The sequence below is a fragment of the Streptomyces sp. NPDC006923 genome, assembly GCF_040635655.1.
GTDB lineage: Bacteria > Actinomycetota > Actinomycetes > Streptomycetales > Streptomycetaceae > Streptomyces.
In genome coordinates this window covers 1-57671 of sequence record NZ_JBEYIF010000024.1, presented here as the reverse complement: position 1 = coordinate 57671, position 57671 = coordinate 1, and the positions used below count along the sequence as shown (strand labels likewise).

The window sequence follows — 57671 nt, the reverse complement described above, 5'->3', positions numbered from 1 at the left end:
GTCGGGGCGCGGATGGTCGGTGACGTAGGCGGTGCCGGGCCGACACCAGGTCCGGGCCTGACAGCCGTGGCAGTGGCGTCCGGTCCTCGGTTCGTAGGTGGTGTCGGCCAGGAGCGGCTGGGCGAGTCCGGCGATGACGGCCCGGGCTTCGTCGACGTTCTCGGCGCGGCCGGGGTCGATGCGTTCGAGTCGACTCTCCCCGTGGCCTTCACGTAGGTGCTCCAGCTCGACCCAGGAGCGGCGCGGGTCGTCGCCGAGCGCCCCCGCGTGGAACAGCAGCACGCCCAGGGCGAGTTGGGGATAGGTGTGGAGCAGGGAGTCGCGTTCCCACAACGGGCGGGTCGACGTCTTGGTCTCACGCCAGATCCACCGGCCGCGGTGGGTGTACACCAGGTCGGGTACGGCGAGGACGACGATGTCGAGTTCGGGCACGTAGGCCGTGACCCGATGCTGTACGAGCACCTGCTCGTCGGCGTCAAGTCCGTTGAGGGGGCACAGGAGCCGGTGTTCCGCGAGCATCCCGGCAGCCTCGCGTGCGGAGGTGTCGTCGAGTCCGGCCCTGGCCCGTACCGCCGTCGGCTCGGGGATCTCGCGGTCCCGGCAGCCGCGCACCGGGCGTTCGGCGTGCTGTGCGTCGAGCCAGGCGTCGACGGCTCTGCCGCGCCGTGCCCCCCGGTCCTCGGCGGAGAGGTCGTTGAGGTGCAGTCGCCGCACCAGGTGGTACTGGGCGGGGCACTCGGCGTGCAGCCGCAGGTCCCAGACGGAGACGGAGCGGCGTTGGTGTGCGAGAGCCGGAGGGCGCCCGCCCCACAGCCGCGGGGTGCGTTTCAGATCCGTGCAACCGGCGATGGCCTTACAGTCGACACAGCTCTCCCCGGGACGCACGCCGAGTTCGGTGGCAGCCGTGACGAAGGCAGGCACAGCGTCGTCCCGGAACCGCTGCCTCGCCCCGGCGGGGTCCTCGGAGAGCAGCTGCTCCACGGACCCGTCGGCGCACCCGACGTCGAAGACGCGGACCAATCGGGGCACGCTGGTGCTCTCGGTCGCCGTGGGCGGAGGCTGGGCGCGTTGCTTGCGGCGAGGCGTGGGCGCGCCGAAGGCCATCACCTGCACCACGGCACCGAGTTCCGCGTCGGGGCGGCCGGTCTTGGCCCGGCCCATGGAAGGCAGCCACAGGTCGCGCACCCTTCCGTCGGAGGAGGCGTACATGCGGCCCCAGAGGGGGTGCTCGTACTGCCGGGCGCCACGCGCGTCGGGAACGTCCGTGCGGGGAGTGCGCCACGTCCATGGCTGCTTCACCGGCTTGGTCTCAGGCAGCCCGGCCTCGACGGCGGCTGCCTGTTCGCGGGTACGGGCGGCCACGTAGCGCTCCAGGGCGTGGGCGGTCCAGGCCAGGTGGGCGGGGTGGACCGGGGCACCCCATCCCCGGAAGGGACCGCGGGTGCCCCGGAGTTCCTCGCGTACCCGCTCCACGGACCATCCGTCGTGTTCCAGCAGGTCGAGGGCGGTGAACAGCGGGCCGAACCCGAACTCCTCGCGGGGTGGCCGCCGGAACGGCACGGCCGGGTCGGCGACGAGCAGGGGCCGCATCGCGGTGCGTCGGTGGGTGGGACAGGCCGCGTCGTCGGGCCGGGCCATCCGGGGGCTCGCCCTGATCAACCAGTCGTGGCCGGCGACGCCGGGTGGGTTCTGCATGGTGACCCCCGTGGCAGGCGGTATGGGCAGGAGGGTGCCCAGAGCAACGGGAGTCCGAGGACGTCCGGGCACCACTAGAGCATGGCATGAATCTGTGAACTGAGTCGATGGACGGCTCATGTCTAGAATCTTTCACGCTACGCTGGTGGGTCTGATGCGCAGTGGTGCGAAGGGGCACAGTGGTGGACGCGGATACGTACAAGCCCGGCGTGGGTGATCTGGTCGACGGGCGCTACGAGTTGAAGGACTCTCTGGGCAAGGGCGGGATGGCCCAGGTCTGGCGGGCCCGAGAGGTGTCCGGGGGGCGGGAGGTGGCGGTGAAGTTCCTGCGCCACGACTCCGAGGCCCTGTACTGCCTCGACCCGTACGAACGTGAGGCCGAACTCGCCGTCAGGAACGCCCGGTTCCGGCGCGAGGCCAACCTCCTGGGCACGCTCGATCATCCGGGAATCACCGAACTCTACGGGAGCGGATCGCACCTGGGCGTCCCCTACATCGCCATGCGCCTGGTGACCGGAGTGAGTCTGCGGACGTTCCTCGACGAGCACAGCCCCCTGCCTCTGGCCACGGCGGTTGCCGTCGCCATCCAGGTTGCAGGGGCGTTGGCCTGCGCACACACACTCCCGGTCGTACACCGGGACCTCAAGCCCGCGAACATCATGATCGATGAAGAGGGGTGGGTCGTCCTCATCGACTTCGGCATCGCCAAGCCGCTGCACGCCGACGCCACCCGTTACACGGCGCACGGTTCGACGCTTGGCACCCGCGGTTATCTGGCGCCGGAGCAGCTCCTGGAGCGCGAGCCCACCACACGCACGGACGTCTACTGCTTCGGCTGCATCTTCTACGAACTCCTCACCGGGCGGCCCCCGTTCCCGCTCGGCGCGGAGTCCGGCCTGACCGACAAGCACCTCAACGAGGTGCCGCTGCCACCGAGCACGTACGCCGCGGGCATCCCGGAGCCGATCGACGATTTCGTACTGCGGATGCTCGCCAAGAAGCCCGAGCAGCGCCCGGCCGTTGACGAGGTCCCGGAGGTCCTCGACCCGTTCGCCCCGGGGGTCGGCGATCCCGAACCCCGGCCTCGCACCCACCCCGACCCCACCGCCCCCCTGCGCCGGCCGCGGGACCGGGCTGTTCGTCCGCGCCCGGTCGCTCTCACGCTGCCTGTCGCGTCCGTACCGGCCGATGAGTGGCTGGACGCCCGCGTGGTGGAACGGCTCTGCGCGCAGGCCGAGTCGGAGATCGCGTCCGGTGAGCCGAGCGACGCGACCGACCGGCTGCACGGTCTGACAGAACGGGTCCGCAAGGAGTGGGGTGAGCGGCGTCCTCTGGTGCGTCGCGTGTGGCAGGGGGCTGCGGACGGATTCCGCCTCTCCGGCAACTTCGGCGCTGCGGCCCGCCTCTACCAGGCCGTCGACAACGATCTCATTCACGGGGACGGCCCGGCCGAGCGGGCCGATCGCGCGCTGATCCGGCTGCGCACGGCCGAGTGCCGGCTCACGTTCGGTGAACTGGAGGCGGCCATCGCGGCGGTTGACACGGCGGGCCGCACCGCCGCCGGACTGCCACCGGAACTCGCGGCTCGTGTCGAGGCCGTACGCCACGCGGTCGACGCCCAGCTCACGGCCCGCCTGGCCGAGCCCAGACGCGGGGAGGCGTGACGCCAGCCGCTGCGGGCGAGCCGATGTGCTACGCCTGGTTGGCCAGGCGTCCAGCCGCCAGTTCGTCGCCAAGGTCGCGGGCAAGGCTGGTGCCGAGGTCGGCCGCGCGGCGCAGCAGCCGTTCGAAGGCGGTGAGTTCGCGGAACGCCTCTCCGTAGCGCCGTTGTTCTCCGAGGGGAACCTGGCGGATCTGAAGACGGCGGACGTCGATGCGGGAGGAGTTCGTGGTGTGGGTGCCGGCCTGCCGGGCATTGGCGGGAGCCCGCAGTGAACCGGCGAGGAACCAGGCATCGAGCTGTTCGGGCTGTACTCGCACGGCATGCAGTTGGGGGCCGAGGGCGGTCAGCGGCCCCTCGTGGACCCAGGCGGAGAAGGCACGGGCGACGCCCACCACCACGATGTCCCCGGGTTCGGCGATGACGGCCTCGCCGGCCGCCGCGGTGCCGGGAGCGAGCCAGCTGCGGGGTTCGCCGTCCACCAGAAGATCGGGGACGGTGAGGAGGGGGATGCCGTCGTCGGACGGCGGGCCGGCGTGGATCGATTCCTCCGGCGGCTGCTGGCCGCCGCGCACGGTGAGTGCCCCGGCCCGGGCGAGCTCGGCGACTGTGGTTGCCGTCGGTGTTTCCGCCTCGTCCGTGGCGAGGTTGAGCGCCGCGAGCAGCTTGGCCGACTTATTCACGTTCGCGGTGAGCCCGGTGAACTCCCGCCAGGATTCGGCCAGTCGGAGTGCCGTGTCCGCCGGGGGCGGGGCAATGTGGCGTCCAGGGGTGAGGTCGACCTCGTCGTTGAGGAGTTCGATGACGGGCACCTGTCGTACGTAGGCAGGGGCCTGTGGGGAGTCCGCCTCTTCGACGGCCTCGCGCACGAAAGCGCTGATCGCCGCCCAGTCGGGGGTCCACTTCTCCTCTGGGTCCCGGGGGAAGCGCGAGGCCGCGTCGGCGACCAGCAGCCGATCGCCCAACGGCGTGCCTTCCCCGTGGGCGGGCATCCGCAGCACCCACAGGTGCAGGGAAACGCTGTGCGGTGCGGCGCAGCCCGGCGGCAACGCGACGACGGCCCGCAGTTGCCCGGTGCGCAGCAGCGAGCCACGGATGCGGCGTCCGGCCTTCCTGGCCGCGACGGCGGGCGGCAGCAGCAGTACCGCGGCGCCGCCGGGTCGCAGCTGGGCCAGGCAGTGCTGGACCCAGGCGAGTTCGGGCTCGGTGCGCGGGGGGAGGCCGTGGCTCCAGCGGGCGTCGGTGGCCAACTCCTCGTATCCCCAGTCCCGTTCGTTGAAGGGCGGGTTGCACAGGACAATGTCGGCGGGGGTGCCGGAGAACGGGTCGTCGCGTAGGGAGTCCGCAGCCCGTACGGAGACCTGCGCCCATTCCTTCTCCCTGTGGCCCTCGTTCTCGGCGAGGGCCAAGCGGGAGTCCGCCAGCGAGGCGAGGACGGCGTCCCGGTCACTGCCGAGCAGCGTGAGCGCCTCGGCGCCGGAAGCCCTCGCGGCGTCGGCCCCGGCCAAGAGGAGATGCCCGGGGCCGCAAGCAGGGTCCATGACCGTGGTGCCGCCGGAGCTGCCCGGGCTGTCGCCCGCCACGCCGCCCGCCGCCCTGAGGGCGAGCTGCGCCATGAGGGATGCCAGCGGTTCCGGGGTCGTGGCGATCTGGCGCACATGGACGTCGAGCCAGCGGCGCAGCAGAAACGCGAACGTTTCCGTGCCCCCTTCACGCTGTCCGAGATCCACGGCCCGTTCGATCAGCTCCCGTGCCTCGGCACGGCTCTCTTCGCCTTCGTCGCTCGCCCGCCCGGAGAGGAGCCGTCCTACCTCGGCGATCGCGGCCCCGGTCTCGTCACGCCCGCCGAGCGCCTCGAAACCGGGCCAGAGCCATTCCCTCTCGGCGGACTTCTTCAACTTCTTGTTATCGCGCAGCCAGCCCTCGATGTCGGTCAAGGAGAACTGAGGGTTGGTGTCGGTGCCGGCGATCCGCTCGGGGAAGGACGGATGCCGCCGCCGCCAGTTGCTCACCGCGGCTCGTCCCACACCCGCAAGGCGGGCGATTTCGGCCAAGGTCACTGGTACGGCGCGCGACGTGGACATTACACTCCCAGGGCATTTCTGGTGGAGGGAGGACTTTCCCCTCGGTCATGGGTGTGTGATCAAGCCACCCTTCCTCCGAACTGCATGGGTCAGCGTACATGACCATTGACTTTGTTCACAGATGCGTCATGGCGGGTTTGGGGGCGCGCGTCGCGTTCCGGTCGGCGAGGCGCGCGGGTTAGCGCGACGGCCGGTCGTGCCGCCCGGACGTCGCCCCCGTCCGCCCCGGTCGGCCGTTCCGTCCCGATGTCGCCCATGCCCGCACCGGCCGGGCCTCGGGTCCCATCGGGTGGGTGAAGGGCCGCAGCGGGTCAACCTCGGCCCACGGGAGGAGTGCCTGTTCGGGGGTGCGGCGCTCGGGCAGCCACACGGCGAGGCGTCGCCACACCTCGCCGGCGTGGGCGGGTCGCTCGTCGGGGTCCTTGGCCAGTAACTGGAGCACAAGGTCCTCCAGTTCGGAGGGGATGCCCGCTCGAAGCCTTCCGGGCGGTACGGGCGGCTGCTCAAGGATCATGCCGGGCAGCATCAGTTCGGACTCGTGCGTGAAGACCGGCTCGCCTGTCAGCATCGCGTACAGCAGGCAGCCCAGCGCGTACAGATCGGTGCGGGGGTCGACCGGCTTGCCCCGCACCTGTTCCGGCGCCATGCACTCCAGGCTGCCGGGGCGCTCACCGGTCGTGGTGAGGCCTGTGGTGTCCGGGTCGAGGAAGGCGGCGACTCCGAAGTCGAGGACCTTGACCACGCCGTCTGTGCGAATCACGACGTTGCTGCCCTTGAGGTCGCGGTGCACGACGTCGCGGGCGTGTACTGAACCCAGGACCGAGGCGATCTGGACGCCGATCGACGCGGTCTCCTCGATCGAGAGCGGGCCCTCCTCGACGATCCGGTCGTCGAGCGGGGGCCCGATCACGTACTGCATGACGAGAAACCGGGTGCCGTTCTCCTCGCCGAGGTCGTAGACGGTGGCGAGGCCCGCGTGGTCGAGTCGCGCGACGGCCTGCGCCTCCCGGCGGAACCTTTCGGCGTCGCGGGCGCGCTGCTCCTCGGTGAGTCCCGGATCGACGTTCATGGTCTTCAACGCCACGTCGCGGCCCAGGTTCTCGTCGTGGGCGAGCCAGACGACTCCCATGCCGCCCCGGCCGATGAGGCGCTTGATCCGGTAGCGACCGGCGATCAGTGTTCCGGTGTCCATTCGCGCTGCGGCCCGTCCCCTCCGTGCCCTGCCGCGCCCTGCCCGGGCTGGTGTCAGGGAGAGTGTGACACGGCGGTGCTTCGAATGCCGCCCGCGCGACCCTTTATTCGTTGACTGAGTTCACATGCTCTTGCTCTAATGGGGTGAAGGCGGGGCGGTTCGTCCCGTGCGCCTCACCCACTACGGTGAGGCGTGGATTACGTCGGGAGCTAGTGAGGATCACGTGGACGTCTTCGAGGTGCACCGTCGGCTCATCCGGGACTACAAGGAATACACGTCCGGATCGGTGGTGATCGACGACCCGCGGATCGGCGAGAAGGTGTCCAAGTCCCTTGCCGACGGCGACCAGTGGCCCGACCCCTGGCTCTCGCTCAACCCGAGCTTCGCGAGCGGCGGCACCGTCGACCACCTCGCCGACGACCTCGGCCTCCTCCACCCCGAGTGCAAGCGGATCTTCCGCACCGGCAAAGACAAGCGGGGCGCGACGATCCGTCCCATCCGCTTCCACCGGCACCAGCGCGACGCCATCGAGGCCGCCCACTCGAAGGACTCGTACGTCCTGACGACCGGCACCGGCTCCGGAAAGAGCCTCGGCTACATCGTGCCCATCGTCAGCCGGATCCTGAGCGAGAAGCGGCCCGGAGACCCCCCGAGCATCAAGGCGATCATCGTCTACCCGATGAACGCGCTGGCCAACAGCCAGCGGGGCGAGCTGAGGAAGTTCCTCACCGCCGGATACGGCGAGGGCGACGAGCCCGTCACGTACGCCCGTTACACCGGCCAGGAGAAGCAGTCCGAGAAGGACGCGGTCCTCGACACCCCCCCGGACATCCTGCTCACCAACTACGTGATGCTGGAGCTGATGCTCACCCGCCCCGAGGAGCGCAAGCGGCTCATCGGCCGGGCCAAGGGCCTGCGCTTCCTCGTCCTGGACGAACTGCACACCTACCGCGGCCGTCAGGGCGCCGACGTCGCCCTGCTGGTCCGGCGCGTGCGCGAGGCGTGCGAGTCGCCCGCCCTGCAGTGCGTCGGCACCTCCGCCACCATGTCCACCAAGGGCACCCCCGCCGCCCGCCGCCGTGAGGTCGCCGAGGTCGCCTCCACCCTGTTCGACACGGAGATCTCCCCGGACCGGGTGGTGGGCGAGACCCTGGTCCGCGCGACCGGCGACACGCCCCCCACGCGTGCCGAACTCGCCGCCCGCGTAAGGGAGAACAACCCTCCGCTGGAGTACGACGCACTCAAGGCAGACCCGCTGGCCCGCTGGGTCGAGACCGCCTTCGGCCTCACCGAGACCACCGACGACGACGGCACCCGCCTGCTGGTCCGCGCCAGGCCCACCACCGTGGAGCTCGCCGCGCGCGTCCTGCGCGAGGACGCCTTCGACGTCCCGCGCGACGCCCCCGAGGACGAGGGGTACACCGCCTGCGCCAAGGCCATCCGGTTCACGCTCCGGGCCGGCACACAGGTCCGCGACGCCGACGACCGCGCGCTGTTCGCGTTCCGCCTCCACCAGTTCCTCTCAAAGGGCGGCTCGGCGTACGTCTCCCTGGAGCCGGCGGACAGCCGCCACATCACCCGTACCTACCAGCAGCGGGTGCCCGGAGAACCGGAGAAACTCCTGCTGCCGCTGTCCTTCTGCCGCGAGTGCGGCCAGGAGTACCTCACCGTGGCCCGCGAGCAGAGCGACGACGGCACGGTCTCCTTCCGCACCCGTGAGGACGCGGACGACGAGCAGGGCTATCTCTACCTCTCGGCCGCCAACCCCTGGCCCGAGCGTGTCACGGACGCGATCGACCAGCGCCGCTTCCCCGACAGCTGGCTCACCCTCGACCCCAAGAAGGGCACACCCGTCCTCACCGCGAGCCGCAAGAAGCGCGCCCCGCAGCCCGTGTGGGTGAGGCCCGACGGCACGGCGGTGAACAAGGACGGGGAGGGCCTGTACGCCGCCTACGTGCCCGCCCCGTTCCTGTTCTGCCTGGAGTGCGGGGTCAGCTACGAGCAGGTCAGGGAGCGCGACTTCGCCAAGCTGATGACGCTCGACCAGGAGGGCCGCTCCACCGCCACCTCCGTCGTCAGCGCTTCCATCGTCCGCCACCTCAAGAGTCTGCCCGCGAGTGAACTCGACGACGAAGCCCGCAAGTTGCTCACGTTCGTCGACAACCGGCAGGACGCCAGCCTGCAGTCGGGGCACTTCAACGACTTCGTCATGGTCACCCAGCTGCGCGGCGCCCTCTACCGCGCCATGCTGAAGGCGGGAGAGTCGGGCCTGCGCTGGAAGCGGCTGGGCGAAGAGGTCGTTGCCGCCATGGGGCTGGCCCGTCACGAGTACGCCAACAACCCCACCGAGGTGGAGGCGCTCGCCGAGGAGACCCTGAGCGCGCTGGCCCAGGTGGCCGAGTACCGGCTCTTCCTCGACCTGGAGCGCGGCTGGCGGATCACCATGCCCAACCTGGAGCAGACCGGTCTGCTGGGCCTGGAGTACGCGGGGCTCGACCAGATCGCCCAGGACGAGGAGCGCTGGCAGCGCGCCGCCGGGCCGCTGCGCACTGCGACCCCGGCGACGCGGCTCGACCTGGCCCGCGTCCTCATGGACGAGCTGCGCCGCCAGCGCGCCGTGGACACCCCGTACTTCACCGAGGCCAAATTCAACGAACTGGGCAAGGAATCCGCCAAGCTCAACGACGCCTGGGCCATCGCCGAGACCGAGTCTGCGCCCCCCGCGCCCGGCGTCGCGGTGGCCCGCTCCGGCCGGCCCGGTCGCTCCGGGCGCACCCGCAGCGAGCTGAACCTCACCGGCCGCACCGCCTTCGGCCGCCACGTCCGCAAGCCGGAGACCTTCCCGGGCTGGGGCCACGACCTCTCCCTCGACGACACCCAGGACGTGATCCGCGACCTGCTGGAGGTCCTCGCCGACGGCGGTGTCCTGAGCCGGATCACCCAGGGCCGTGGCGAGGACCCCGGCTACCAGATCCACCACCCGGTGATCCGCTGGCACGCCCGCGACGACGAGCACGGCGCGGTGGACCGGCTGCGCCGCACCTACCGCACCGGCCGGGGCCCCCGCGTCAACGCGTTCTTCAAGGGTCTCTACAAGGAGGTCGCGTCCACCTTCGCCGGACTGCACGCCGCAGAGCACACCGCGCAGGTCCACCCGGACGTCCGCGAGGAGCGCGAGAAGCTGTTCAGCAAGGGGCTGCCGCTGCCCCTGCTGTACTGCTCGCCCACGATGGAGCTCGGCGTCGACATCGCCAGCCTCAACGCCGTCAACCTCCGCAACGTCCCGCCGACCCCCGCGAACTACGCCCAGCGCTCCGGCCGCGCGGGCCGCTCGGGCCAGCCCGCGCTGGTCACCACGTACTGCGCGACCGGCAACAGCCACGACCAGTACTACTTCACCCGCTCCGACCAGATGGTCGCGGGCACCGTCGCCGCGCCCCGCCTCGACCTGGCCAACGAGGACCTGCTCGCCTCGCATGTGCACGCCATCTGGCTCGCCGAGACCCGCCTGGAACTCGGCCGCACCATGACCAAGATTCTCGACACCGACGGCAAGACCCCCTCGCTGGAGCTGCTGCCCGGGGTGCGGGAGCAGATCGGCGGACCGGCCGCCCAACAGCGCGCCCTCGTGCGGGCCCGCACCGTCCTCGCGGGTTGCGTCGACGCCCTGCGCGAGACGTCCTGGTGGCACGAGCAGTGGCTGGAGGACACCGTCGCCAAGGCCCCCGGGCGTTTCGACGAGAAGTGCGGACGCTGGCGGAACCTCTACCGCAAGGCCCTGGAGGAGCGGGAGATCCAGCACGACAACATCCGCAACCGCACGGCGACCGGCCGTTCCCAGGCGCAGGCCGTCCGCCGCCGCGCCCAGGCGGAAAACCAGATCGCCCTTCTGGAGAACAGACAGGGAGGCGAGCGCACGGTGCTGTCCGACTTCTACCCGTACCGCTACTTCGCCTCCGAGGGCTTCCTGCCCGGCTACTCCTTCCCCCGGCTGCCGCTCGCCGCGTACATCCCCGGCACCGGCCGCACCAGCCGCGGCTACGACGGCGACTACCTCCAGCGGTCCCGCTTCATCGCGATCCGCGAGTTCGGGCCGGGCGCGCTGATCTACCACGAGGGCAGCCGGTTCAAGGTGGACCGGGTGCAGCTGCCCCCGGACACCAGCGGCGAACTGACCACCGAGAGCGCCAAGGTGTGCCAGGGCTGCGGCTATCTGTCCCCCGAGGAGCGGCGCGAGGACACCTGCCTGGGCTGCGGCAGCTCGTACGGCGACCCCCGCACCGGGCTGCTGCACCTGCACACCGTCTTCACCAACCGTCGCGACCGGATCTCCTCAGACGAGGAGGAGCGCCAGCGCACGGGCTACGCGGTGGAGATCTCCTACCGTTTCAAGCAGCACGAGGACGGCCGTGACGGTTCGCTGCGCGCCGAGGCGAAGGCCGCGGCCGGCCGTCTCCTCGCCGAACTGGTCTACGGCGACAGCGCCACCGTCCGGCTCACCAACCTGGGCTACCGCCGCTCGGTCGCCAAGGGCGACATCGGCTTCTGGCTCGACCCGGTCACCGGCCAGTGGCTGGCCGGCTCCACCGGCAGGCCGAGCACGAGCGCGCCCGGCCGGGAGACCCCGGTGGAGGACGAGGGCCTCGCCGACGCGGAGAAGGTCGTGCGCAAGATCCCCGTCATCCCGTACGTCCAGGACACCCGCAACATCCTCGTCCTCAAGCTCGCGGCCCCCGTCGACAAGGACACCGCGATCACCCTCCAGTACGCGCTGGAGCGGGGCATCGAGGCGGAGTTCCAGCTGGAGGACTCCGAGCTGGACACCGAGGAGCTGCCGCCGCACGACGGTCCCCGCGAGCGGCTGCTGTTCATCGAGAGCGCCGAGGGCGGCGCGGGCGTCCTGCGCCGCCTCCAGGCCGAGCCTGACGCGCTCGCCCGCGCCGCCCGCCGGGCCCTGGAGATCGCGCACTTCGACCAGGTCGGGCGCGACCGGGGAGCCGAGAAGCGCAATGGCGACCCGTGCGAGAAGGGCTGCTACGACTGCCTGCTCTCCTTCGGCAACCAGCGCCACCACCGGATGATCGACCGCCACCTGGTGAAGCAGCTGCTGATGGACTTCGCGGGCGGCGAGGTCGGCTCCAGTCACGCGGGCCGCACCCGCGACGAGCAGGCCGACGCGCTCATCGAGGGCGCCGACTCCTCCCTGGAGGAGCGATTCGTCGCCTACCTCAGGACCCACGGCCACCGCCTGCCCGACCACCAGCAGGTCAGGCTGAGCGCGGCCCTGTCCAAGCCGGACTTCGTCTACGACACCTCCTTCGGCCCCGTTGCGGTCTTCGTCGACGGCCCGCACCACGACCACGCGGAGACGACGCTGCGCGACGAGGAGGCCGCGGAGCGGTTGAAGGAGATCGGCTGGGAGGTCGTCCGCATCCGCTACGACGACGACTGGTCGAAGGCAGTGGCCGACTACCCTTCGGTTTTCGGCGAGGCGCGCCGCTGATCTCAGGGACCGGGGCGGACCCCTTCGGCCCGCCCCGGCCCCACGGACCGCACGCGGTCAGCCCGGCCACCGCCCCGGCCCCACGGACCGCACGCGGTCAGCCCGGCCACCGCCCCGGCCCCACGGACCGCACGCGGTCAGCCCGGCCACCGCCCCGGCTGACCCGCCCGACGACCCCTACCGCCCCGACCCCGGAAGGCCCGCATGACCACCGCCGCCCAGCCGACCCGGCAGTACGCCGTCGGCTCCCTCGTCCACGCCCGGGGCCGGGAGTGGGTCGTGCTGCCCGACTCCACACCCGACCTGCTCGTCCTGCGCCCGCTCGGCGGCGCTGACGACGACATCGCGGGCGTCCTGCCCGGTCTGGAGACCGTCGTCCCCGCCACCTTCGCCCCGCCCACCCCCTCCGACCTCGGCGACCAGCAGGCCGCCGGGCTGCTGCGCACCGCCCTGCGCATCGGCTTCCGCTCCGGCGCGGGCCCCTTCCGGTCGCTCGCCTCGATCGCCGTCGACCCCCGCCCCTACCAGCTGGTCCCGCTGCTGATGGCGCTGCGTCAGGACACCGTCCGGCTGCTGATCGCCGACGACGTCGGTATCGGCAAGACCGTGGAGGCCGGGCTGATCGCCGCCGAGCTGCTGGCGCAGGGCGACGCCCGAGGCCTGGTCGTGCTGTGCTCGCCTGCCCTGGCCGAGCAGTGGCGGGCCGAGCTGTACGGCAAGTTCGGTGTCGACGCCCGTCTCGTGCTGCCGTCCACGATCGGCCGTCTGGAGCGTGAGACCCCGTACGGCCAGTCGGTGTTCCGCCCGGACGGCGCGTACGTCGTCTCCACCGACTTCATCAAGTCCCCCCGCCACCGCGAGGACTTCCTGCGCCACTGCCCCGACCTGGTGATCGTCGACGAGGCGCACTCCTGTGTCTCCGACACCACGGTCGGCGCGTCCGCCCGCTCCTCCCAGCAGCGGTACGCGCTGCTGCGCGCCCTCGCTGACCGGACCGACCGCCACCTCCTGCTGGTCACGGCCACCCCGCACAGCGGCAAGGAAGAGCCCTTCCGCCGACTGATCGGCCTGCTCGACGACCGCTTGGCCGCCGTCCCCTTCGACACCGACGCGGGCCGCAGGCTGCTCGCCGAGTTCTTCGTGCAGCGCCGTCGCGCCGACATCCGCGAGGACTTCCAGGACGGCGCGCACTTCCCGTCCTCTCGGGACACCGCCGAGACCGCCTACACCCTGCACCGCGACTACAAGAAGCTCCTCGACGAGGTTTTGTCGTACGCCCGCGAGACCGTACGCGCGGCCGACGGCGCCCTCCAGCAGCGTCAGCGCTGGTGGTCCACGCTTGCCCTGCTGCGCACCCTGTCCTCCTCTCCGGCCGCCGCCGTGCAGTCCCTGAACACGCGCGCCGGCGTCGAGGAGGCGGACACCCCCGCCGAGGCGGACCGCACCGGGGAGCGCACCGTCTCCGACCCGGCCGACAGCGAGACCCCCGAGTCCGCGGACGCCGTACCGGGCACCCGCCTCCCCACGGCCACCGGAGCCCCGGCCGCTGGCACCGAGGCCGACGACCAGGAGAAGGCCCGCCTGGTCGCCATGGCCGAATCTGCCAAGAAGCTCTACGGCCCGACCCGCGACGCCAAGCTGAAGAAGCTGATCGCGACCGTCTCCGACCTCCTTGACGAGGGCTACCGGCCCATCGTCTTCTGCCGCTACATCGCCACCGCCGACTACGTGGCCGACCACCTCAAGAAAATCCTCAACAAGAAGGGCACCGAACACCCGGTCGCGGTGGCCTCCGTCACCGGCGAACTCTCGCCAGACCAGCGTGTCACCCGCATCGCCGAGCTGACCGGCACCGACGAGGAGGGCAACCCCGCGCCCGAGCGCCGCGTCCTGGTCGCCACCGACTGCCTCTCCGAGGGCGTCAACCTCCAGGAGTCCTTCGACGCTGTCCTCCACTACGACCTCGCGTGGAACCCGACCCGCCACGAGCAGCGCGAGGGCCGCGTGGACCGCTTCGGCCAGCGCACCGACGTCGTCAAGGCGCTCACCCTGTACGGCGCCGACAACCCCGTCGACGGCATCGTCCTCAACGTCCTGCTCCGCAAGCATGAGCGTATCCGCCGCGTCACCGGCATCTCCGTGCCCGTGCCGCAGGAGTCCGAGAGCGCGATGCAGGCCGTCTTCGAGGGACTGATCCTGCGCGGCGAGCGGTCGCCGTACGAGCAGGAGGGGCTGTTCGCGCAGGAGGAGGTGGCCGAGCAGCTGGAGATCGCCTGGCAGTCCTCCGCCGACCGGGAGAAACGCCACCGCTCCCGCTACGCCCAGCTCACCATCAAGAAGGACGAGGTCGCCGCCGAGGTCGACGAGGTCCGTGCCGCGCTCGGCACCGGCGAGGAGGTACGGGACTTCACCCGCCGCGCCTTGGGCGCCCTGCGCGGTATGCCCGCGGCGACGAAGCAGGGCGGCTTCACCGCGCACACCGACGCCCTCCCGCAGGGCCTGCGCGACACCATCGCGCACGCGCTCGGCCCCCGCCACCCCCGCCCGGTCGTCTTCCACGACGCCCCCAGCGCCCCGCGCGGAGAGGCCGCCCTCACCCGCACCGACCCGGTGGTCGCCGCCGTCGCCCGCTTCGTGCTGGACGCGGCCCTCGACGACGCAGGCAAGGTCCCCGAGTGGCAGCGCCCGGCCCGCCGCTGCGGAGTCGTCCGTACGACGGCCGTGGAGCGGAACACCACGCTCCTGCTGGTGCGCCACCGCTTCCAGCTGAACCTGCCCGCCCGTGACGGCTCGGTGCGCGAGCAACTCGCCGAGGACGCCCGCGTGGTCGCCTACCGCGGCCGGCCCGACGCCCCCGAATGGCTGCCGGAGGACGAGGCCGTGGCCCTCCTCGAAGCCCGCGCCACACAGAACACCGACCCGAGGTTCGCCGCCGAGCACATCGCCGAGATCCTGGCCGCCCTGCCCGCGATCATGCCCGAACTACGGGACCAGTCGGCCGAGTTGGGCCGCACCCTGGAGGCCTCGCACCGCCGGGTCCGCACCGCCTCCCGCGCCCGCCTCGCGGGCCTGAAGGTCGTCCCCCAGGGCGACCCGGACATCCTGGGCGTGTACCACTACCGCCCGGCCCCGACGTTCCCCCAGGGAGTGGGCGCATGAGTACCGCCAGGACCCTCGTCACCGACTCCGTCGCCACCGTCGGCGGCCTCCTGCCCTACGACCTCCTGGTCCGGATCAAGGAGGGCAAGGAGCAGACCGGCTCCAAGCCCGCCGACTACCGCCTGTACGCCAAGGGCGACTCGGTACGGGACGCCGCCGAGCGCTCCTGGGGCTATCTGCGCGGCGTGTGGGCCTCCTACCAGGACGCCCTGGCCCGCGACGGCGCCGACGCCGATCCCGGCGTGCACGCGGTCGGCGTCACCACCGAACGCTGGCTGCTGCCCCTCTTCGAGCAGCTCGGCTTCGGCGCCCTCACCCCCGTCCCCGCGCCCGGCCTGCCCTCCCACGACCGCGAGAAGGACTTCGAGGTCAGCCACCACTGGGCGCACGTCCCCGTCCACCTCACCGGCTGGAACGTCCCCCTCGACACACGCACCACCGAACTGGCCAAGCAGGCCCCCCAGTCGATGGTGCAGGAGTACCTCAACCGCTCGGCGGACTCCACCCTCTGGGGCGTCCTCTCCAACGGCCGCCAGCTGCGCCTGCTGCGCGAGTCAGCCTCCCTCACCGGCGCCGCGTTCATCGAGTTCGACCTCCGGGCGATCTTCGACGGCGACCGCTCCGACGACTTCGTCCTCCTGTGGCGCCTGCTGCACCGCACCCGCTTCGAACCCCGCGCCGAGGGCGAGCCGGCCGCGACCTGCCCGCTGGAGAAGTGGCGCACCGAGGCCATCGACAGCGGCACGCGCGCGCTGAAGGAACTCCGCAAGGGCGTGGAGAAGGCCCTGACCGTGATCGGCACGGGCCTGATCACCCACCCCGACAACGCCGACCTGCGCGACGCCCTGCGCACCACCCGCGACAAGAACGTCCGCGACGACCTCCACCCTGCCCTGCTGCGCCTCGCCTACCGTCTGCTGTTCCTCTTCGTCACCGAGGACCGCGACCTGCTCCTGCACCCCGACGCCACCGAGCAGGCCCGCGACACGTACGAGAAGTACTTCTCCACGGCCCGCCTGCGCCGCGTCGCCCGCCGCACCGGCACCCTCCACGGCGACCAGTGGCAGGCGTTGCGGCTGGTCATCGAGGGCCTCGGCACCCCCGGCGGCCGACCCGAACTCGGACTCCCGGCGCTGGGCGGCCTGTTCGAGCCCACCGCCACGGACGCGATCCTGGACGGCCTCAGTCTGTCCAACCAGTCCCTGTACGAGGCCGTACGCGCCCTGTCCGAGGTGTACGACGCCAAGCTGGGCCGCCCCCGCAAGGTCGACTACCGTCACCTCGGCGCCGACGAGCTCGGCTCGGTCTACGAGTCCCTGCTCGAACTGGAGCCGCGCCTCGGCGAGGGCAACGAGTACGTCCTGGCCAAGCTGGACGGCAACGACCGCAAGACCTCCGGCTCCTACTACACCCCGTCCCCGCTCATCGACTGCCTCCTCGACTCCACTCTCGACCCGGTCATCGACCAGGCCGTCCGCTCCGGTACGACGAAGAAGGAGCGCGAGGACGCGCTGCTCGCCCTGACGGTGTGCGACCCCGCCTGCGGCTCCGGCCACTTCCTGGTCGCCGCCGCCCGCCGTATCGCCCGCCGCCTCGCCGAGATCCGCACCGACGACCCCGAGCCGAGCGCTGAGGACGTACGGCACGCGCTGCGGGACGTCATCGCCCGGTGCGTGTACGGCGTCGACCTCAACGAGATGGCCGTGGAGCTGGCCAAGGTGTCGTTGTGGATCGAGGCGATGAGGCCGGGCCGTCCGCTCACCTTCCTCGACGCCCACATCAAGCACGGCAACGGCCTCCTGGGCACCACGCCGAAGCTGCTGGCCGGTGGCCTGCCCGACGACGCGTTCAAGCCGCTGGAGGGGGACGAGTCGAAGCATGTCACCGACCTGAAGAAGCGCAACGCGGCGGAGCGGACCGGGTGGAAGATCGCGCTGCGCCACGGGGCGAACCAGGACGCCCTGTTCGCGGAGGAGGAGGTGCTGGCCGAGTCCAACTCGGCGTTCGGCGAGACGGTCTCGGCGATCACGGGGACGGACTCGCAGGAACTGGAGGACGTCCGGAACCAGGCCAAGGCATACCGCGAGCTGACCACCTCCCCGAACTACATCCGGGCACTGGAGCTGGCCGACGCCTGGTGCGCGGCGTTCGTCTGGAACAAGACGAAGACGGCGACGCCGCCCGCGCTGACCACGAAGTCCCTGCTGACCCTGCACTCCGAGGACGGCGGCGCGAGCCTGCCGCGCGGGACGGTGGAGGAGGTCGTGCGGCTGCGGGAGGAGTATCACTTCTTCCACTGGCACCTGGAGTTCCCGGAGGTGTTCCGGGTTCCGGCGGATGCGGGGGCGCCGGGGGTGGACGAGCGGACCGGGTGGAAGGGCGGGTTCAGTTGTGTGCTGGGGAATCCGCCGTGGGAGCGGGTCAAGCTCCAGGAGCAGGAGTTCTTCGCCACCCGTGACGAGAAGATCGCGAACGCCGCGAACAAGGCGGCCCGCGAGCGCATGATCGACGCGCTGGCCGAGAGCGAGGAGGAGACGGACCGCACGCTGCACACCGAGTTCATCGATGCGCGCCGCCTCTCCGAGGGCGTCAGCCATCTGCTGCGCGACTCGGGCCGCTTCCCGCTGGCCGGACGCGGCGACGTCAACACGTACGCCGTCTTCGCCGAGGCCGCCTCCCTGGGCATCGCGCCGATCGGGCGGCTGGGCCTGGTCCTGCCGACGGGGATCGCCACCGACGCGACGACGGCGCCGTTCTTCTCGGACCTGGTGCGTACGGCCCGTCTCGCGTCGTTCCTGGACTTCGAGAACGAGGCGTTCATCCTCAGCCGGGACGTGGATCACCGGGTGCGTTTCTCCCTGCTCACGGCCACTGGCGTCGGCGCGCGCGTCGACGAGGCGTCCTTCGCCTTCAGCACCCGGTACATGGAGGACCTGGACGGCCGGCGGTTCGCCATGCCCCCGGAGGAGATCCTGCTGGTCAACCCCAATACGGGCACACTTCCGGTATTCCGCACCCGACGGGACGCGGAGATCACCCTCGGGATCTACCGCCGGGTCCCGGTGCTGATGAAGGAGCCGGACGAGAACGGCTGGGGCGGGACCAACCCGTGGGGCCTGACGTTCATGCGTATGCTCGACATGGCCAACGACTCCCACCTGTTCAAGGGCAAGCAGGAACTGGCGGACGAGGGCTGGCAGTTGACCGGCAACGTCTACACGCGCGTCGATGAAGAGGGGAAGACACGCCGCTATCTCCCGCTGTACGAGGCGAAGATGCTCCACCACTTCGACCACCGCCTCGGTACGTACGAGGGCCAGACCCAGGCCCAGGCCAACGTCGGCACCCTCCCGCGCGTGACGCCGGAACAGCACGACGATCCCGACTTCGCTCCGATGCCCCGGTACTGGGTGCCGGAGCAGGATGTGGACTCCGGCAAGCGGGACAAGAAGGGCAACCGGATCATGTGGGCGGGGGTGGAGACGCGGCTGGCAGACAAGAAGTGGTACGAGAACTGGCTTCTGGGGTGGCGTGATGTGGCTCGGTCCACCGACACCCGAACCATGATCAGCTCGGCGCTTCCCGCTTACGGAGTAGGAGACAAGTTCCTGCTGGCCTTCGCGCCCGACGATACTGCCGTTCTGCTCTCGGTCTTCAACTCGTTCGTCTTCGACTACGTGACGAGGCAGAAGTTGTCGGGCACCGCGCTGAAGTACTTCGTGCTGCGCCAGCTCCCCGCCGCCACGCGGGTCGAAATCGCGGCGCTGGATGGACTGCTCGGCGGTAACGCGATGAGCTGGATTACCTCACGCTCGCTGGAACTCTCCTACACATCCCAAGACATGGCTCCCTTCGCCAGGCACCACAGAGACGAGGGCGCCCCCTTCCGGTGGGACGGCGCACGCCGCGAACTTCTCCGTGCGGAGCTGGACGCGGCCCTGTTCCATGTGTATGGACTCAGCCACGCGGACGTGGAGTACGTGATGGACACGTTCCCCACGGTCAGAAAGCGGGAGGAGGCCCTACAGGGGACTTACCGAACCAAGGACCTCATCCTCGACATCTACGACCGTATGGAGCACGCGCGAGCGGCTGGCGACGAGTACCGAACGGTGCTGGACCCGCCGCCGGGCAAGGGCCCGCGTCGCGCGGCCTGAGCGTCGCAGCCTCGGGTGGGTGGGTCAGATCAGAACCCGTCCCGCCCGAGGTCCGCGACGAACCCGGCCCACGCGCCCCGCGTGAACGCGAGCTGTGGACCGCTCTGTTCCTTGGAGTCCCGTACGCGGACGGCGGTCCGGTCGGCGGCGACCTCGACGCACGCACCCCCTTCGCCGCTGCTGTAGCTGCTCTTGAACCAGTCCAGCCGTGTGGGCTGTTCGGCGTTCATCGGTCTCCCAGCATCTTCTCGATCAGGGTCAGTGACTCTTCTGGCGTGAGCGCCTGCGCCCTGATGCTGCCGTAGCGTGCGGCAAGGATACGGACCTCGTCCGGGTCGGTGATCAGACGGCTGATGTGCTGCACCTCCAGATAGGCCACCTGTGGCTTGCCCTTCGGTGTGAGCATGATGAACGGCCCGCCCAGGCTGGGGTGTTCCTTGCGGTCCATCGGCAGCACCTGGAGTTCGACGCTGCGCAGTCTGCTGAACCTCAGCAGTGCTTCAAGTTGCTCGTAATGAACGTCCCACCCACCGAGAGGGCGGCGCAAGACTGATTCCTCGATGGTGAACGTCGTGAACGGCGGCGGCCAACGCTTGAAGATCTCCTGGCGGTCCAACCGTGCGGTCACGCGCTGTTCGACGGTCTCCTCGTCCAACAGGGGTTGCCGCGTCCGGAACACCACCTGAGCGTGCGCCTTGGTCTGCAAGAGTCCGGGAACCGCAAGCGCGCTGTAGTCGTGGAGCTCAACCGCCTCCGCCTCCAACCGCGCATAATCCCTGAACCACTCCGGATGCCGCACCCTCCTCCGCGCCCTCGCCCGCTCCACATCCTCCGCAGCCGCAGCCAGCAGCCCCCCGCACTCCAGCAACTCATCCACTGCGACCAGCAGTTCAGGCTGAGGGGTCCGCCGCCCCCGCTCCACGGACGAGATGGTCTCCTCCCCGTACCCGAGCCGGTCGCCCAGCTCCTTCTGGCTCATCCCGGCCCGTACCCGCGCGACCTTGATCTGCCGCCCGAGCGCTCGGAACAGGCCGGCCACCTCGTCCGTACCGTCCGCCTCACTGCCGGTGGGAACCCCCGAACCGCCCGCCTGTGCCGCCATCCCGTACCACCGCCCACTTCCGTCGTACCAGGGGCGAACCGCCGAACGTCCGGCCAGGTCACGGCCGTACGCCCGGACATCCCGCCCTCCGCACCGGGACAGTCACCCTCCGTACCGCCCCGCACCCTCCACACAGTAGAAGCACTCCGTCACTCTCGGTGAGGTGATCCAGCAAACCGTCACCGTCACCGGTGAACCGACCGCCACCATCCACCACTTCCGCCTCACGTTCCCCACCAGCAGACACGGCGCCCACACCGCCCGCCACGCAGCCGAGCGCTGGCTCGCCGACCGGCGGGACTGTCCGGAGGCCGCGGCCGGCGAGGAGGGCGCGGCCACGGCCTCCCTCCTCATCGCGGAACTCACCGCGAACGCCGCCCTGCACGGCCGCGTACGGGGTCGCCACGCCCGCCTCGCCCTGACCCTCACGGCCGGCACCCTGCGGATCGAGGTCACGGACGCCCGGGGTGACCGCCTGCCCGAACCCGGGCCGGGTGGGGATGGCGAGTCCGGGAGCGGTCTGCTGCTCGTCGCCTCGCTCGCCGGTGCCTGGGGATGCGAGCCCCACCACCCTGGTGGCAAGTCGGTCTGGGTCGAGTGCGTCTGGCGGCCGACTGCGACCCGGCAGTAACATGCGTGAGAAGAATAGAACGCGCGAGCTATTTCCTGTTCGGGTCCCGAGGGCCGCGCTGCCGGGTCATACTGAGGCAACGCGCCACGAGGCCGGAACCAGACGCCCTGCGTCCTTCGAACATGTACGACGGAGTAGAAGGATGAAGACGATGATCACGGACGAGCAACACCGCCTGTTGCTGCTCTGCGCTCTCAGGCAAGAGGGCGCGACACTCGACTGGAAGCTGTTGGCCAGAGTCGCGCAGCGGCCGGGCGGGCTTGACGAGCTGTACCGGGGACGGGTGCCCGAGAAGTCCAAGGCGGCTGCGAAGGCCGAGGAACTGCTCAGCGCGACGCTCGGCTCCCTCCAGGACGAGGAGGCGAGGGTGGCCGTCGAGGCAGAGGCCGCCGAGCAGGCCGGTGCCCGCCTGGTCACCGTCCTGGACGACGACTATCCGGCGAACCTCCGCCTGATCCCAGACCTGCCGCCCTTCCTGTGGGTCCGCGGGAACCTGGAGGACCGGGACGCCCGGTCCGCAGCCGTCGTCGGGACGCGGGACGTGAGCGAGGACGGAAGCAGGCGGGCGGCACGGATGGCCCGCGGGCTGGCCGAGCACTCAGTCGTGGTGACCTCTGGTCTGGCCCGCGGCGTCGACACCGCGGCCCACACGGCGACCCTCGACGCGGGCGGCCGCACGGTCGCTGTGATCGGCACAGGGATCGCCGCGCCCATGTACCCGGCGGAGAACCGGGGCCTCGCCGAACGGATCGTTGCCGAGGGCGGCGCCGTCGTCTCCCAGTTCTGGCCGTCGTCCGGTCCGGCCCGCTGGACCTTCCCCCGCCGCAACGTCACCATGAGCGGCTTCACCCAGGGCACGGTCGTCATCGAGGCCTCCCGCACCTCGGGCGCGAAGATGCAGGCGCGCATCGCCTCGGAGCACGGCAAGCGGGCGTTCCTGCTGCGCTCCCTGGTCGCCGCCCAGCCATGGGCGGCGAAGATGCTGGAGGAGGGGCGCGCGACCGTGGTCGACGAGCTAGCCGACGTACTGGACGGGCTGGCCGGAGCGGAACAGATGCGCAAGGCGGGTGAGCAGCGCCAGCAGCTCGCGCTGGCCATCCTGTGAGACACGTCGAGGGACTCGAACCCCTAGGCTTCCCGCACTGCGCCCGCTGCCCGTACTACCTGGGAGGCAGCGCCTCCATATGTGCCACGTGCGCGGCTCGCTCCTTGGAACTTGTTCCCGACGCCCACTGTCCGGTGTGCAGCCAGGCGCTCGGAGTGGCACGCCGGTGCACCAACGCGTTATGCGGACTGCCTACGCACGAACGAGGGTTCAGCCGGGTCGACGCCGTCGCGATGTTCTCGGGCGACCTGGAGAACGCTGTGCGGCGCCTGAAGTATGACGGGGCCTGGGGTTGGGCCACCATCTTCGGGCGCCTGGTCGTCGGGTGGATGGAGCGCAACGCGGACCGGATGGCTGGCGCCGATTTAATCGTCGGCAACCCCACCTGGACGGGCCGCACTCCGATCCGGCACATCGAGGAGATCCTGAAGGCCGCCGCCGTCGAGGACGTCGCCGGCCGCTGGCCTTTCCCGACCTCCCCGGTCCTGGTCAAGCCTGTGGACACCGACCGCTCGGCCGGGAAGAACCGTGAGGCCAAACGCCTCGCGGCCGCCGCCCACGCCAAGGCCATCCGCATCGAGCGGCGCGTACAGGACCGCACCCTCCTGCTCTTCGACGACCTGTTCACCACCGGCCAGCAAATGCAGGCCGTCGCCCGCCTACTGCGCGAGGCGGGCGCGGCTGAGGTGAGAGGCCTCGTCCTCGCTCGCGCCCCGTGGCGAGGGGCGGACCGCCAGGGGGCACTCTTCGACTCGTGACCATCGACCGGTGCTCCCTGAGCCCTGTCTCAGCCCGCGTCCCGGCTCTCCCAACGGTCCCGAAGCCACATCAAAGCCTCGACGAGCAGCTCTCGGTTGCGGTCGTCTTCCAGCACGGACAGCAGGAAGCTGGGGTCCGGCCCCGGCTTTCTCTCCTGGAGGTCGACACCTTCAAGTTCGTTGAGGAGCCTGAGGAATTCGGCACGCAGGGCGTGGTCGGTGAAAGGCTCATGCACGGCCAGAGTCTGGAAGGTGACGTACGCAGTGCCGCCCCCTGGACTCGGGAGCAGGCCCAATGGCGAGATCCCACTGCCCGGGGTGCCCGCCTCACCCAGCGTGAGGTTCGCGCCGATGACGTGGTCGTTTCCCAGGTGGAGGATTGAGCCGGCGATTTCTTCCCAGCGGTCGAAGAGGGCGCGCACCGCCTCCACCGTCCCGGAGGAATTGTTTCTCGCGAGCTGGCGGAAGAACCGCCTCTCAGGGGAGTTCTCCGCCACGAGCTGAAGGTAGAACGGGTCGGCGTGCGTCTGCTCAACCTGGATTTCCGGGGTGGGCTGCGCTGCGTTCTCCTCGCCGTCGGCCTGGTCGTCTTCAGCTGCGCCGACCAGCAGAGCGAGGTCGTCTGCGTAGAGGCGCTGCGCCGGATCGGCGGCTCCGTTGGTCGTAAAGCGCACACCGTCGGCGCTCAGCCGGGCGCGGACGTCTCCTCCCGCGTCCTGAGGTGTCCAGCGGAAGCCGTCGGAGACCTTGCCCTCGGAGGTGAGCACCCGGTACGCGTTGGCCACCCCCGGCGTATTGGCCAGATGGTTGCCCACGGCCTGGGCGCCGGAGCCGATGAACGCCGCGAGATCGCCGTACGACGTCCAGGTGCCGTGGGGGAGCGCGGCGAGCACCTGGTGGGCCAGGTTCCAGTCCCGGCTCCGCTCCGCTCGGCCGACTCCGCGCAGCGGGGCCGGCCACAGCGCGATCGCCCGGTCGGCGAGTTCGTCGGCACGGGTGCGGATCTCGTTCGCGCCCCACCGCTCTGTGGCCGCGATGCGGCGGTTCATCTCCAGATGGCTGCCCTGGAGCAGGCCCTGCTTGCGCTCGAAGGGGTGATTGGACAACTCCGCGTTCACCGCGGTGAGCGTCAGGTTCCCGAGCGTGTGCTGGAGTCGGGCGTGCAGGTCCTCCGCGCTCTCGCCGTCGACCACGTCCTCGCTCAGCATCCGGAGCCACTCGTCGCCCGGCGACTGCGGCATGACGTGCTCGATGGTGAGCTGCGCGGTGGCGAAGTCGACTGGTTCGGGATGCTCGTAGCTCTCCTCTAGGCGCTGGAGCACCATCTTCCGCTGGTGCCCGCGGCCGAACTTGTAGAAGGGCGCCGTCCGAACCTTCTCGCGCAGTTCGTCGTCGTCGGGCCAGAAGCGGTTCTCGGCGGAGAGGAGCTGGTGCAGTCCGTCGGCGACGGCCACGTCCAGCGGGAGCTGTCCGGGCACCGCCTGGAAGATCCTGTTGAGGTTGTTCGTCGGCACCCGGCACATCATCCGGCGCACCAGGAAGCTCTCGATGTACGACATCGCGCGCGCCGTGTCCGCGGAATCCAGCTCCCCTCGCTGGCGCCGGTCGAGCAGGAGCATCAGCGCGGGATAGGTGACCTGGGCCTGCCAGGTGTCAAGCCGGTGCAGATGGGCGCGGACCGCTTTGTTCGCCTCCTCCTCGGGGTGGAGCAGTCGACGGAAGAGGGCGCCGCGCCGGTACAACTCCTGGATGTACGCCTCGATCTCCGCCTCGCTGACCTCACCCCGCTCGAAGCGCTGCTGCTGAGCCGCATACAGGTCCTGGCGGCGGACCCGGTCGTCCCCGTCGAGCACCAACTGAAGCCACATGAGCTGTTCCAGCTCGTCGTTGCTCAGACTGTCCTGCAGCGGAAGCCAGTAGGTCTCGTAGATGTGCTCACCGCGGGTGGGCAGCCGCATGAACAGGTAGTTGCGCAGCAGGTCGGCTTGGCTCAGCTTGAGGCCGGTGTTGTTGAGGGACTCGAAGATGCGGTGCACGTTGTCAGCGCGTTCGGCTGTCACCGCCACCAGCGTGAGCCGGGAGGTGATGGCCTCCTCGATGCGGAGCACGTCCTGCGGGGCGGCCGGATCGGCGGCCTCGACGAGCTTGCGGCGGAAGAAGCCGTAGGCGGCGGCCACGGCTCCGCCGGCGGCCTGCTCCGAGAGCGGCCCGCGAACGTATGCCGCGAACTGCGCCCGATCAGCCTGGGTCGGCAGTAGCCGGAGGCGATCGCTGCCGTTCTTGCGCTTGTTGATGAGGTATTCCTCGTCGATGCGCTCGGCCTCGTCCGGCTCGCCGTCCGCTATGTGATCGCGGATCGCGGCCAGGGCGAGCGACAGCGTGGTCAGCCGCTGCTGGCCATCGACGACGAGCCAGCGGGGGAACGTCGCTTCGTTCTGCGGCGACGGCGCGAGCACCACGGACCCCAGGAAATGTGTGCTCGCCTTCTCTCCGGACTCCAGCAGCTCGGCCTGCTCCAGGATGTCGGTCCACAACTGTCTGAGCTGCTTCTCCGTCCAGGAGTACGTCCGCTGATAGAGCGGCACCTGGAACTGCTGTGCCCTGCCCTGGACGAGATCGGCGAACAGCGTCTCCTTCGCCTGCACGGCGTCCCCCTCGGTGATCGGTCCGGTCGTAGCGCGTGGGAAAGACCTTAGGGCTTCCTGCTGACAGCCAGGGGTGCTTCAGCCCTCGTCCAGGCACGCACACCACAGCGCGTGGGCCCGGTCCATCTCGTCAAGTGCCGCCCGCGTGAACCCAGCGTCCAGGAAGGCCCGGTCGACGATCCGTTCCGCGAGTGCGACCAGGTGCGCCGCGACCTGCTCCACCCGCTCCCTGCGCACGCGGTCCTGAACCCGCGCCAGGCGTTCCTGACGTTCCCAGAGGTCGGCGAGGCTCGTGCCTGGCTCTTCCTCGTCGTCGTACACGGACGGCACGCGGGGCAGCAGGTCGGCGGTGAGAGCGGGGACGGAATTCAGGGCGGCCGGCTCGTCCGGTCCGCCGTTGCCGAGGATGCGGTTGGCGATCGTACGGACGGCCTCGGAGCGTTCGACGCGAGCCGCCTGGGCCCGCAGGGCGCCGAGCAGTGCCGGGACCTCGGCCCGGGCCCGGCGCCGCAGGGTCTCCGCGAGTGCGGTCGTCAGGTCCTCGCCCAGGTCCGAGGCGTCGTCCAGTACGTCGTTCGCCGCGCCGACCTCCTCGAAGGCGCGCTGCGCGGTGAGGGCCGCCTCGGTCAGCAGGGCGATGTCCTCGGCGGTCGGCTTCACGCCCGCCTTCAGCCGGGCTACGGCCGCGTCCAGAGGGTCACCGGCCAGATCGAAGAGGTCCACGCAGTCGTCTTCCACGGCGAGTTGGCCGTCCGTATCCGGTTCCAGCAGTGTCATCTCCCCAACAACCCCCGCGCTCGCGATGCCCCTGTGTCGTACAGCGACTCCTGCGACGAATCATGGAGGTTTTCGTAAACTGAGTCAACAGATACTCTGTTGGTCGGTGTTGTCGAAGGGTGGGGAACATGCCGCAGATCGCGATCACCAACACGTTCTGGGAGGGCGTCGACCGGCTGGACAAGCCGGCCCGCGCCCGCGTCCACAAGGCGATGGCCAAGTTCCAGCAGCTGACGGTCCCGCAACTCCACGCGGACAAGGGGCTGCACCTGGAGTCGGTGGTCAGCTCGCGCGACCCGCGGATGCGGACCATCCGCGTCGACGACGGCCTGCGCATAGTGCTGCTCGCGCCCGATGACGGCAGCGACCTCTTCGTCTTCGTCCACGTCGTCCCCCACGACAAGGCCTACTCCTGGGCCCGCCGACGGCTCTACACGGTCAACTCCGTGACCCGCTGCCTCGAAGTACGCGACCTGACCGCCATGGAACAGATCACCCCGCTCTTCGCTCAGGAGGCCGCCGCGGCCCCTCAACTCCTGTTCGCCCCCTGGTCGGACACCGTCCTGCGGCACCTCGGCGTCGACGACGTCACCCTGCGGGCGGCCCGCACCGTCACCAGTAAGGCGCAGCTTGAGGCGTTCGGGTCGCTGATGCCGGAGGACCAGTACGAGGCGCTGTGGCTGCTCGCCGAGGGACTCGACCCCGACGACATCTACCGGGACCTCGTCGCCGTACGCCAGAAGACGACTGTCGCCGAGAGCGCGGCGGGGGAGGACACCGCCGGGGACGACCTGGCCTCCGCCGTCACCCGCACCCGCAGCCGTATCGCGCTCGTCACCGGCCCCGACGAACTCGCCGACATCCTGACCAAGCCCTTCGCCGCCTGGCGGATCTTCCTCCACCCCACCCAGCGGCGCATCGCCTACCGGCCCGCCTATGCCGGACCCGCCCAGATCACTGGCGGTCCCGGCACCGGAAAGACGGTCGTGGCCCTGCACCGGGTCAAGCACCTCCTGGACCGGGCAACCGACACACGCGTCCTCCTCACCACCTTCACCGGAGCCCTGGCCCGCTCCCTCCAGAGCAGCCTCGCCCTGCTGCTCGACCACGACCCGGCGCTGCTCGCCCGTGTCGACGTCACCACCGTCGACGCCGTTGCCCACCGCGTCGTACGGCAGCTGCGTGGCAACCCGGGGACCGCGCTCGGTGACCGGGACGAGCGCACCCGCTGGCAGCGCGTGGCCCGCCGCCTCGAACTGCCCTGGAACGAGGCGTTCCTGTCCCAGGAGTACCGGCATGTGGTTCTCGCCCAGGACCTGCGGAGCGAGGAGGAGTACCTGGCGTGCGAACGGCGTGGACGCGGCAGCGCGCTCGGGCAGACCCAGCGGCGGCGCGTCTGGCAGGCCGTGACCCTGTTCGAGGACGGCCTGACCCGTGACCGGGCGCACACCTGGCTCCAGGTCTGCGCCGAGGCCACCCGGCTGCTGCGCGACAAGCCGGGTGCGGGACCGTCGTACGACCATGTCGTCGTGGACGAGGCGCAGGACCTGCACCCGGCGCAATGGCGCCTGCTGCGCGTCCTGGCGGCCGAAGGCCCCGACGACCTGTTCGTCACCGGCGACCCGCACCAGCGGATCTACGACGCCCGGGTCTCGCTGCGCTCCCTCGGCATCTCCGTCGCGGGACGCAGCGGACGACTGCGCGTCAACTACCGCTCCACCGAGGAGATCCTGCGCTGGGCCCGCAGCCTGCTCGACAGCGAGCCCGTCGCCGACCTGACCGGCGACGCCCACGACACCCTCACCGGATACCGCTCGCTGCTGCACGGCGCACAGCCCGTGTGCGAAGGGCACGGGAGGGAGAACGAGGAGGCCGACGCGGTCGTGCGCCGGGTGCGCGACTGGATGGACGCCGGTGTCGCCCCCTCGGACATCGCCGTCTGCGCCCGCTTCAACACCCTGGCGGGCAAGCTCGGCGACCGCCTCGCCGCGGCCGGCATCCCCGTGGTGCGGGTGCGGGACGGGGAGCCGGAGAGCGCGGTCGGGGTGCGGGTGTCGACGCTGCACAGCATGAAGGGGCTGGAGTACCGGTGCGTCGCTGTTGCCGGAGTCACCCGGTCCGCCTTCCCGTTCACGCCGGCCGTCACCCCGGCCGAGGTGGACCGCATCCAACACACCACCGACCTGGCCGCCGAGCGATGCCTGCTGTTCGTCGCCTGCACCCGGGCGCGGGAGGCGCTGTACGTGTCGTACAGCGGGCGGGCCAGTGAGTTCCTCGCGGCTTGATGCAGGGCGTGGGCTCCGGCACCGCCTCAGTCCGGAGCCCCATGGATCTTGTCGACTCCCGTGCGGTGGCGACGGACAGTCGTGATCTCACGCCCGTCGTGCACCACTCGGAACCACTCGTCCGCTACCAGGACGGTGACGGTTCTCGCGTGCCACTGCATGCCCACGTGAATCCTCTGATGGCCGACCACGATGAATCCTCCGGGCCTGTAGACCCTTCGGCGCACACAGGGGGCGTCGGAGGCGAACTCGGTGGGAGGCCCGGCCGCGTCGCTCGGTACGGCGCGCGACGGCTCGCGGACCGTTCGGGCGGCGCGGATCCGGTACACGTCGATCTGCTCCCGCAGGTTCGTCAGGGCCTTGGACTCGATCTGGCGGATCCGTTCCCGGGTGAGGTTCAGCTCCGCTCCGATCGCTTCGAGGGTGAGCTCGGGACCGTCGTCGAGTCCGAGCCGGAGGGTCATCACCCGGCGCTCTCGTTCGGAGAGGCAGCTGAACAGATCACGGACTTCTTCCGGGGACAGGTCACCGTAGTAGAAGTCCGGTTCGGTCCAGTGCGGTCCCTGAATGCTCCGGTCCGCTTCCTCGTGCAAGGCGTCGTCACCGATGGACTCGGTCAGGTCTTCCAGGGGGAGTGTTCGGCGGACCCGGGCCAGTAGGACGTGCGCCTCGTCAACGGCGACACCCGCGCGGGCGGCCACTGTGGGGAGAGCGTCGGTGGGTGACTCGTGCCCCAACTCCCGTGCCGCCTTCCGTAGCGCGGCCAGGGTTTCGTGCGCGTGGGCGGGGATCCGTATCGTGCGGCCTTTGTCTGTCAGGGCCCGTGTGATCGCCTGCCGGATCCACGTGACGGCATACGTCGAGAACTTGTTCCCCTTGAGGTGGTCGAACTTCTCGATGGCGCGCAGCAGGCCGAGGTTGCCCTCCTGGATCAGATCCATGAGGTCCAGCCCGCGGCCCGTGTACCAGGTGGCCACGCTGACCACCAGCCGGAGGTTCGCCTGGGCGAAGTCCGTGAACGCCAGTTCCCCGAGCCGGACCAGCTGTTCCAGCTCACGCCGCAGTTTAGGAGCGATCTTCCGGCCGGCCTCGTCCAACTTCTCGCGAGCCAGCAGTCCCGCCTCGATGGCCTGGGCCAGCTCCGCCTCCTGTTGCCGGGAGAGCAGCGGGAACCTGCCGATCTCCTTGCGGTAGTGCGTGAAAGCGTCGCCCACGGCCTGACGTGGGGAAGCGTCCTCCTCCGGGGACTCGGCGACGGGCTTGGGGCGGGGGCGGGGCAAAGGCGGCACGGTGAGCGCGGTGGTAGGACCGACGGGCGTTTCGTACGGCTTCTCGGCCCGCAGGGGCGGCCGGGACGCGGAGGGAAAGCCGGGACCGAGCGCTCGCACGGTCAACGCGGAAAGGTCCAGCCTGCTGTCCTGCTCCAGCTCAAGGGTGAAGCGTGGTGGTCGGTGTGGTTCCGGCTCCGGCCCCGCCGGAACGCTGCGTTCACCTTGGGTGTCGCTCAACGGCCCGGCCGTCGCGGGAAGCTCTGGCGCGGCCGGGACCGCCGAACAGCCTCCCAGACCGAACGCGGCCACCGCGACCGGAGGCAGTGCGACCCCCTCCGCCATCACCCGGCCTAGCACCTCGGCCACCACCGCGGTGTCCACGCCGGCCAGCAGTCCCCGCAAGGCCACCGGGGTCAGGGCTCGCTGTGGCCCCGCGGCAGTCACCAGCGCCTCATGCAACACGGCCGGCGTCCCGGCCTCGGTGTCCGTCGTCATCAGCGTGCCCCCCGTGTGCCGTACTGCGGTGCGACGAGCCTCTCGCATTGCACCACCCACCACTGACAATCAGTCACGCCCCGGGTAGAACGCACCGTTCACCTGCGGATTCCCCCTGCTCCTTATGTGAAGGAATGGTAGAACGTACAACGATGGTCGGTCCCGGGCGAGATCGGTACGTCCGAGACGGGGAGGGGCGGGGCATGCTGGTCGATCCCACGCAGTTGCTGGACGACTGCGAGCGGGCCTGGCGCGAGGCGGGGGAGCCGTCTGCCGGCGCGGTGGAGCCGGTCGCCGCCGTACGGACCGCGCTCGTCCTGGAAGCGCTGGTGGCGTACCGGCTGCTCGCGGATCACGCCGACCTCCCGCGCGACACGGTCTTCGCACGCTGGCCCGCCTGCGCGGTCCACACCGTGGCGCTGGCCGACGGTCCGGAACTCCCGCGCCTGGTGGCTGAAGCCCGCGCGCGCGTGCTCGCGGCGCGCCCCGACCTGGGGTCACACGGAGCCGCCCCGGAGAGCGCCGACGAATGGAGTCGCGCCGTGCAGGAGGCCGCCCGCTCGCTGGGCTGGACATGGCGCGTGCCGACCGCGGCGGACGGTTCGGTCACCCCGTCCCGCGGCGCTACCTTCGCTCCCGAGGTCCGTCTCGGGCCCGGCGCGGGCAGCGTGCTCCTGACCCTGCCCGGCGAGCCGGACGCGGGGGACTGGCAACTGTCCGCCGACGGTGAGGTGTTCGCAGCCCTGCCGCCCTACTGGGTATTGCCGGGCCCCGTGCGCCGTGTCGAGGCGACAGACCCGACGGGAACCACTCATGTCTCGGCGATCGTGGACCCGGACGACGCCCTCTTGGCCTTCGGCGCCGACGGCCACCGCATCCCCCCGGACGAGCTCCTGCCCGCCGCCCAGATCTGCCTTCTCCACGCCGGCACCCTGCAGACCGAGGGCGCCGACCCCGGCATCGTGGAACTGCCCACCCCGTACGGCTGGAACGGCTGGACGCTGAGCAGGGTGTCACTGACCGGGGTGACGCGGGTGCGGGCCGCCGCCGCGGTTCCGGGAAACTGGCTGGACGTAGCCGCCGGACGGCCGCTCGGGTGGGAGGGCGGTGCGACGCTGCCCTGGATCACGGGCGACGACGGGGCACCCGTGTGGCACCGTCCGCCCGCTCTCCGGCTTCCGCGGCGCGCCGGTGAGCCGGACGCGCGACTCTGGCAGGCCGAAGTGCGCCGCCGCGGCCACGAGGAGCCTCTCACCCGTCAGACTGGTGCTCCCGGGGCGCTCCTCGATCCCTGGAAGGACGTACCCCGCCCGCTTCTGGGACCGTACGAAATCCTCGTCCACCGTGTCGGCTCCCGGCGCAGCCGCCGGCTGGCGGCCTTCCTCGCCGAGGGCATCACGGCCGAACCGACCGCCGCGTGGCGTCTGCTCGCCCCGCACGGAGGCCTGGCCACCGCTCGGCTGACGCTCGGCGCCGACGGACCGGTCACCGCCTCCGAGCGCGTCGTCGCGTTCTCCCCGTACGAGATCACCAAGGGGCTGGTGCTGGGCGACGGGATCCGTCAGTTCGCCGTCGAGGCGTGCATCCCGCACTCCGAGGTCCGTCTCGAACTCGGCGGCCACCCCCTGACCTGGTCCATCCGGCCGCTCGACATCGACGCGGCTGACCTGGTCGGCGAGAGCGCCCTGACCGTTCGCCTGCCGGAACAGGCGGTGGCGGTGACACCCTTGCTGGCACTGGTCGTCGATGGGGCGACCCTGCTCACGCTGCGTCCAGAACGCCGCACTCGCACGCGCAGAGGAGACCTCCGGTACTCACTGGCGGCCCTGGCGGACACCGTGCGCGACTGCGTGAAAGCCGAGATACGGCTGCTGGTCGCGGGGGAGAGCGTCCATGTCGCGACCGTGCGCACCCAGCCCATCGCGGAAAACGTCGTACCCGACGGCGGCGGACTGCTGCTGCGGGGGCTGCGCCACCCGGGCGAACTGACCGCCCGCCTGCACGCCGTCTTCGCCCCGTGGGAACAGCCGTTGACGGCCACCGTCGACCAGAGCGGCCGTATCCCGCTGCCCGCGGCCTGGCGGTCGCTCGGCCCCTTGATCGTGCACCTGAACGCGGGCGCCCCCACACCCACAGCTCCCGGATGGCCCCGCCTGCGCGATCGCGACACCCTCGTGCTGCGCCGCTCCCCGTGGACCTCCACCGCCGGCCACGGATCCGGCGCCAGGATCTCGGAGTACCTGGCTGGGCACGGCGCGCTCCCGCGCGACACCGACGCGATCCCCTACCAGTGGATCGTGGCCGCCCGCGGACGCGACCTGCAGGCGTGCGGAGCCAGAGAGACGGCACCGGCGGAATGCCGCAGCGCCCTCGTGGATGCCGGGCCCACCGCCCTCACTGGAGCGGCCGACAGCGCACTGCGCTCCGGCGAACTCGCCTCCGTGCTCGCGGGCAGCGGTCTCGCCGCCCTGCGGATACGGGAGGTGGCGGACCCTGCCACCGTACGTCGCGTCTGGCGGCAGGCTCCTTTGTGTGCGCTGCTGCTCACGTCCCCGTTGCTGCCGTATCTCTCCGGTCACCCCGCTTATGACGTCGGCGAGCTCTACCCGGAGGAGGCGGAACTCCTCGGCGAGGTCGGCCAGTTTCTGGGCGACGCCAGCGCGGCGTTGCTGGCCGGGCAGGCGGATCCGAGCGGCGCGGTCGGCCGGTTCGACGCCCAGACCCGTGCCCTCGACCAGCTCCCCGAACTCCAGCAGCAGGCCGTGTGGCGCAGCGCCCGTGTCGTCCCTCGGGGCCTTCTGGACCCCGACACCCGTGCCGACGCCGCCTGGCAGGCGTTCCGTGCCCGCAAGGACCTCCAGTACCACGCCACGCGTGAGCAGTTCTCCGAGGCACTCGACGCCGTATCGATCTTCCTGGACGACGGACACCCAGACCTGGCCCAGGCCTTCCGCGGACGGGACCCAGGCCGGTTGCACGGGCCGGGCGAAGCCTGGATGCGGTTCCCTCACCTGTCTCTGGGATGCGCGCTGATCGCGAGGCTCGCCGCCGCCGGTGACGCCCGTGCCGCCGGCCTGGAACGGGGACTTCGCCACCTGTGGGCGCCCGTCGCCTCTCACGCACCGGATCTCACCGCCGTCGACATCGCCCTCGCGGAATGCCTGGTCACCGCGGAGGCCGTGCACAGCACCGGCTGACCACCGATTCCCGTCCAGCCCGTACCGCAGCGTTACCGCCCCACCGCTCGTCCGAAGCCGACCGTCACATCGGAGCCTCCCGTGCACAGCCTCGACCCGCTCGCCACCTCCCGCATGATCAGCGACACCTACCGCCGCTATCTGCGTTCCCTGCTGCCCCTGCGCGAGCCCCGCCTGGCCGAGGCCCTCGCCCACGCCATCGACACCAGCCCGCTGCTCACCAAGGGGCCACTGCTGGAGACCACCCCCGCCTACGCGCCGGGCGCCACCCTGAACGAGCTCGTCGCAGAGGGCGTACTCGACCCCGCGTTCCAACAGCTGACCGGCCCCGCACTGCCCGCCGATCGTCCCCTGTACCGGCATCAGGAACAGGCGCTGCGCAAGGCCGTCGCCGGACGCAACCTTGTCGTGGCCACCGGCACCGGCTCCGGCAAGACCGAGAGCTTCCTCCTGCCCGTCCTCAACGCCCTTGCCGCCGAACACGCCCGCGGCACCCTCGGACCCGGCGTCCGCGCCCTGCTGCTCTACCCGATGAACGCCCTGGCCAACGACCAGATGAAGCGACTGCGCCGACTTCTCGCCGACGCCCCCCACATCACCTTCGGCCGCTACACCGGCGACACCAAGGACGATCCGCAGCGCGCCGCCGACACCTTCGAGCAGCTCAACCCCGGCGAACCGCGCCTGCCCAACGAACTGCTTAGCCGACGCGAGATGCGCGCCACACCGCCCCACATCCTGCTCACCAACTACGCCATGCTGGAGTACCTGCTGCTCCGCCCCCAGGACATGGACCTCTTCGAGGGAGAGCAGGCGGGTTCCTGGCGGTTCGTCGTCGTCGACGAGGCTCACGTCTACGACGGAGCCCGTGGCGCGGAACTCGCCATGCTGCTGCGCCGCTTGAAGGACCGTGTGGGTCAGGGGCGGGAGATCCAGGCCATCGCCACCAGTGCCACCGTCGGCGCGGAGGAGAACCCGGCCGCCGTCACCGCCTTCGCCCGGGCCCTCTTCGACGTCCCCTTCCGGTTGGACGCGACCGACCCGGCCGCCCAGGACCTGGTCACCGCCACCCGGGTCGCCACCCCCGATGGCCCGCACTGGGGGCCGCTGCCGACCACCGAGTACCTGCGCCTGGCCACGACCGCCGACCCCGAACCGGAGATCGTGTCGGCCGCGCGCATGCACGGCCTGCCCGCCGGCACGACCGCTGCCACCGCCCTCGCCGCCGAGGCCGGCACCGCGGCTCTGCGCCGGGCCCTCGCCGACGGACCCCGGCCCGTGAACGAGATCGCCCGCGACGTCTTCCCCGGTGACCCCGTCGGACCCGCGGCGGTCACCGCGCTCATCCAACTCGCCAGCCAGGTGACCGACACCGACGGTGCTCCCGTGCTCTCCGCCCGGTACCACCTCTTCGCACGCGCCACGGAAGGCGCCTTCACCTGCCTCGACCCGGCAGGCCCCCATCTCGACCTGGCCCGCCACGAGACCTGCGCGCGGTGTGCCCGCCCCTCCTTCGAGCTGGGCGCCTGCCGCCGCTGCGGTGCCGTACACCTGCACGGCACCTTCACAGGCAAGGGGGCGCAAGCCCGTCTCGCACACCGCAAATCTCCCGACAGCCCCCACACCTGGCTGCTCCTCGACGGGGACGGCTCGGACACCGGTGCTGACGAGGACGACGAGACACTCGGCGACAGTGCCAAGGGCGGCCTCAAGGAACGCAGACTGTGCACCCGCTGCGCGGCCGTGCACCCCGCGGCCACGGCATCCTGCACCGCTCCTGGATGCGATGGCACCGAACTGCGCCGCGTCCACCAGCTCGACACCCACGAGGGCACCCCGGCCGCATGCCTCGCCTGTGGAGCGCGCGGTCACGGAATGATCCGCCTGTTCGAGGCGGGCAACGAGGCTTCGGCAGCCGTCCTCAGCACCGCCCTCTACCAGGCGCTGCCTCCGGTGACCGACGGCCCGGCCGCCGCACTGCCCGGACAGGGCCGCAAGCTGCTGTTCTTCAGCGACAGCCGACAGGCCGCCGCGTACTTCGCGCCCTACCTGGAGGACTCCTACACCCGCATCCAGCACCGGCGCCTGATCACCCAGGCCGTCCGGCAGGGCTGCTCCGACCCCGACGAGCCCCTGCACATCGACGACCTCGTCGCCCACACCGTCCGCGCCGCCGACCGCGCCGGAGTCTTCCGCCGCAACGACTCCCGCCAGGCCAAGCAGCGCGAAGTGGCCCTGTGGGTGATGCAGGAAGTGCTCAGCCTCGACGACCGCCAGTCACTCGAAGGCCTCGGCCTGCTCCGGATCGACATCGACCGCGAGCCCTTCTGGCAGCCACCCGCCGCCCTCACCTCACTCGGCCTCACGGACGACGAGGCATGGCTGCTGCTGCAGGAACTCCTGCGCACCCTGCGCAACCAGGGCGCGCTCACTATGCCCGAGGACGTCGACGCGGGCGACGAGGCGTTCGCCCCGCGCAAGGGGCCCATCTGGGTCCGCTCCCAGGGCTCCGAGGCCAAGCGTAGGGTGATCAGCTGGCTGCCCAGCGCCGCGAGCGCCTCGAACCGACGCGTCGACTACCTCGTACGCGTACTCGACGCCCTCGGCCACCAGGGCGAACGACGGGCCACCGCCCTCGATGTCCTGAACCGCCTGTGGAGCGACCTCACGACAGGTCACCTCGCCGACTGGCTGCCGTCCGAAAGCCAACCGGGCATCGGCGTCGTCCGCCGACTCGACCTCGCCTGGCTGCGGTTGCGGCCGATGACGGCGTACAGCGATCCGCTGTACGCCTGCGACCGCTGCCGCCGCATCACCGCGGTGTCCGTGCGCGGTGTGTGCCCGACGCTGCGCTGCACAGGACGCCTGGAGGACTTCAAGCCGTCGCCCGAGACGGACGAGCATCTGCGGCGCCTCTACCTGACCTTCGACCCCGTTCCACTGCGCGCTCAGGAGCACACCGCGCAGTGGACCGGGGAGAAGGCCGCCGAGATCCAGGGGGAGTTCGTCCGAGGGCAAGTCAACGCCCTGTCCTGCTCCACCACCTTCGAACTCGGCGTCGACGTCGGTGAACTCCAGGCCGTCGTCCTGCGCAACATGCCGCCCTCCACCGCCAACTACGTCCAGCGCGCCGGCCGCGCCGGCCGCCGCGCCGACTCGGCCGCGCTGGTCCTCACCTACGCACAGCGGCGCCCCCACGACCTTTCCCGGTTCGCGGAGCCCGAGCGGATGATCGCCGGGGAGGTGAGGGCCCCGATCGTCCCTGTCGACAACGTCCGGATCGACCGCCGCCACGCCCACTCCATCGCGCTCGCCGCCTTCTTCCGTGCCATGAAGGACGAGCGGGGCCGGATCTGGCGCAAGGCGGGAGAGTTCTTCCTTCCCGACGATACCACCGGTGAGATCGCCGCCCACACCGTGCGCGACTGGCTGACGCCTGTCCCAGAGGGCGTCATGGCCTCCCTGTGCCGGGTTCTCCCCGACACGGTCCAAACCGAGATCGGCATCAACTCCGGCGACTGGGTCGCCGAACTGGACCGACTCCTGCGGGCCGCACAGCAGATCCTCGACCAGGACGTCACCTCGTACAGCGAACGCCGCGACCAAGCCGCGGCCGCCCGCAAGTACCGGCAGGCGGAGATGTACGAGAAGGTCATTCGCAACCTCACCCAGCGCGAACTGCTCGGCGTCCTCGCCAACCGCAACGTGCTGCCCAAGTACGGCTTCCCCGTGGACACCGTCGAACTGCGCATCCCCCAGGAGGGTGGCGCCGTCTCGGGGCAACTGGAACTCACCCGCGATCTGAGCGCCGCTGTCCACGAGTACGCCCCGGGGGCCGAGATCGTCGCGGGCGGCCACCTGTGGGCGTCCGCCGGTGTCTACCGGCTGCCGGACCGCGAACTGGTCAGCCGCCACTACGCCGTGTGCGCCGCCTGCGGCTGCTATCGGGAGGCCACCGAACCCGTGGACCCCGTCTGCGCCGCCTGCGGCACGCAGTCCGCGGCCGCGCAACGACGGTACGTCGAACCGGTCTACGGTTTCGTCGCCGCGCGCGGCCCACAGCGCCGCCCGGGGCAGACCCCGCCACGGCGGTCCTGGTACGGCGACGTCCACATGTCCACCGACACCGCCGACCTCCAGGAAGGCGCGACCACCTTCGTCTCCGGCCACACCACGCCCTGGTCGGCGGGCACCCGGGGAGAGATGGTGGTTGTCTCCGAGGGACCGGCCGGCGCCGGATACCAGATCTGCGACTGGTGCGGCTGGGGCCGTCCGAACGCCCAGGCCGGATCTCCGCGCGGCGGCCACCCGCACCTGCTGAAGGACACCCAGTGCACGGGCCCCCTCCGTGTCGTCTCCCTCGCTCACCGGTACCAGACCGACTTCCTCCAGATCCATCTGGACCCGCTCACAGCCTTGACCGCCACCGCGGCCCGTCTGCGTTCCGGCCTGTACGCGCTGCTCGAAGGCGCCGCGGCGCACCTGGAGATCAGTCGCGATGACATCGACGGCACGGTTCACACCGGCACCGACGGCATGCCGTCCCTGCTGCTCTTCGACACCACTCCGGGGGGCGCGGGCAATGCCGTGTCCATGGGCGAGCGGCTCGAACCGGTTGTCTCTGCCGCGCTTGCCCGGGTGGCGGCCTGCGAGTGCGGCCCGGAGAGCAGCTGCTACGCGTGCCTGCGGAACTTCCGCAACGAGCGCTTCCACGAGCTGCTGAGCCGCCGCGAGGCCATCGCACTCCTCGATGCCCTGTCTGGCAATGTGAGCTGAGGGGATGAGACGCCGCCCACGGAGTGCTGGTCGTGGACGACTCCGGCAACCGCAAGGACGGCACCAGGACCGCCTTCACCGGCCGGCAGTGGCTGGGCTGGCTGGGCAAGACCGACAACGGCATCGTGACGGTCACCACGCTGTGGGCGGACGAGCGCCTGTACTACCCGCTGCACGCGCTGCCCTACAGCCCTGCCCACCACTTCCCCAAGAAGCGCAGCGACCCGGGCTCCCGCACCAAGCCGCAGCTGGCCGCCGCGGCAGCCATCCTGGCCGCGCGGGCCGGCGTCCCGGATCTGTGGAGCCCGAGGGTGAGATCCCCTCGGGCCACCCGACTGGATGACCGTTGGTTATCTGCCTGCACCCGAGTCGATGTCCCGGGCGAGCTGTTGGGCATATTCGGCGAGGAGTTTCCGTAGGTCGGCGTAGTGCCGAAAGGTATCTGGCCGGACGAGGTTGTACCAGGTGGTGTTGCGGCGAAGCGCCCATTCGCGTTGGACGTCTTGAGGCTGTTCGGCCTCAATGGGGCGCGGGGCGAAGAGGTGCTCGCCTTGTGTGACCTGTACCCAGATGAATACGGAGGCGTCCTGACGTTTGCGGTCGCCGACTGCCGGCCGAATGGGGCCGGGGATGGGTGGTAACTCGCTTACCAAGGCGTCCCATTCGTCAGGAGGCAGAGCCCAGTCCCTGAGTGCCTCACGTCGGCGCTGGTAGTCGATGAGTGGTCGATGGGGTGCTCGGAGTTCGGTGCTGAGCTCGCGGAGGACCCGTTCGAACTCGGCCGGGTTGCGTCCCACGCGCTCCCAGCGTTGGAAGTCGGTGTTGGATCTGAACCGCACGCGGTCCGGGGCTATGCCGAGGTAAGTCGCGGCCTCATCGAGGGGTCCGCCTATGGCCCACTGGACGAGCCGGACCGCAGCGGTTCGACGTAAGACCTTCGGGGCGATTCCGGCAATGGGTGCGAAGTAACTTTCATGCCAGTCCGGTTCCAGGTATGCCGGGATGTGTTCTGGTCGGTAGTCGTCCCGCAGTGGTGCTCGGAGTCCTTGTGGGCCGCCGATTTTGCGGTAGGTGCGTGTCAATGGTTCGGCCGCGTCTCGGAATCGCCCCGAGCACGAGTTTTCATGGCGGGCGTAGATGCGTACCCAGGGCGTGCGTGTCGGCCGCTCTCCAGGGGTGTGGACGAGCTGGGAAAGGTGCTCGGACAGATCGTTTGCTTCGAGTAAGGAGTGTGCGGCGCGTAGGAGTCCGGCACAGGCGATCGGGTCACGGGGCGGTACATCGCGCAAGCGATGGTGCTGCAGACCGTTGCTGGTGCCGAAATTCTCTGAAATGGAGTGGAGGTACGCGGTCACATACCCGGAGAGGGTGGTGTCGAGAAGATGCTGCCCTACTGGCCAAGTAAGGCCGATCAGTGCGGTGGCCAGCCGGAGATCCGTGAAGTATTCGGATGCGTCCGTGGCCGGAGTCGGCGGTTCCAGGTGGGCAAGCAGGGACTGCTGGAAGCGAAGGATGCCCGGTGTCGGGTGTGGCTGACGGCCGGGATCCGTAGTAACTCGCTGATCGAGTCTGCCGCCGCAGGCGCGGGACTTTCGTTTCTGCGTTGGAGTGTCGATCGTCCACCGGCATTGCGCTGAGTGCAGGCTGTGATCGTTGGCCCGCTCGATCAGGCGCCCTGATATGGCGCGCGGCTGCCCGCAGTGCGGACAGCCTGCTTCCAGGTAGGTCTGGTGTTCTACGCAGCTGAAGACAAAGGGTAGGTGCCAGAGCTTGTGCCAGGGGCCGCCGTGGAGTTGCTGGGCCGGGGTGCCGTCGCCCGCCAGGCAGGAGGGGCAATACCGCGGGGAGCCGACGAAAAGCCATGGGTCCGGCCTCTTCGGTCCCGGTCCGGGCACGGATGACCAGGCGATGGGGGGATACCGGTCTCGCCACTGTTTCAGTGTCAGTGCCGACACTTCCTCGGCTGTCTGGCGGGTCAGTCGAACGAATCCTTGGGCCTCCGGCCCGGTGAGATCCAGCAGCAGACTGCCTGGGATGTGAGTAGCTTGGACGCGATCGGTCCAGCCCGCCGCACGGATCAGTTGCAGAGGCGGGAGGCTGAGGCGATGCCCTAGCCGAAGCAGGTAGCTGACAAGGGACTCTCCTGAGGCAGGTTCGAGACTCCGGGGCAGTGGATGCATCACGGCTCCATCCGTCAGGCGCCCGCGCGGGCAGACGGGCCAGGGTCATCGAAAACGGTGTTCCGGGGTCGTTTCGCCTGCGTGGCCTTCTTGACGGCGGTCCGCGGGGCGGCCGGGATGATGGGCTCGTCCGGCGGCTGCTCGGGCTCGTCCCGCCGGAGCACGATCTCGTCCAGCAGGCTCTCGTCGATCATTTCCTTCCCGGAGTCCATGGCTTCCTGGGCGCCGTCTTCGAGTAGGCGTCCCAGCAGGCCGATGACACCGCCGGTGCGACGCATCAAGTACTCCGGCATACCGCCGCCGGTGAGCATGCCCTGCGTCGCGTTCATCAGCCGCAGGTGCTTCTCGATTCCCTTCAGGTGATTGACGAAGGCCACGATCTGTTTCGGGGTGGTGTAGCGGAACCGGTCGATCTCGATGAGCTCGAAGCGGTGTTCCGTCTGGGTGACCTCCAAACCGTGGATGCGGGTCGACTCCAGCGGTGGCATCTCCCATTGCCGGGTCTTCTTGTTCCACTTGGCCTCACGCAGCAGCCCGATGCCGGAGATGTTGACGCCGGTCAGGATCAGAGTGACGTCCAGGCTCATAAGGGCCCGCATCAGGTCGAGGTCGTCCTGGTCGTCGGCTCTGTGCATCCGCAGCCGGCTGATGTCGTCCAGAATCAGAGCTTTGACGCCATGGTCGTAAAGGGAGTCGGCGACCTGCCGTACCAGTTCCGGCAGCGTGGCCGACTTGCGCGTCGGGGCCCGGAAGAAGCCTAAGATCGACGTGCAAAGGCTTTTCGGCGTTGCTGTCACCGGGGTCGAGACATAGACGACCGGTGCGTGGAGATCGCGGGTGCCCGGCAGAGCCTGGGGGTTGAGGTGGCTGTGGAGTTCAAGCCACTGCTTTTCGAAGAGGGCCCCGGCTGAGCAAACAGACGCGGTCTTGCCGTAGTTGCCCCAGCCGCTGATCATGACGCCGGCGCGGGTCGGGTCGTTCTTCTTCCTCGTGTTGCCGCTCAACCGGCGCCGGATCAGCTTGCCGACCTTGTCATACATGGGGGTGTCCTGCAGCGGGAGGTTCGCGTTCGTCAGCTCCCGGTAGAGGTCGTAGTCGTACCGGCGGCTCTCAGGGAGCATCGACCACTTTTGCGGGGAGGTCGTCGGAGCGGGGACGAGTAGGTCGTAGTGGGTGCGGTAGTGCTGCCAGCCAACGTAGGTGTCGAGGGGCGGGCGGCTGCCCAGGATCAGCTCGGCGATCCTGGCTCGTGAAGGCAGACCGTCCAGCGGATCATCGTGAGAGAGGGCTCGGGTCACGTGTGGTCCTCCTGGACAGGTGTATCGGCTTCCGAGTCGTCGGGGGGCGGAAGCCGGAACATGGGACGCCGGTTCAGGGCCTCCTGCAGCGTTGCCGGGGCCACGGGCTTGACGTCGGCGAGGGCTTCTTCGCGTCGTCGACGGCGGTCGGCGTCAACCGCGTGGTCGATCGTGCGGGCGTGCTCGGCCCAGGCTGCGGGCATCTCAGCCGGAGCTGGCTCATCCGCGATGGCGGGTGCGGCGGGGCGGTCAGCGGCCGCAGCCTGTGCGCGGGTGATCTCGCGGGCTTGGGCGACGCGCTGCTTCTTTCCGGCCTTCCTCTTGGCCTGGCTGGGCCATTGGTCGACTGGGGTGACCGAGCCGAGGATCCCGAGCAGATGTTCCAGGAGCTCGCTCTCGGAATGGATCCTGATCTTGTTCGCCCTCACGCGTGTCAGCAGGGCGTCGGCAGTCTTGTCCGAGAAAGCAGGGATCTCACCTTCGGGCGGCAGCCCTCTCCAGCGCAGAATGTGCCAGGTCTCGTGGTCGGCAGGGTCCTGGAAGAACACCTGCCGGCGGTCCCTCCGGTCACTGCGGACCACCCACTTGCCCGCGTGTTTGCCGCCCCGGGCGGAGGGTTGCTGGAAGCGCGGCTCGTCCAGGACCGGGTGGTGATACCAGAGCCCGAGGATCTTCACTCCGCGTCGCGGATGGATCTTCACGTGGTGCTTGCGCAGAACCTTGTAGTAGAAGCCCGGCTCAGGAAAGTCCAGATCGAAGCCGCCCTGTTCCATCGCCGCGACGAACAGGGTGTTGGGGCTGTGATTTTCCCCAGGCGCCCAGCTTGGAGCGTATTCGCCTAGTTTTCTGTTCTGCCAGATCTGGACGATCCAGGTGGCGATGACGTGTTCGGCTTGCGTGAGTGTGAGGCTCGCATCGCGTTCCGGGTCGGCCCCGCGCTCCGCGACGTCACCGCCGGTGAATCCCAGCAGGTGCTCGAAGAGCATGGTCTGGATGGTGAGGAACTGGCGCTCGACCGCGAACTTGTCGGTCTGCCGCAGGACGCGAGCAGGCAGGACCCGGCAGCCGATCTCCGTTTCGGCTTCCACCAGGTCGTGATTCTTGTAGGGGCCGCCGTGGTCGGTGGTGACTGTCTCCGGGGCAAAGAACGGCAGAGCGGCGACCCGGTGCCCGGTGAACTCGGCGATCACCTCGGCCGGCACCCCTGCGTAGGGCCATTCCATGTCCTCGCCCCAGCCGTCCCGCATCGGAAGCGGCAGCATCACGTCCCGCAGCAGCATCGCGATGTCGACCGAGGTGTCGGACTGGAGCGTGAGCCGGAAGGCCGGCAGCCCGTGCGTGTAGAGATCGAGTGCGAGGGTCAGCGTCGCGGTGATCGCGTCGCCGAACACGGTCTCGCGCAGCTTCACCGGCATCGGGGTCGAGTCCAGTACCAGAACCTGGCCCGGCCTGTGGACCACCACCCGGCCGGAGACCCCGGCCTCCGCGGCCGCCTCCGCCGTCCGCCCGTAACGCGGACGGGCTCCGCTGGGCCCGAACCACTCCTTCCAGACGGCCGCGAGCGTCCCAGCGTGAAGGAATCTTCTCAGTGGGAAACGTCGGGAACCGCTCACGCATGTACTGGTGCATCAACCGGTGCTTGGCACCCTGGCTCAGGCGGGCGCGTGGGCCGCACTCGGCCTTTACTGCGAAGATCGCCTCCCGGACCTCCTTCGTGATGGTGCGGTGCCCGCTGCGTCGCCGCGTCCAGCGCCCGTCCGCGCAGGCCAGCAGGAGACTGTCGCCCGCCAGTCCCGACAGACGTACCAGCGTCCGGTAGCTGAGGTGCTGCAGACCGCACCGGACCGCCTCCGGACGGGGCATCGCCTCTATCTCCGCAGCCTTCGCGTACCGACGCTGAGTCAACGTCGTGCGGTCCGGGTCGTAGGCCGGCCGGGGCTCACCCGGCAGGGCCCGAGCCGGGTGGCCCTCCCGGAACCCCGTCTCGGCCTCCAGCACGTGCGCCGCCCGCAGCCGGGCCCGCTCTAACTGGTCCTTGGTCAAGTCGGCCAGTGTCCTCGGCTGCCGGGCGACCGGCGGCGGGCGCCCCGACTCGACTGCCGGAAGAAGCCGCAGGTCAGCATGGTTGATGAGCCAACGGAACGAGCGGGTCTCCGCGCGGCCGTCGTCATCCACGAGGACGAGCCGGCCGAGTTGGCCGTGGACGTCGTCAACCGTCCACTCGACGCCATTGAGCGCGACCCGCCTACCTGGCGCGATCTGCAAGAACCCCCTCGCTGCCATCACACCGCCCAGATCAGTGAACTGTGGCGCAAGGGACTGCCCAGGTCAACGCCGAGCTCGCGGTGCCAGAGCAGCCGGACGATGTTCGCCCGGCCAACGGAAGGCACGCTGGTCGCCTCCGCCAGGTCGGAGAACGTCATCGCCTGCCCCTGCTGCCCGCTGATAGCGGTGAGCAGCTGCTCGCGCATGCCGAGAAGGTCCCTCGCCGGCCGCCGGCGCGAGGACAGGTGGTCAAGGACGCTCCAGACATGCGGTCGCCAGCCCGCGACCACCGAGTACCGCCAGCCGCAGGCAACCGCCACTTCCCTGGCCGCCGCGAACTTCAGCGCGTCCTCTTCCTTGATCAGCTCCATCGGGCGGACGTCCAGCAACCACATCCCACCGCCGATCACGGCCAAGAAGTCCGGGATGTGCCAGGCATGCCCGCCCGCATGCTCGAAGTCCAGCCGGAACGGCTGCGACAGCACCTCCGATGCCCTCAAGAAGTCCAGCGCGACCAGCAGGCTCACTTCCTTCAGCGACTCGAAGCCATGCTTCCCGCCCGCTGACGCCATCGCCTCCAGGCCAGGGCGGTGCCGCTGCTTCGCCCGCCACGTGAACCCCCGCATCGGCCGGGACGACATCACCGGTAGGTGAGCCATGTCCCGGACCGGCCAGCAGACCTCGTCGGCGCCCACCTGCCACGTCGAACTCCACCGACGCGGCCAGTCGTCCCCGAGCCGCAGCCGATCCCGCAGTCCGGCGTCCCCGTCGTACGCCGTGACAAGGTGGTCCAGCTGACTTGAATCCGACGGGATCTTCGCTCTCGCTGCCTCGCCCACTCATCCAGAGAAGCACCACTCGACCGGCGACGGGGGCGTTTCGCTGGTACTGCCCGCAACACAGCGTGAGGGGATCAAGATTTGCCAACCAGCGTTCTCCATGTGCCAACTAAAAATCTCCGTCGCACCCGGCGGCCTCTCGCGCCTACTTCATTGCATAAAGCTGCGGCGAAACGTATAGTCATGCCATTACCGAGGAGGGTTTTCGATGGCGGCAGGTACGGTACGCGCGGCGGTGGCGGGGGCGAGCGGATACGCGGGCGGTGAAGTACTCCGACTGCTGCTCGCCCATCCCCACGTCGAGATCGGCGCCCTGACCGGCAATTCGAACGCGGGCCAGCGGCTCGGCGGGCTCCAGCCCCATCTCCTGCCGCTGGCCGGACGCGTCCTGGAGCCGACCGTACCCGAAGCGCTCGCCGGGCACGATGTCGTCTTTCTCGCACTGCCGCACGGTGAGTCCGCGGCGGTCGCCGAGCGGCTCGGCGAGGAGGTCCTTGTCGTCGACATGGGCGCCGACTTCCGGCTGAAGGACCCGGCGGACTGGGAGCGGTTCTACGGCTCCGCGCACGCCGGCACCTGGCCCTACGGCCTCCCGGAACTGCCGGGCGCCCGCGCCGCGCTGGAGGGGTCCAAGCGCGTCGCGGTGCCCGGCTGCTACCCCACGGCCGTCTCGCTCGCGCTCTTCCCGGCCTACGCGGCCGGCCTGGCCGAGCCCGAGGCCGTGATCACCGCCGCGTCCGGGACCTCCGGCGCCGGCAGGACGGCCAAGCCGCATCTGCTCGGTTCGGAGGTCATGGGCTCCATGACCCCGTACGGCGTCGGCGGCGGCCACCGGCACACCCCCGAGATGATCCAGAACCTCAGCGAGGCCGCCGGGGAGCGGGTCAGCGTCTCCTTCACGCCCACCCTCGCCCCGATGCCCCGCGGCATCCTCGCCACCTGCTCCGCCAAGGCGAAGCCGGGCACCACGGGCCAGGACGTACGGGACGCGTACGAGAAGGCATTCGCGGACGAGCCGTTCGTCCATCTCCTGCCCGAGGGACAGTGGCCCGCCACGGCGTCCGTCTACGGTTCGAACGCCGTACAGATCCAGGTCACATACGACGAGTCGGCGGCCCGCATCATCGCGATCAGCGCCATCGACAACCTCACCAAGGGGACCGCGGGCGGCGCGATACAGAGCATGAACATCGCCCTCGGACTCCCCGAGGACACCGGACTCTCCATGATTGGAGTGGCACCTTGAGCGTCACCGCAGCGAAGGGATTCACGGCGGCGGGCATCGCCGCCGGGATCAAGGAGAACGGCAACCCGGACGTGGCCCTCGTGGTCAACAACGGTCCGCGCCGCGCGGCCGCGGGTGTCTTCACCTCCAACCGCGTCAAGGCGGCGCCCGTCCTCTGGTCCGAGCAGGTCGTCAAGGGCGGCGAGATCACCGCCGTGGTGCTCAACTCGGGCGGCGCCAACGCCTGCACGGGACCACAGGGCTTCCAGGACACCCACGCCACGGCGGAGAAGACGGCCGAGGTGCTCGGCGGCCGGGGCGCCGGTGAGATCGCGGTCGCCTCGACCGGACTGATCGGCGTGCGCCTCCCCATGGACAAGCTGCTCCCGGGGATCGAGAAGGCCGCGGCCGGGCTCTCCGCCCACGGCGGCGAGAAGGCCGCCATCGCCATCAAGACCACCGACACCGTCCACAAGACCGCCGTCGCGGGCGGCGAGGGATGGACGGTCGGAGGCATGGCCAAGGGCGCGGGCATGCTCGCACCGGGCCTCGCCACCATGCTCGTCGTCCTCACCACCGATGCCGACATCGAGGCGCCGGCGCTGGACACGGCGCTGCGCGCGGCCACCCGCACCACCTTCGACCGGGTCGACTCCGACGGCTGCATGTCCACCAACGACACCGTGCTGCTGCTCGCCTCGGGTGCGTCCGGCCTCACACCCGGGTACGACGAGTTCGCCGAGGCCGTCCGTACGGTCTGCGCCGATCTCGCGCGTCAGCTCATCGGCGACGCCGAGGGCGCGTCCAAGGACATCCGTATCGAGGTGATCAACGCCGCGACCGAGGACGACGCCGTCGAGGTGGGCCGTTCCATCGCCCGCAACAACCTCCTCAAGTGCGCCATCCACGGTGAGGACGCCAACTGGGGCCGGGTGCTCTCCGCCATCGGTACGACGGCTGCCGCCTTCGAGCCCGACCAGCTCAATGTGGCCATCAATGACGTCTGGGTCTGCAAGAACGGCTCGGTCGGGGAGGACCGCGAGCTGGTCGACATGCGCTACCGCGAGGTGAGGATCACCGCCGATCTGGCCGCGGGCACCGAGTCGGCCGTCATCTGGGCCAACGACCTGACCGCCGAGTACGTCCACGAGAACAGCGCGTACAGCTCATGACCGCCCGCAAGCACACCGCCCTGCCCAAGGCGCGGATCCTCATCGAGGCACTGCCCTGGCTCACCCGGCACAACGGCAGGATCGTCGTCATCAAGTTCGGCGGCAACGCCATGGTCAACGAGGACCTCAAGGCCGCCTTCGCGCAGGACGTCGCGTTTCTGCGGCAGGTCGGCCTCAAGCCGGTCGTCGTGCACGGCGGCGGCCCCCAGATCAGCGCCCAGCTCGACCGGCACGGCCTGGTCAGCGAGTTCAAGGCCGGGCTTCGGGTCACCACGCCCGAGGCCATGGACGTCGTCCGCATGGTGCTGGCCGGACAGGTGCAGCGCGAACTGGTCGGCCTGCTCAACCAGCACGGTCCGCTCGCCGTCGGCATGACCGGTGAGGACGCGCACACCATCACCGCGACCCAGCACCGCCCGCTGATCGACGGCGAAGCGGTCGACATCGGCCGCGTCGGCGAGATCACCGCGATCGACACGGGCGCGATCGAGGCGCTGCTGGCGGACGGCCGGATCCCGGTCATCTCCTCCATCGCGCGCAGCGCCGACGACGGGCATGTCTACAACGTCAACGCCGACACCGCGGCCGCCGCGCTCGCCGCGGCGCTGGGCGCCGAGACGCTGATGGTCCTCACGGATGTCGAGGGGCTGTACGAGGACTGGCCCCACAGCGACGACGTGATCAGCCGGCTCACCGCCACGCAGTTGGAGAAGCTGCTGCCCGAGCTGTCCGCCGGCATGGTGCCGAAGATGGAGGGGTGTCTGTTCGCCGTACGCAACGGCGTCACCACCGCCCGGGTGATCGACGGGCGGGTCCCGCACGCGATCCTGCTGGAGATCTTCACCGACGAGGGCATCGGCACGATGGTCGTGCCCGACGGCCGCGGCGTACCGGAAGCACCGCACGCACCGCACGTATCCGAAGGGGGAGCGAAGTGACCGGCAACCAGGAGCTCGTAGAGCGCTGGCGGGGCGTCATGACGGACAACTACGGCACGCCGGGGCTGTCCCTCGTCCGCGGGTCGGGCGCCACCGTCTGGGACGCCGACGGCAGGCCGTACACCGACTTCGTCGGCGGGATCGCGGTGAACGCGCTCGGGCACGCCCATCCCGCTGTCGTCGAGGCCGTGTCCCGGCAGATCGCCGAGCTCGGCCATGTCTCCAACCTCTACGTCGCCGAGCCGCCCCTGGCGCTCGCCGAGCGGCTGATCCAGCTCTTCGGCCGGCCCGGCCGGGTGTTCTTCTGCAACTCCGGCGCCGAGGCCAATGAAGCCGCGTACAAGATCGGCCGGCTGACCGGGCGACGGCACATGGTCGCCACCGACGGCGCTTTCCACGGCCGGACCATGGGCTCGCTCGCCCTCACCGGCCAGCCCGCCAAGCGTGACCCGTTCCTGCCGCTGCCCGGCGATGTCAGCCATGTCCCGTACGGAGACGCCGAGGCGCTGCGGGCCGCCGTCACCGAGGAGACGGCCTTTGTGATCATCGAGCCGATCCAGGGCGAGAAGGGCGTGGTCGTGCCGCCCCGCGGCTATCTGGAGGCCGCCCGCGAGATCACCCGCGCCACCGGCACCCTGCTGGTCCTGGACGAGGTCCAGACCGGGATCGGCAGGACGGGCCACTGGTTCGAGTACCAGGCCCACCAGGGCGTGGAGCCCGACATCGTGACCCTGGCCAAGGGCCTCGGCGGCGGGCTGCCGCTCGGTGCGACGGTGGCCTTCGGCGAGGCCGCCGATCTGCTTCTGCCGGGCCAGCACGGTACGACGTTCGGCGGCAACCCGGTCACCTGCGCCGCCGGACTCGCCGTTCTCGACACGCTCGCCGCCGACGGTCACCTGGACCAGGTCAAGCGGCTCGGCGAGAGGCTGCGGGACGGTATCGAGGCGCTCGGTCACCCGCTGGTCTCCCATGTCCGCGGCGCCGGGCTGCTCCTCGGTATCGTGCTCACCGAGCCGCTCGCGCCGCAGGTGCGGCAGGCGGCTCAGGATGCCGGTCTCCTGGTGAACGTGCCCGCCCCCGACGTCGTGCGGCTGATGCCGCCACTGATCATCGGCGACGACGAGGTGGACACCCTGCTCAAGGCGCTGCCCGGCATCCTCGACAGCGGCTACGGGGACGGACGATCCAGGGAATGAGACGACGATGACCGAGGCCCAGGACACCGAGCACGGCGGGCAGTCCGTGCCGCAGACCAGAACCGCCCGCCATCGCCGGATCGTGGACATCCTCAACCGGCAGCCGGTGCGCTCGCAGAGCCAGCTCGCGAAGCTGCTCGCGGACGACGGGCTGAGTGTCACCCAGGCGACGCTCTCCCGCGATCTGGACGAACTGGGCGCGGTGAAGATCCGCAATACCGGCGGCGAGCTGATTTACGCGGTCCCCAGCGAGGGCGGGTTCCGCACCCCGCACGCCCCGCTCGGCGGGTCCGCGAAGGAGGAGCGGATGCGCCGGCTCTCCGGCGAACTGCTGATCTCCGCCGAGGCATCGGCCAATCTCGTCGTCCTGCGGACACCGCCGGGTGCGGCCCAGTTCCTCGCCTCGGCCATCGACCAGGCCGAACTGAGCGATGTCCTCGGCACCATCGCCGGGGACGACACCCTGATGCTGATCAGCCGGGACCCGGCGGGCGGCCAGGCCCTCGCGGACCATCTGCTGAAGCTGGCCCAGAACGACCGCTGACCGCCGCCGCGCGAAGACCACCTGACGGTACGTCAGCCCTGGATCTGACGAAGTGTCAGGATGGAGTGGCGCCGAACAGCCGCTCCGCCAGGGGGTCTTCGCCGAGGAACGAGATCAGCTCCGCGCGTCCGGGGGCTGTCGCCGGGCCGCGCCGGGTCACCGCGAACGCCGCGGCGGCGTTCGCGCCCCGAGCCGCCGTCAGCGGATCGTGCCCCTGGCCCAGCAGCGCCAGAAACGCGCCGACATGGGCGTCGCCCGCGCCATTGCTGTCCACGGCCTTGACCGGGAAGCCCGGCACACGCACCGGCGGTTCGCCGGGCGCGGCCAGCCAGCAGCCGTCCTTGTCCGCCCGTACCAGCACGCCCGCGCCCGGCGCCAGCCGCTCCCGCAGCGCCGTCGCGGCCGTGCGCGGATCGTCGTGGCCGGTCATCAGCCGTGCCTCGCGGGCGTTGGCGCTGAGCCAGTCCGTACGGGCCAGCACCGGCGCGATGACCTTCTCCGGAATGTCGGCCACCAGCGGAGCCGGGTCGAAGCAGACGGTCATGTCCGCCGGCAGCTCCGTCGTAAAACGGGACAGCAGCGGGCCGTTGACCGGCATCACCAGGCCGTAGCCGGAGAGCTGCACCAGATCGCCGGGTCCCAACCGCGCGGCGACGGTGGCGACTTCGGCCTCCGTCAGCCGGGCGTCGACTCCGAAGCTGGTGACAAAGGTGCGCTCACCGCCTCCGTCGACCAGGGCGACGGTGAATCCGGTGTCACCGTCCTCCCGGACCGGCAGCAGCGTCCCGATGTCCTCGGCGGCGAGCGACTCACGCACCAGGTCGCCGTACGGTCCGGTGCCGTGCAGCCCGGCGAAGACGGCCTCCGTGCCGAGGCGCCGGGCCGCGACCAGGGTGTTGAAACCACCGCCCGCCGTCAGTTCCGTGCGCGAGCCGATCACATCACTGCCGCGTTCGGGCAGTTCGGGGATCTCGATCACCAGATCGGCGATCACATTCCCGGCGAGGACCAGCCGGCGGCCGGGCTCCCGGCCGCTCACCGTCCGGCCTCCTGGAGAGCCGGTGCGGAGGGCGCGGGCGCCGTGCCGCTCCGCCGGCCGGACAGCGCGTAGACCGCCGCCCCGACGGCCATCGAGATGGCCCAGCCCAGGCCGTTCACGCCGAGCCAGGAGTCGGCGAGCGGGCCCGCGAACCAGACGTCGGTGGCGCTCGTCGAGGCCGTGGTGAAGAGCAGACCGGCGGCGATGGCCGCCACCCAGCCGAGGACCGCCGGCAGATGGAAGCCGCCCGAGTACCAGTAGCGGCTGGTGCGGCCGGTGTCCATCAGCGCCTCCGCGTCATATGTACGGCCGCGCAGCGAGTCCACCAGGATCACACCGACCCACGCCGAGATGGGCACCGCGAGCAGGGTCAGGAAGGTGGAGAACGGTCCGTAGAAGTCCTTGGCGATCAGCATGAGGTAGATGCCGCCGGCGAACATCAGCACCACGTCCAGGGCGACGGCCAGGGGACGCGGCACCCGCAGGCCCAGCGTGATCATGGTGAGCCCGGCGGAGTACGTGGAGAGATGGTTCGACATCAGCAGCCCGCCGAAGGCCGCGATCAGATAGGGGATCGCCATCCAGGACGGCAGCATCGCGTTGATGGCGGCGACCGGATCGGCCGAGGTGGCGAGCGTCGGATCGTCCGCCGACAGCAGTGAACCGAGCGAGATCAGCAGCACCAGCGGGATGCCCGCGCCGAACGCGGAGGCGACGACCAGCCGTCGGCCCGGGATCTCGCGCGGCAGATAACGCGCGTAGTCCGCACCCGCGTTGGCCCAGCCGATCCCGGTACCGGCGGCGATGAAGCCGATTCCCGCGACGACCCCGCTGGCCGGTCCCGTCGGGGCGTCGAGGACCTTGGTCCAGTCGACTGTCGCCACCAGGAAGCCCATCACCACCAGGTTGAGAACGCCGAAGACGACCGTGGCCCACTTGTTGATCCACATGATGGTGGCATGGCCGAGACCGCTGATCAGCAGCGTGCAGACGATGAAGACCAGCAGACAGACCAGGGTCAGGACGGTGTTCCGGCCGACGCCGAAGACCGTGCCGAGCAGGGCCAGCAGCGCGTACGCGGCGGTGGTCGTCGTGATTGTCTCCCAGCCCACCCGGCTCATCCAGGTGATCAGGGTCGGGCCCGCGTTGCCGCGCTGCCCGAAGACCGCGCGGGACAGGGTGAGCGCGGGCGCGCCGCCCTTCTTGCCCGCCAGACTGACCACACCGACCAGGGCGAAGGAGCCGAAGGACCCGACGACGGCGACCAGCGCCGCCTGCCAGATGTTCAGCCCGCGGAAGGCCACGAGAGTGGCGCCGAGCGGCAGCCCGAGGATGCTGATGTTGGCGGCGAACCAGGTCCAGAACATCTGGCCGGCGTGGCCGCGCCGTTCATCGTCGGGGACGGGCTCAATGCCTCGGGTCTCGATGGCGCCGACGCGATCGTTCGTCGTCGAAGCGGTCATGACGGGACCTCCTTGCGTGATGCGAAGTGGCGGACGGGGACGGGGACAGGGGCAGAAGAAACGTTTCGGCGGAGAGGGGGTGAAGGGGAAGAGCAGGCTCAGCGGGGCGGGTCCCGCCGGAGTTCGAGCAGGTCCGCCGTCAGCGGCTCCAGCTCAAGACCGTTGACGGTACGGAGGGTGTGAACGGCCTCGGCGGGCAGCGCGGACAGCCCGGCCACCGACCCGGCGACCGCGCCGGCGATGGCGCCGATGGTGTCGCTGTCACCGCCGAGATTGGCGGCCAGCAGCGCGCTGCGCCATGGATCGCCGCCGGTCATCGCGAGCACGGCGAAGGCCGCGGGCACCGATTCCTGGCTGGCGACGCTGGTACCGACGAGCGCGCAGACCCGGTCCAGCGCGACCGCCTCGGGCAGCCCCCGCACCAACTCGCTCGCCCACTCGATCCGGGAGGCGATGTCGGCCCCGGCGATCCAGTGCCCGCGCCGGACTCCGGCCCGGGCGGCGGCGACCGCGGCGGCGACGGCCTCGTCCAGCGTGCCACCGCCCACGCCGGTGCTGACGGCCGCCGCGACGGCCGCCGCGCCCGCGATGCCGACGGTGGTGTCATGGGTGACCTGGCAGGACTCCACCACATGGTCGAGGAAGTCCGCCGCCGGTTCGGCGGCGAAGGCGATACCGACCGGGGTGACACGCATGGCGGCGCCGTTGGTCGTGCCGTATCTGCCCGCCTCCTCCGGCGGCACGCCCCGGGCGACGGCGTCCAGCGCGGCCTTGGTCGACGGGCCGAGGAGATCGAAGGAGCCCCTGGCCTTCATCTCCTTCTCCCAGTCGAGGAGTTCCTGGGCCAGACGCAGCGGGTCGATCCGGCCCCGTCCCTCGACGATCAGCCTGCCGACGATGACGGCCTGGTCGGTGTCGTCGGTGACCGATCCGGCCGGCATACCGGCGCTGACCGGGTTGTCCGGGCGCGCCGGCTCGAATCCGGTGAGGGTGCCGTAGACCCGTACGACGTCCTCCCGGGACATCACCTGGGTGGGCATGCCCAGCGCGTCACCGAGGGCGAGTCCGTAGTACGCGCCGAGCGCGCGGTCGAGCCGGCCGGTCACAGGTGGCCTCCCCGGCCCGAGTGGAGGCGCAGTTGGAAGCGGGCCGGGTCCAGCAGGCTGCTGACCTGCTCGACGACCGTCCCGTCGGCGGCCCGGTAGACCTGGGCCAGATGGAGGAAGGACTCGCCGGGAGAGCGGTGCAGTACGGCGGCCTCGGCCGCGTCGATCCCGCGCACGGAGACCAGGCCCTCGCCCGAGTCGGTGACGCGGCCCGCGGCGATGAGCGCCTTGTTCAGCGAGCCGCCGTCGAGGCCCTGTTCGGGCAGCCGGGCGAGCTCGCCCACGGCGGGCACCTTGCTGTGTTCGAGCGAGACGCCCTGCCCGTCGGCGAGCCGTCTGACCCGGTCGAGCGCGATGAAGGCGGCCGACTCCAGGCCCAGCTCCCCGGCCAGCCCGGGATCGGTGACGGTCTCGAAGCGGAGGACCTCCGTGGTCAGCTCGGTGCTCTGGCCGGCCAGTGCCTGGGTCCAGCCGAGACGGCTGTCCAGCGGCGTCCCGTCGAAGGTGACGAAGGAGCCTATGCCCGCGTGAGTGGAGATGAGGCCCTGCTCGCCCAGGACGTGGAGCGCCTGCCGCAGCGTGGTGCGGCTGACCCCGAACCGTTGGGTGAGCGCGTGCTCACCCGGCAGCCGGCTGCCGTCGGAGTGGACGCCGGAGCGGATCTCGTCGGCGAGAACGCGGGCGATGCGATGATGCTTGTGTACCTGTCCAGGCATGTATGAACAGTAAGCGGACACGCTCCCGGGGTCCATAGTCCGCAACGGAATTCTTTAGCGCCCGATTCCTTCGCGCGGGCCCTCCGTGGCCGGGGTCCCGAGGCGTGAGGAGCCGTGGTCAGTAGCGTGTGATGGCCGTGGCCCCCGACGGGGTCCCGACCGCGATGTGCGGTGCGCGGAGCGGATCCGCCCAGGCCAGGATGCGGCGCATCGCCTCCGCCGGTACGGACACACAGCCCGCGGTGGCGCCCTCGCCGTCGACGTGCAGGAAGATCCCGGCGCCCCGTTCGCGCACCGGCCGGTCGTAGTTGAAGCCGATGACCAGGGCGTGCGCGTACTGCTCGCGGTAGTCGGCCAGACGCTCGGACTCGCTCGCCCGGCAGTCCGCGGGCAGACCCTCCACCCAGCGGTTGTACTCCCGCGCCTCGTTGTCCTGGCACCACCAGGACTCCTCCGTCACGGCGCGGTAGCCGTACGCCGTGCCGGCGGGCTCCGGCGCGGTCCCGAAGGCGTACGGCAGCGGGTACAGCCCGGTGGGGGTGGTCGAGGTGCCCTGGACCCGCTCGCTGCCCCGGACCAGCCCGCCGGCTCCGAAGCGCGCGGCGGCCGACCCCACCGGCACCCAGTCCCCGTGGCGCAGGTCCCACCAGATCACCCGGCCCCTGGTCGCTCCCGCGTGAGGCGCCTGCGCCGTGATGAGCTGGCTGCCGCCGCCCGTGTCCGCCATCCGCGCGGGAAGCGGCGCCGCGGCCGACGCCGCCCGGGCGGACGGCACCGCCGGGGACACGGTCGTGCCGGTGAGGACGGCGAGCAGAACGGAGCCGAGGGCAAGAACGGTGCGCATGGCCGGACCGTACGCCGGGAACGGCGCCCCGGCCTCCCGACGGGCCGGGCGGCCGTGACCCGTTCGGCTGATCTCCGGCGGTCCCCGCCGTGCGGCGCGTCTCCCGGCCGCCGCCCGGGGGCGCGCGCAATCCGCCTCCCGGTCCTGGGCCGAACGCGCGGAGTGGCCACGTCCGGCCCGCGTCCGCGCGGCCCCCGGGCCCGTCCCGCGCGGGACCCTGGGGCGTGTTGTGAAAGTCCCCGCCTGGCCTGCGACGCCTGGCACGCACGCTCGCCGCGTGGTCGGAGTCGTCCCAGTACATCCGGTACATCCAGTACGCGAACGATCCTCCGCCTTGCGATCGCACGCACCAGACGCCGCGAGCCCCGCCCCAGGGGGCGGACGGCGCTCCTTTCACAACACGCCCTGGGCATCCGTTCGCGACGGAAGCGGCAGCGGCAGCGCGGGCAGACCGTCCAGGCTCACCCCGACATGGTCCTTCTTCTCGCAGTACGCGGCGAACTCCTCGTCCGACTTCCTGGCGAAGTGCTCGGCGTGCTGGGTGCGCTCCTCCCGGTAGTCCATGAAGGGGACGGCGAAGCCGCAGGCGTCACCGATGCGCTCCGCGTGGATCAGGATGACGGCGCGGGCCGCGGGCCCGTCGGCGTCCTTGAAGTGCGGGATGTACTCGGCCCAGCGCGGATCGTCGCGGAAGATCGGTTCGCCCCGGCCGTGCACCCGCAGCACCTTGGGCGGTCCGGTGAACGCGCACCACATCAGGGTGATGCGGCCGTTCTCCCGCAGATGGGCGATGGTCTCGGCGCCGCTGCCGCCGAAGTCGAGGTAGGCCAGGGTCATCTCGTCGAGGACGACCAGGGTCCCGGCGCGCCCCTTGGGCGAGAGGTTGACATGGCCGTCGTCCGCCAGTGGTGCGGTGGCGGTGAAGAAGACGGGCTGCTGCTCGATGAAGGTACGAATGCGGCCGTCGATCCGTTCGTAGCGCTTTCCCATGCCGTGGATTATCCGCGCCCGCGACCGGAGGGCACAGGGGTTTCCCCGGGGACGGACCGTCCCCGCCCGCCGCCCGCGCCGGCGCGCGTTGACAAAACAATACGGTGCACTGCATAGTTATACCCATCAGTGAATGCACCGTAAGGAGATACCCGTGACCGAGCGCGTCGTACTCGCCTACTCGGGCGGCCTGGACACCTCCGTCGCCATCGGCTGGATCGCCGAGGAGACGGGCGCCGAGGTCATCGCCGTCGCCGTGGACGTCGGCCAGGGCGGCGAGGACCTGGACGTGATCCGCAAGCGCGCGCTCGCCTGCGGTGCGGTCGAGGCCGAGGTCGCGGACGCCAAGGACGAGTTCGCCGAGGAGTACTGCCTCCCGGCGATCAAGGCCAACGCCCTCTACATGGACCGCTACCCGCTGGTCTCCGCGCTCTCCAGGCCGGCGATCGTCAAGCACCTCGTCGCCGCCGCGAAGAAGCACGGCGCCGGCATCGTCGCCCACGGCTGCACCGGCAAGGGCAACGACCAGGTGCGGTTCGAGGCCGGTATCTCCGCGCTCGGCCCCGACCTGAAGTGCATCGCCCCGGTCCGCGACTACGCGATGACCCGCGACAAGGCGATCGCCTTCTGCGAGGAGAAGAACCTCCCGATCGCGACCACCAAGAAGTCGCCGTACTCCATCGACCAGAACGTCTTCGGGCGCGCCGTCGAGACGGGCTTCCTGGAGGACATCTGGAACGCGCCGATCGAGGACATCTACGAGTACACCCAGAACCCGGCCGTCGCGCGCGAGGCCGACGAGGTGGTCATCTCCTTCAAGGAGGGCGTCCCGGTCGCCCTCGACGGCAGGCCCGTCACGGTCCTTCAGGCGATCCAGCAGCTCAACGAGCGGGCCGGGGCCCAGGGCATCGGCCGTATCGACATGGTCGAGGACCGGCTCGTGGGCATCAAGTCCCGTGAGGTGTACGAGGCCCCCGGCGCCATCGCGCTGATCACCGCGCACCAGGAGCTGGAGAACGTCACCGTCGAGCGCGAGCTGGCCCGCTACAAGCGGCAGGTCGAGCAGCGCTGGGGCGAGATGGTCTACGACGGCCTGTGGTTCTCCCCGCTCAAGCGCGCCCTGGACGGCTTCATCAACGAGGCCAACCAGCATGTCACCGGCGACATCCGGATGACCCTGCACGGCGGCCGGGCCGTTGTCACCGGCCGGAAGTCCGAGGAGTCGCTGTACGACTTCAACCTCGCCACCTACGACTCGGGCGACACCTTCGACCAGTCCAAGGCGCAGGGCTTCATCGAGATCTTCGGCCTCTCGTCGAAGATCGCCGCACGGCGTGACCTCGCCTGATCCCCCTTCGCACGGC

General features: G+C 70.5%; 34 protein-coding genes and 1 pseudogene (1 of these 35 running past the window's edge). 17 read left to right on the top strand and 18 right to left on the bottom strand.

Going from position 1 to position 57671, the window contains the following annotated elements; all coding sequences use genetic code 11:
- On the bottom strand, positions 1-1695 hold the 5' portion of the coding sequence (locus ABZ707_RS30795) for a PD-(D/E)XK nuclease family protein (RefSeq protein WP_360181259.1). The gene continues 42 nt to the left of window position 1, outside the view; only the first 1695 of its 1737 coding nucleotides appear in the window; the start codon lies at positions 1693-1695; its stop codon lies beyond the left edge, outside the window.
- Positions 1696-1877: 182 nt separating this feature from the next.
- Between ABZ707_RS30795 and ABZ707_RS30790 the strand changes: the two genes are divergently transcribed.
- A complete protein-coding gene (locus tag ABZ707_RS30790; RefSeq protein WP_360181256.1) occupies positions 1878-3359 on the top strand; it encodes a protein kinase in 1482 nt (493 codons plus the stop codon).
- Positions 3360-3387: 28 nt separating this feature from the next.
- Here the strand turns inward: ABZ707_RS30790 and ABZ707_RS30785 are convergent, their stop codons facing one another.
- Positions 3388-5439, bottom strand: a complete 2052-nt coding sequence (locus ABZ707_RS30785) for an N-6 DNA methylase (RefSeq protein ID WP_360181253.1) — start codon at positions 5437-5439, stop codon at positions 3388-3390.
- Between the two features lie 178 nt (positions 5440-5617).
- Positions 5618-6631 carry a serine/threonine-protein kinase gene (locus ABZ707_RS30780; RefSeq protein ID WP_360181250.1) on the bottom strand — a complete coding sequence of 338 codons (1014 nt, stop codon included), beginning with the start codon at positions 6629-6631 and terminating at the stop codon, positions 5618-5620.
- Positions 6632-6854: 223 nt separating this feature from the next.
- On the opposite strand from ABZ707_RS30780, the gene ABZ707_RS30775 reads away from it, so the two are divergent.
- The 3 genes from ABZ707_RS30775 (at position 6855) to ABZ707_RS30765 (ending at position 19450) form a co-directional block, all read left to right on the top strand.
- Positions 6855-12134: a DEAD/DEAH box helicase gene (locus ABZ707_RS30775; protein WP_360181247.1), complete on the top strand. Its 5280-nt coding sequence runs from the start codon at positions 6855-6857 to the stop codon at positions 12132-12134.
- Positions 12135-12338: 204 nt separating this feature from the next.
- The gene (locus ABZ707_RS30770) at positions 12339-15293 is read left to right on the top strand and encodes a helicase-related protein (RefSeq protein WP_360181244.1); all 2955 of its coding nucleotides are present in this window, start codon (positions 12339-12341) and stop codon (positions 15291-15293) included.
- Positions 15290-19450: a DNA methyltransferase gene (locus tag ABZ707_RS30765; protein WP_360181241.1), complete on the top strand. Its 4161-nt coding sequence runs from the start codon at positions 15290-15292 to the stop codon at positions 19448-19450. Before ABZ707_RS30770 ends, ABZ707_RS30765 begins: the two co-directional genes overlap by 4 nt.
- Positions 19451-19479: 29 nt before the next feature.
- Here ABZ707_RS30765 and ABZ707_RS30760 read toward each other — a convergent pair whose 3' ends face one another.
- Positions 19480-19680 carry a DUF397 domain-containing protein gene (locus ABZ707_RS30760; RefSeq protein WP_360181239.1) on the bottom strand — a complete coding sequence of 67 codons (201 nt, stop codon included), beginning with the start codon at positions 19678-19680 and terminating at the stop codon, positions 19480-19482.
- Positions 19677-20552, bottom strand: coding sequence for a helix-turn-helix transcriptional regulator (locus tag ABZ707_RS30755; protein ID WP_360181236.1), 876 nt, complete (start codon positions 20550-20552; stop codon positions 19677-19679). The genes ABZ707_RS30760 and ABZ707_RS30755 overlap by 4 nt, the downstream gene beginning before the upstream one ends.
- Before the next feature lie 163 nt (positions 20553-20715).
- Here ABZ707_RS30755 and ABZ707_RS30750 point away from each other — a divergent pair, with 163 nt between their 5' ends.
- The 3 genes from ABZ707_RS30750 to ABZ707_RS30740 all read left to right on the top strand — a co-directional run bounded on the left by ABZ707_RS30750 (position 20716) and on the right by ABZ707_RS30740 (position 23046).
- Positions 20716-21183 carry an ATP-binding protein gene (locus tag ABZ707_RS30750; protein WP_360181233.1) on the top strand — a complete coding sequence of 156 codons (468 nt, stop codon included), beginning with the start codon at positions 20716-20718 and terminating at the stop codon, positions 21181-21183.
- 142 nt (positions 21184-21325) lie between these two features.
- On the top strand, positions 21326-22288 hold the full coding sequence (locus ABZ707_RS30745) for a DNA-processing protein DprA (RefSeq protein WP_360181230.1): 963 nt from the start codon (positions 21326-21328) through the stop codon (positions 22286-22288).
- A gap of 104 nt (positions 22289-22392) precedes the next feature.
- Positions 22393-23046: a phosphoribosyltransferase family protein gene (locus ABZ707_RS30740; RefSeq protein ID WP_360181227.1), complete on the top strand. Its 654-nt coding sequence runs from the start codon at positions 22393-22395 to the stop codon at positions 23044-23046.
- A gap of 29 nt (positions 23047-23075) precedes the next feature.
- On the opposite strand, the gene ABZ707_RS30735 is transcribed toward ABZ707_RS30740, so the two are convergent.
- Together ABZ707_RS30735 and ABZ707_RS30730 are read right to left on the bottom strand one after the other, a co-directional pair.
- Complete coding sequence (locus tag ABZ707_RS30735; protein WP_360181224.1) at positions 23076-25691, bottom strand: DUF262 domain-containing protein; 2616 nt, start codon at positions 25689-25691, stop codon at positions 23076-23078.
- 78 nt (positions 25692-25769) lie between these two features.
- Entirely contained in the window at positions 25770-26468 is a 699-nt protein-coding gene (locus ABZ707_RS30730) for a hypothetical protein (RefSeq protein WP_360181221.1), read from the bottom strand.
- 128 nt (positions 26469-26596) lie between these two features.
- Between ABZ707_RS30730 and ABZ707_RS30725 the strand changes: the two genes are divergently transcribed.
- Positions 26597-28753 (top strand): UvrD-helicase domain-containing protein, encoded by a 2157-nt coding sequence (locus ABZ707_RS30725; RefSeq protein ID WP_360181218.1) that lies wholly within the window; start codon positions 26597-26599, stop codon positions 28751-28753.
- A 26-nt stretch (positions 28754-28779) separates the two neighbouring features.
- Here ABZ707_RS30725 and ABZ707_RS30720 read toward each other — a convergent pair whose 3' ends face one another.
- Positions 28780-30519: a sigma-70 family RNA polymerase sigma factor gene (locus ABZ707_RS30720; RefSeq protein WP_360181215.1), complete on the bottom strand. Its 1740-nt coding sequence runs from the start codon at positions 30517-30519 to the stop codon at positions 28780-28782.
- A gap of 203 nt (positions 30520-30722) precedes the next feature.
- On the opposite strand from ABZ707_RS30720, the gene ABZ707_RS30715 reads away from it, so the two are divergent.
- The 3 genes and pseudogenes from ABZ707_RS30715 to ABZ707_RS30705 form a co-directional block, all read left to right on the top strand.
- Entirely contained in the window at positions 30723-33716 is a 2994-nt protein-coding gene (locus ABZ707_RS30715) for a hypothetical protein (protein ID WP_360181212.1), read from the top strand.
- Between the two features lie 81 nt (positions 33717-33797).
- A complete protein-coding gene (locus tag ABZ707_RS30710) occupies positions 33798-38492 on the top strand; it encodes a DEAD/DEAH box helicase (RefSeq protein WP_360181210.1) in 4695 nt (1564 codons plus the stop codon).
- 26 nt (positions 38493-38518) lie between these two features.
- A pseudogene (locus ABZ707_RS30705) lies at positions 38519-38743 on the top strand (transposase); the annotation flags it as partial.
- A gap of 99 nt (positions 38744-38842) precedes the next feature.
- On the opposite strand, the gene ABZ707_RS30700 reads toward ABZ707_RS30705, so the two are convergent.
- From ABZ707_RS30700 to ABZ707_RS30685, 4 genes are all read right to left on the bottom strand, one after another.
- Entirely contained in the window at positions 38843-40672 is a 1830-nt protein-coding gene (locus ABZ707_RS30700) for a TniQ family protein (protein WP_360181207.1), read from the bottom strand.
- 14 nt (positions 40673-40686) lie between these two features.
- Entirely contained in the window at positions 40687-41970 is a 1284-nt protein-coding gene (locus ABZ707_RS30695; protein WP_360181204.1) for a TniB family NTP-binding protein, read from the bottom strand.
- Positions 41967-43385 (bottom strand): hypothetical protein, encoded by a 1419-nt coding sequence (locus tag ABZ707_RS30690; RefSeq protein WP_360181201.1) that lies wholly within the window; start codon positions 43383-43385, stop codon positions 41967-41969. The genes ABZ707_RS30695 and ABZ707_RS30690 overlap by 4 nt, the downstream gene beginning before the upstream one ends.
- Before the next feature lie 867 nt (positions 43386-44252).
- Complete coding sequence (locus ABZ707_RS30685; protein WP_360181198.1) at positions 44253-44930, bottom strand: TnsA-like heteromeric transposase endonuclease subunit; 678 nt, start codon at positions 44928-44930, stop codon at positions 44253-44255.
- A 352-nt stretch (positions 44931-45282) separates the two neighbouring features.
- Here ABZ707_RS30685 and argC point away from each other — a divergent pair, with 352 nt between their 5' ends.
- The 5 genes from argC to ABZ707_RS30660 are packed head-to-tail and all read left to right on the top strand — an operon-like array spanning position 45283 to position 50149.
- Positions 45283-46320 (top strand): N-acetyl-gamma-glutamyl-phosphate reductase, encoded by a 1038-nt coding sequence (gene argC, locus ABZ707_RS30680; protein WP_360181195.1) that lies wholly within the window; start codon positions 45283-45285, stop codon positions 46318-46320.
- Positions 46317-47471, top strand: coding sequence for a bifunctional glutamate N-acetyltransferase/amino-acid acetyltransferase ArgJ (gene argJ, locus ABZ707_RS30675; protein WP_360181192.1), 1155 nt, complete (start codon positions 46317-46319; stop codon positions 47469-47471). Before argC ends, argJ begins: the two co-directional genes overlap by 4 nt.
- Complete coding sequence (gene argB / locus ABZ707_RS30670; protein ID WP_360181189.1) at positions 47468-48409, top strand: acetylglutamate kinase; 942 nt, start codon at positions 47468-47470, stop codon at positions 48407-48409. Before argJ ends, argB begins: the two co-directional genes overlap by 4 nt.
- Positions 48406-49605, top strand: a complete 1200-nt coding sequence (locus tag ABZ707_RS30665; protein ID WP_360181186.1) for an acetylornithine transaminase — start codon at positions 48406-48408, stop codon at positions 49603-49605. Before argB ends, ABZ707_RS30665 begins: the two co-directional genes overlap by 4 nt.
- Positions 49606-49612: 7 nt before the next feature.
- Positions 49613-50149, top strand: a complete 537-nt coding sequence (locus ABZ707_RS30660; RefSeq protein ID WP_319681470.1) for an arginine repressor — start codon at positions 49613-49615, stop codon at positions 50147-50149.
- A gap of 55 nt (positions 50150-50204) precedes the next feature.
- On the opposite strand, the gene ABZ707_RS30655 is transcribed toward ABZ707_RS30660, so the two are convergent.
- The 6 genes from ABZ707_RS30655 to ABZ707_RS30630 all read right to left on the bottom strand — a co-directional run bounded on the left by ABZ707_RS30655 (position 50205) and on the right by ABZ707_RS30630 (position 56307).
- Positions 50205-51188, bottom strand: coding sequence for a PfkB family carbohydrate kinase (locus ABZ707_RS30655; protein WP_360181181.1), 984 nt, complete (start codon positions 51186-51188; stop codon positions 50205-50207).
- Positions 51185-52651, bottom strand: coding sequence for a cytosine permease (locus ABZ707_RS30650; RefSeq protein ID WP_360181178.1), 1467 nt, complete (start codon positions 52649-52651; stop codon positions 51185-51187). Before ABZ707_RS30650 ends, ABZ707_RS30655 begins: the two co-directional genes overlap by 4 nt.
- 98 nt (positions 52652-52749) lie before the next feature.
- On the bottom strand, positions 52750-53757 hold the full coding sequence (locus tag ABZ707_RS30645; protein ID WP_360181175.1) for an ADP-ribosylglycohydrolase family protein: 1008 nt from the start codon (positions 53755-53757) through the stop codon (positions 52750-52752).
- Positions 53754-54473, bottom strand: a complete 720-nt coding sequence (locus tag ABZ707_RS30640) for a GntR family transcriptional regulator (protein ID WP_360181172.1) — start codon at positions 54471-54473, stop codon at positions 53754-53756. Before ABZ707_RS30640 ends, ABZ707_RS30645 begins: the two co-directional genes overlap by 4 nt.
- Before the next feature lie 118 nt (positions 54474-54591).
- Positions 54592-55317, bottom strand: coding sequence for a L,D-transpeptidase family protein (locus tag ABZ707_RS30635; protein WP_360181169.1), 726 nt, complete (start codon positions 55315-55317; stop codon positions 54592-54594).
- 393 nt (positions 55318-55710) lie between these two features.
- Entirely contained in the window at positions 55711-56307 is a 597-nt protein-coding gene (locus ABZ707_RS30630; RefSeq protein ID WP_360181166.1) for a pyridoxamine 5'-phosphate oxidase family protein, read from the bottom strand.
- Between the two features lie 154 nt (positions 56308-56461).
- Between ABZ707_RS30630 and ABZ707_RS30625 the strand changes: the two genes are divergently transcribed.
- Positions 56462-57655, top strand: a complete 1194-nt coding sequence (locus ABZ707_RS30625) for an argininosuccinate synthase (RefSeq protein WP_360181163.1) — start codon at positions 56462-56464, stop codon at positions 57653-57655.
- Positions 57656-57671 lie beyond the last annotated feature (16 nt).

Excerpts from the sequence above, each read along its gene's own strand:
- ABZ707_RS30635 (WP_360181169.1), bottom strand. The coding sequence starts at position 55,317 with ATGCGCACCGTTCTTGCCCTCGGCTCCGTTCTGCTCGCCGTCCTCACC.
- ABZ707_RS30700 (WP_360181207.1), bottom strand. The coding sequence starts at position 40,672 with ATGCATCCACTGCCCCGGAGTCTCGAACCTGCCTCAGGAGAGTCCCTT.
- ABZ707_RS30755 (WP_360181236.1), bottom strand. The coding sequence starts at position 20,552 with ATGGCGGCACAGGCGGGCGGTTCGGGGGTTCCCACCGGCAGTGAGGCG.
- ABZ707_RS30690 (WP_360181201.1), bottom strand. The coding sequence starts at position 43,385 with ATGCCGGTGAAGCTGCGCGAGACCGTGTTCGGCGACGCGATCACCGCG.
- ABZ707_RS30650 (WP_360181178.1), bottom strand. The coding sequence starts at position 52,651 with ATGACCGCTTCGACGACGAACGATCGCGTCGGCGCCATCGAGACCCGA.
- ABZ707_RS30760 (WP_360181239.1), bottom strand. The coding sequence starts at position 19,680 with ATGAACGCCGAACAGCCCACACGGCTGGACTGGTTCAAGAGCAGCTAC.
- ABZ707_RS30715 (WP_360181212.1), top strand. The coding sequence starts at position 30,723 with ATGCTGGTCGATCCCACGCAGTTGCTGGACGACTGCGAGCGGGCCTGG.
- ABZ707_RS30765 (WP_360181241.1), top strand. The coding sequence starts at position 15,290 with ATGAGTACCGCCAGGACCCTCGTCACCGACTCCGTCGCCACCGTCGGC.
- ABZ707_RS30770 (WP_360181244.1), top strand. The coding sequence starts at position 12,339 with ATGACCACCGCCGCCCAGCCGACCCGGCAGTACGCCGTCGGCTCCCTC.
- ABZ707_RS30725 (WP_360181218.1), top strand. The coding sequence starts at position 26,597 with ATGCCGCAGATCGCGATCACCAACACGTTCTGGGAGGGCGTCGACCGG.
- ABZ707_RS30785 (WP_360181253.1), bottom strand. The coding sequence starts at position 5,439 with ATGTCCACGTCGCGCGCCGTACCAGTGACCTTGGCCGAAATCGCCCGC.
- argB (WP_360181189.1), top strand. The coding sequence starts at position 47,468 with ATGACCGCCCGCAAGCACACCGCCCTGCCCAAGGCGCGGATCCTCATC.
- ABZ707_RS30660 (WP_319681470.1), top strand. The coding sequence starts at position 49,613 with ATGACCGAGGCCCAGGACACCGAGCACGGCGGGCAGTCCGTGCCGCAG.
- ABZ707_RS30640 (WP_360181172.1), bottom strand. The coding sequence starts at position 54,473 with ATGCCTGGACAGGTACACAAGCATCATCGCATCGCCCGCGTTCTCGCC.
- ABZ707_RS30730 (WP_360181221.1), bottom strand. The coding sequence starts at position 26,468 with ATGACACTGCTGGAACCGGATACGGACGGCCAACTCGCCGTGGAAGAC.
- argC (WP_360181195.1), top strand. The coding sequence starts at position 45,283 with ATGGCGGCAGGTACGGTACGCGCGGCGGTGGCGGGGGCGAGCGGATAC.
- ABZ707_RS30630 (WP_360181166.1), bottom strand. The coding sequence starts at position 56,307 with ATGGGAAAGCGCTACGAACGGATCGACGGCCGCATTCGTACCTTCATC.
- ABZ707_RS30720 (WP_360181215.1), bottom strand. The coding sequence starts at position 30,519 with ATGACGACGGACACCGAGGCCGGGACGCCGGCCGTGTTGCATGAGGCG.
- ABZ707_RS30745 (WP_360181230.1), top strand. The coding sequence starts at position 21,326 with ATGAAGACGATGATCACGGACGAGCAACACCGCCTGTTGCTGCTCTGC.
- ABZ707_RS30780 (WP_360181250.1), bottom strand. The coding sequence starts at position 6,631 with ATGGACACCGGAACACTGATCGCCGGTCGCTACCGGATCAAGCGCCTC.